Here is a 57,671-nt window from a genome sequence, read left to right on the forward strand (position 1 = left end):
TGCGGGCACCGGACAGCGCTGCGTCGCCCTCCGGCGGCAGCACCGAATACTTGCACCTTCAATCACATCGCGGAAGGGCGGAAAACGGCCACCGTCACCCACTCCGGCCGTCGCGTCCAGCAGGCCGCCCCCGCCCCCGGGGCGGCCCGTGCGACGCGCGACGGATCAGATGACCGCGGCTTCGGTTGACTCCGGCGCGAACAGTTCCTCGGGCGTCCACAGCCGCTCGGAGAGGCCCTGCTCGTGGTGGTAGCGCAGGAAGGTGGCCAGCGTCTTGTGGTTGTCCTTCAGGCCGTAGCTCCAGTAGTCGTCGCCGAGGAGGGTGCGCGCCTCCTCAAGCTGTGGGGTGAGCCAGGGCAGCATGAAGCGCAGCGCCGAGGTGTCGTAGAGGTTGGCGTACGCCTCGTCCTTCGCCCTCAGCAGGGCCTTGTAGAGGGACTGGGCGGCCCAGGGGTGCCGGTCGTAGACGTCGCGCCGCACCACGACCACATGCATGATCGGGAAGATCCCCGTCGCGGCGTAGTACTCCTTCTCGCTGGCCACCACGTCCGGGAACACCCGCCGTACCCGGGGGTCCCGGGCGGCGAACGGGCCGGGGATGCGGGGCGTGCAGAGCGCGTCGATCTCACCGTCGGCGAGCATCGCGGACAGCGTCCTGCCCTCCGGTGCACGGCTGATCCTGACGGAGTCCGGCAGGTCCACGGTGGCCTTCTCGATCCGCCCGGTGCTCTCCTGCCCGCCGGTGACGTGACTGACCGAGTCGAAGGGCACCCCGTACTGGTCGCCGAGGATGCCGCGCATCCACACACAGGCGGTGAGCTGGTACTCCGGTGTGCCCACCACCTTGCCGCGCAGGTCCTCGGGCGAGGAGATGCCCGCGGCGGTGTTGCAGTACAGCGAGCCGTGCCGGAACATCCGCGAGGTGAAGACGGGCAGCGCCACGAACGGCGAGGGATCGGCGCGCAGCGACACCACGTAGGAGGACAGCGACATCTCCGCCACCTCGAACTCCTGGTGGCGCATCATCCGGAAGAAGGTCTCCTCCACCGGCAGCCGAAGGTACGTGAGGTCGATGCCGTCGGGCCGCACCGTGCCCTCCTCCAGGGCGCGGGTGCGGTCGTAGTCGCCGCAGGCGAACGTCAGGTGCAGTCGGGCCACGGGTACTACCTGCCTTCCGAGGTCAGTCGTGCGTCCAGGCGCGGGTAGACACGCCGGGCATTGGTCTCGAACACCTTGCGGCGCTGCTCCTCACCGAGCGGCACGCGGTCGACGTAGTGCTTGGTGTCGTCCCAGGCGCGGCCGGTGTCGGGGTTGGTGCCGCGCACGGCGCCCAGCATCTCCGAGGCGAAGAGGATGTTGTCGGTCGGGACGACCTCGTGCAGCAGGTCGATGCCCGGCTGGTGGTAGACGCAGGTGTCGAAGAAGACGTTGTCCATCAGGTGCTCGGCCGGGTCGGGCCGGCCGAGCCGGGTGGCGAGGCCCCGGTACCGGCCCCAGTGGTAGGGCACCGCGCCACCGCCGTGCGGCAGGACGAACCGCAGCCCCGGGAACCTGTCGAACAGGTCGGTCTGGACGAACTGCATGAACGCCGAGGTGTCCGCGTTCAGGTAGTGCGCGCCCAGGGCGTGGAAGTTCGGGTTGCAGGACGCCGAGACGTGCACCATCGCGGGGACGTCCAGCTCCACCATCGCCTCGTACAGCGGGAACCAGTACGGGTCGGTGAGCGGCGGCGACGTCCAGTGGCCGCCGGACGGGTCCGGGTTGAGGTTGCATCCGACGAAGCCCAGCTCCTCGACGCACCTGCGCAGTTCGGCGACCGCGGCGTCGAGGGACCCGCCGGCGGTCTGCGGCAGTTGGCAGACCGGTGCGAAGTGCCGCGGGAACAGCTCGCTCACCCGGTGCACCAGGTCGTTGCAGACCCTTGCCCAGGCGCGGGCGGTGGCCGGGTCGGGCACGTGGTGGGCCATCCCCGACGCCCTCGGGGAGAACAGCATCAGATCGCCGCCGCGCTCACGCAGCAGCCGCAACTGGTTGCCCTCGACGCTCTCCCGGAGCTCGTCGTCGCCGATGGCGGCCTGCTGCGGCACCGGCAGGGAGGCGTCGTCGAGCCGGGCGAGCTGCGCGTCGCGGAACGCCTGGTGCTGCGGTGGCGTGGTGGTGTAGTGGCCGTGGCAGTCAATGATCATTGAAGCGTGGTCCTCGCTGTGGGATGCGGGGCGGTGTGCCGGGCGCGGGCGCGCGGCGCCGGGTGGGTGGGCACGGCCGCCCCGCCGGTTCAGGCGCCGTTCGGGTCCCGGTCGACGTAGGTGAGTCCCTTGCGGGCGAGCCGGTCGCGCATCGCGTTGACGTCCAGGCCGAGTTCACCGCGTGCGTAGCGCTCGCGCGAGGCGGCCTCCTTCGCCTCCCTGGCCCGGGACGCCTCGAGGACGCGGTCCGCCGCCCGCCGGGGCACGGTCACCACTCCGTCGTCGTCCGCGATGACGACGTCACCGGGCTCGATCCGCTGCCCGGCGCACACCAGCGCGGTGTTGACGTCGCCCAGGGTCTCCTTCACGGTCCCGAACGCCGAGACGTGCCGCGCCCAGACGGGGAAGCCCATCGCCTTCAGCTCGGCCACGTCCCGGCATCCCGCGTCGATCACCACACCGCGCACGCCGCGGGCCGCCACCGAGGTGGCGAGCAGCTCGCCGAAGTAGCCGGCTTCGGAGGGGGAGGTGGGGGCGACCACGAGGATGTCGCCCTCCTGGCACTGCTCGACCGCGACGTGGATCATCCAGTTGTCGCCGGGCGGCACGCTCACGGTGACGGCCGTGCCCGCGGTGTGCGCACCGGCGTAGACCGGGCGCAGGGCGGGGTCGAGCAGTCCGGTGCGGCCCTGCGCTTCGTGGACGGTGGCGACGCCGAAGGCGCCGAGTGCGTCGGCCGTGGCACGGTCGGTGCGCGCGATGTTGCGGACGACGATGCTCATGCCGCCTCCGCCCAGGGCAGCAGCGAGACGTGCACGGCGTCTTCGCCGCTCTCGCCGCCGACGGTGCGGATGGCGCGGTCGGTGTCCTTCAGGCCGAAGGTGTGGGTGCCCAGCTTCTCCAGCGGGAAGCGCCCGGAGGCGAGCTGTTGAAGGGCCAGTTCGCAGGACCGGTAGCTGTGCCCGCGCGCGCTCCTGAGGGCGATGGACTTCTCGGTGAGCTTCTTCAGCGGGAAGTCCGGGAAGGCAGCCACCTCGCCCTGCACCACCATGGTGCCCTCCCTGCGCTTGAGCGCGTCCACGCCGAGCAGTACCGGTGCGGTGCCCGCGCCCGCGGTGCAGTCCAGGACCACGTCGACCCCGCGGCCGCCGGTGATCTCCCGGATCCGGCCCAGGGCGTCCTCCGTGCGGACGTCGACGACATGGTCGGCGCCCAACTCCCGGGCCAGTGCCAGACGGGCGGCATCCCGTGTGGTGCCTGTGACGATGATGCAGGCCGCCCCGGCCTGCTTGCAGGCCACCACCTGGGACAGGCCCTGCTGGCCCGGGCCCTGGATCAGCACCGTCGAGGCATAGCCGACACCCGCGGTGACCAGTGCCCACTCGATGCCGTTCGACAGCGGTGTGACGAGACCGGCCAGCTCGGCCGAGACGCCGTCGGGCACCTTGTGGGTCACCGAGTTCCAGGGCAGGTAGAGGTACTGCGCGAAACCGCCCCACAGGTGGTACGGGTTCTCGGCGGACGTGTAGCCGTAGCGGCGTGCGTCCGGGTTGGTGCGCCAGTCGGTCGCCTCGCAGTGGCGGTACTCCCCGCGGTGGCACCATTCGCAGCGGAAGCAGCCCACGTAGTGCTCGACGAAGATGCGGTCGCCCTCCGCGAGGCCCTTGCGCTCCGTGAAGGTGCGGCCCGCCCGGGCGATCACACCGACGTTCTCATGGCCCATGATCACCGGAGCCTCGAACGGCGGCTTGCCGTACATCTTGACGTCGGTGCCGCAGATCCCCGCCACCTCGACCTTGAGCAGGGCTCCGTCGTCGGGTATGTCCGGCATGGGGAACTCGCGCAGCTCCGTCGTGCCCGGCGCCGTCCTGACCGCCGCCAGCACCCGCTCAGCCATGACTTCTCCTCACTTCGGCGCTGTCTGCGAGGCACCATACTCTATGGCCTTATGGACTGACCATGCTACCTTTCCGGTTGTCAGAGGTCCTTCCGCGGCCACCGCCGGGCAACCGCCGCACCCGTCCCGCACGGTCGCGCCCAGGGCCCGCGCCACAGGCGCGAAAGAGCCGACAGAGCCACCAGGGAGACGGGCACACGCCATGGCAGAACCGCACCCGACGTCCGTACCCGAGCTCACTACCGTGACCCGTACCCAGGGCAACAACGAGGCACTGAAGGACGGGACGGTCACCCCGGGCACCTTCCGGTTCGCCTTCGAGGAAGTGCCCGTGCTGGTGCACGCCTTCAGGCGGATGGTGCGTGAGCTGGCGTACGACATCAGCGAGATGGCGCTGACCACCTACCTCGTGGCGAAGGAACACGGCGCCCCGTTCACCGCGGTGCCGGTCTTCCCCGTGCGCGGCTTCCACCACGGCGCGATCCGCTACGACCCGGCCTCGGGGATCAGGGGTCCGAAGGACCTGGAGGGCCGCAAGGTCGGGGTGAGCCGCGGGTACACGGTCACCACCGGCGTCTGGGCGCGTACGGTGCTCCAGGAGGAGTACGGCGTCGACCTCGGCCGGATCACCTGGGTGCTCTCCGGCGACGAGCACGTCACCGCCTACCGCCCGCCCGCCAACGTCGAATCCGTCGCCCCGGGCAGCACCCTGGAGGAACTGGTGGCCGGCGGTGAGCTGGCCGCGGTCATCGGGGCCGGCTACGACACCCCCGACCTCGCCCCCCTGATCCCCGACCCGCAGGAGGCCGGCCTCAGGACGCTGCGGGAGCGAGGCGTCTATCCCATCAACCACCTCGTGGTGGTCAGGGACGAGTTGCTGAAGGAGCACCCTGCTCTGGGCGCGGACGCCTTCGACGCCTTCGCCCGGGCCAAGCGCCACTACGTCGAGCGGCTGCGCGCCGGAGAGATCGCGGAGCCGTCCCCCGTGGACCGGATGTACCTGCGCGTCATGGAGCTGACCGGCGAGGATCCGCTGCCGTACGGCATCGAGCCGAACCTGCCGACACTGCGGACGCTGCTGCGCAACGCCGCGGACCAGCGCATCCTGAGCGGAACCCGCCCCCTGGAGGAGCTGTTCGCACAGGGCACCCACGATCTGACGGCGTGACGGACCGACCCAGGAGGCACCATGCGCATCGCGCTCGCCGGCGACCACAACGGCATCGCCCTCAAGGCCCGACTGGCCGCGTGGCTCACGGAGCACGGCCATCGCGTGGCGGACCTCGGCGCCCCCGAGGGCGCCGGAACGGTGGACTATCCGCCGCTGTGCGAGGCCGTCTGCCGGCAGGTGGTCGACGGAGCGGCGGACCGCGGGATCGTGCTCGGCGGCAGCGGCCTGGGCGAGACGATCGCCTGCAACAAGATCCGCGGCATCCGCGCGGGCCTCTGCCACGACCTGTGGAGCACCCGTATCTCGCGCGGCAACAACGACTCCAACGTCCTCGTCCTCGCCGCGAAGGTGCTCGCACCGGACACCGCGGAGCAGATCGTGGCGACCTGGCTCGAAACCCCGTTCAAGGGCGGTGTGCACGAGCGCCGCCTCGCGCAGATCGCCGAGTTGGAACACCGCGCGGGGCCTCGGTGAGACCCCGCGCCGGCGGTCAGCCAGCAGCCGCGGACACCCCGCCGAGGAAGTCGAGGATCCGCGCCGGTGCCGTGAGCTCCGTCTGCTCCGCCACCGGAACGTCCCAGTACCGCGCCCCCTGCAGGCACTCCTGGAGGTAGCGCGCGGCGGAGGTGGCGTGGGAGTCGTCCTGGCCCGGCACGATCAGGGCGGGCACGTCGAGGCCGAGCAGGTCCTCCGGCTCGGGCCCCGGCACGGTGTCGCGGTCGAAGAGCAGCCGCACCATGCCGGACACCGCCGTGCGGTAGCGCTCGGGATCGCAGTCGGCGTAGCGCGCGGCGAAACCGGCGTCGCGCCGGATCACGTTGACCCAGGGCCCCACCCTCGGATCCGCGGTGAAACCGGCGTCGGTGCTCCTGGCCAGCGCCACCACCCGGTCGAGTCCTTCCGTGTCGGCGTACGCGAGGTGGCGCACGAAGCGGGCGTGCTGCTTCATCCGGTACCTGGCGCCGCCGGCGGGGGAGTAGAGCACCATGCTCAGGACCCGTTCCGGGTGGGCCACCGCCACCGCAGCGACGGTGGAGCAGCCCACGCAGCCGCCCATCAGATGGGCCCGCTCGACACCGAGTGCGTCCAGCAGCCCCACGCCCTGCCTGACGTAGTCGGCCCAGGAGATCCGCTCCAGCCGGCCACCGGATCCACCCGACTCGCGCCGGTCGAAGGTGATGCAGGTGTAATGGCGGGTGAGGTGGTCGAGCAGTCGCAACCGCCGGTAGACGCCGACGGACCGCCACCCTTCGAGGCTGGCGTCGAAGCCGCCCGGTGAGAACATCAGCAGCGGCGGCCCCGAGCCCGCCACCTCGTATCGGGTCACGAGCCCGTCGACGACGGCGGTGGGCATGCGCTGCTCCTCTCCTCGGTTCTCCTCGGGTGGTGTGCGGGCGGTGTGGCGCCGGCCTGCCGGCCGGCGCCACGGCACGCTTGTGTGCGGGCGGGGCCCGCGGCCTCAGCCGGCGTCGTCCGGTGGCACCGGAACGCCGCCGGCGACCTGCCGTCCCGCCCGGACGTCCCCGGCGTAGGCGCTGATCGCGTCGAGCGTGGTCCGCGCGACGTTGGCGTAGGTGTCCGGCGGGCTGTCGATCGCCGAGGCCGCGTACCCGATGGCCGCATGGGCCATCCGCATCCGCCCGTCCAGCCAGGGGCCGCCGCCGAAGCCGCCGACGACCGGCACGGAGACGGCCCGGGCGACGGCGGCACCCACGACGGGGCCCGAGTTGGTGAAGTTCAGCAGCACCGCGCCGGCGTCCTCCAGCCGCTTGGCCTCCGCGATCAGCGCGTCCCGCATCTCCACCGGCACCTGGTCCGCGGCCGAGGGCACGGCGCTGTACTCCACGCCGTACCGCAGCGCGGTCTGCGGGGTGATACCGAACTGTGCGAACACCGGGATGCCGGCGCGGGTGATGGCCTCGACGGCCTCCGGGAAGTCGGGAGCCGCGTCGACCTTGACCATGTCGACGCCGGCCTCCTTGACGAACCGGATGGCCGCGCGCACGGCACTGCCTGTGCCCTCCTGGAGCGGGCCGAACGGGAAGTCGGCGCTGAGCAGCGCCCTGCGCACCCCGCGCCTCACCCCCTGGGTAACCGTGATCATCTGATCCATCGTCACCTCGAAGGGGTTGGAGTGCCCCCACAGGTTCACGCCGACCGTGTCACCGACCGAGACGATGTCCACCCCGGCACGGTCCACGATGCGGGCGATCTGGTAGTCCCAGGCCACCACGCCGACGATCTTCTCGCCGTCGTCCTTCATCCGCTGCAGGCCGCGGACACTGACCTTGTCGGACATTGCGGTTCTCCCTCGTGCTAGACCCTGAGCGCCGTGAGCAGCTCGGTCACGTCGCTCTCGTCCGCGGACAGCAGCAGTACCCGGGCGTAGGGGCGCAGTGCCGCGACCGCGTCGTCGGCCTCGAAGTCCTCGCCGAGCACCACGCCCGCGGTGGTGATGCCCCCCGCGCCGCACAGCCTTCCGACGGCGGCCGCGTAGTGCGCCCCGGTGTCCTCGGTCGCCAGGACGACGACCACGTCCGTGCCGGTCAGCACCTCGCCGAGCAGGGCGGGGGTGGCGTCCAGCCGGTGCAGCACGATCTGCTCGGGCAGCGGGCCGATGTCCGAGGCCGCCTGGCAGGTGTAGAAGGCGGCCTTCGCCCACGGCCGGTCCGCGACGCGCCGCGCGATCGCCGTGGCGCGGTCGTCCAGGGCGATCACACGGGCGTTGCGGGCCGGCCGGATGGGCGCGTCGATGCGGAACCGGGACTCGCCGGGCGCCGTCGCGCGGGCACACTCGCTGGGGTACGCGGACGGGCGCGTGTCGGTCCCCGGCATGTCAGACCGAGGACTGCGGGACGCCGGGCATGACCGTGACCGCGTCACGGCAGGAGTCGAGGAACGACTCGGCCTGCGGCAGCACCACCGCCGCCGAGCGCACCCGGTGGTGGGCGGGGTCCACACCGGGTGGCGTGACACCCTCGTCCCGCAGTGCGAGGGCCGCCTTGCGCAGCTTCTGGCGGGCCTTGATGATCCCGCTGTCTGCGGGCACCAGGCGCTCCTTGGAGCGGTCCACGATCGGCCCCATGCTCTCCTGGAGCGAGGCGTCCTGCATGGCGATGCCGGCCACACCGGAGTACGTCTCGCCGCGCTTCTGCGCCTCGCGGTCGATCAGGTAGTCGTTGTCCATGTTGGCCGCCGGCCGGTAGGTGCCCGGGATGTTCCTGCTGTGCACACCGTGGCCGTCGATCATGGCCTGCCGCTCGGTGTCGGTGAGCGCGCGCACGGGGTGGTAGTCGAAGGAGTACGTCCAGCAGTTCTCGTCGTCGATCGGCACCCAGAAGTGGCCGTGCACCGGGTGGTCGCCGCGCGGCGGCACCATCGTGAAGGCGGGCATCACCCAGGGGGTGATGCGCCAGTAGTAGCTGCCCTCCTCGGCGTTGCGGCGGGCGCCCACGAAGAGCCCGCCCTCGCTGTCGGCGACCTCGAAGAACGGCTTGGTGTCCTTCATGTTGTACTCGTTGCCCTTGGCGCCCTTGAAGAGCGGGTCGGTCTTCAGGCCGCCGGAGTGCAGGAAGGTGACGTGGCTGGAGTCGATGCCGCCCTCGAAAGCCTGCAGCCAGTTGCACTGCTGCCAGCGCTTGGAGGTGTAGGTCTGCTCCGGCGGTACCTGTGCGAACTCGAACTCCGGCAGGCCGGGCTGCTTCGCCGGGTCGCCCATGTACGTCCACAGCAGGTCGCCGACCTTGACGAGCGGGTAGGACGTCAGCTTCACGTTCTGGCAGAAGCTGCTGTTGTCGGCCTCCGAGGGCACCTCGATGCACTGGCCGGTGTAGTCGTACTTCCAGCCGTGGTAGGGGCAGCGCAGCCCCGCGCTCTCGTTGCGGCCGAACCACAGCGAGGCACCGCGGTGTGCGCAGAACTCGTCGACCAGGCCGTACCGCCCCTCGCTGTCCCGGAAGGCGATCATGCGCTCGGACAGCAGCTTCACCCGCACCGGCGGGGCGTCGTTCTCGGGGAGCTCCTCGGCGAGCAGGGCCGGTATCCAGTACTGCCGGAACAAGTCGCCCATCGGCGTACCGGGACCGGTCTGCGTCAGAAGCTCGTTGATGTCTTTTCTCAGCACGGCCGTTTCCCTTTCACATGATGGCCCGTCACCACGGCGGCCGGACGCGCCGGCACGGGTCGGCGCCGGGCGCGACCCGCGGCACGGCGGTCAGGGCTGCTCGGGAGGTATCTCGACGGTCAGGCCCTGAAGTGCCTCGGTGACCCGGATCTGGCAGGCGAGCCGGCTGGTGCCGCGCCGCTCGGAGACCGCCATGTCGAGCAGGTCCTCCTCCATGTCGCCCGGCGGACCGACAAGCGGTGCGAACTCCTCGCCCACCCAGACGTGGCAGGTCGCACAGGAGCAGTTGCCACCGCATTCCGCGACGATTCCGGGAACGCCGTTCTTGACCGCGGCCGACATGACCGACTCGCCGTCCGTCGCGTCCACGGTGTAGGCGCGCCCGGCGCTGCCGATGAAGGTCACTTTGGACAAGATCCTCATGTCCTCTCACGGTTGGGACGGTCCCCGGAGCAGCGAACAGGCCGCTCTCCTGAGCGACGTCCGTTGGTATGTCCATTAGACCAGAACCTCTCGCGGCCGCACAAGCATCCGCTCGTCCCCAGGCCCGCCGCCGGCCCTCAGCGTCATCGCTGACCTGCGGTTACGTATCCCCGGGCAGCCCCGGGACGCCCGGCCGCCACCCGCGTGGGCCAGGATGCGGCCATGAAGACGCTGATCCTCCTCCGCCACGGGGAGAGCGAGTGGAACTCCCGGAACCTCTTCGCCGGCTGGGTCGATGTCGCCCTGACCCGCACGGGCGAGGAGCAGGCACGCCACGCGGGCCGGCTGCTGCGCACCGCCGGCCTCCTCCCGGACGCGGTGCACACCTCCGTGCTGGGTCGCGCGGTGCACACCGCGACCCTCGTCCTGCGGGCCGCACGGCACGAGGGCGTCCCTCTCACCCGGCACTGGCGGTTGAACGAACGCCACTACGGCGCGCTCCAGGGCCAGGACCGTGCGGCGGTGCTGGCGCGTTACGGGGAGGAGCGGTTCCTGCTGTGGCGGCGGTCCTACGACGGAACCCCGCCGCCCGTCGACCCCGATGCGCAACGCGCCCTGGCCGACGACCCCCGGTATGCCGAACTGGCCGGCAGGCTGCCGCGCGCCGAGTCCCTGGCCGACGTCACCGCCCGGCTGCTGCCCTGCTGGGACACCGTCCTCGCGCCCGAGCTGCATGCCGGACGGCGGTTGCTGGTGGTGGCGCACGGCAACTCGCTGCGCGCGCTCGTCGCCCGTCTCGACGGCCTCGACCGTGCCGGGATCGCGGCGCTCAACATCCCCACCGGCATGCCGCTGCGCTACGACCTCGACGACGACCTGGTGCCGGTCCGGCGCGGCGGCCGCTACCTGGAGCCGGAGGCTGCCGCCCGGCGCGCCGCCGCCGTGGCCGAGGAGGGGCGCGGGCGGCGGGAGGGGGCGGCGCCGGGGCGGGCCTGAAGCCGGTCGCGCGGTTGGCCGGGAGGGTCGTGGACCTGCCGCACGCGCCGTTGACAGGGGGAAATCCATGGACTTAGGGTCCTACCAATGTGCCGCCGCGGTCCTCCCGTCCGACCCGCTCGTCACCCCCGGCCCCACCGTCTCGTGCGGGCTTTCGCGGAGGGACCGGCCCGCGGCCGTGCCGGCCTCTCGGGGCCGAAGCCAAGTCCGATCAGGAAGGGCCGCTGCATGGCCAGGGACGCAATCGTCAACGACACTCTGGCGGCGAAGTTCGCCACCGAGAAGGACTCCCCGTACACGCGCTGGGTGGCCGACGAGGGGCTCGACATCATCGCCGCCCACTACGTGCCCGATCTGCGCACCGTCGAGCTGAAACCGTGGGAGCGGCGCGGCGGCCGCGGTGTCTTCATCAACCACGAGGCCACCCGCACCTCGAACGACTGCTACGTCTGCGAGATACCGGCGGGCGGCAAGCTCGCCCCGCAGCGGCAGTTGTTCGAGGAGATGATCCTCGTCCTCGACGGCCACGGCTCCACCCGGGTGTGGAACGACGCCGGCGCCGCGGTGACCTTCGAGTGGGGTCCCGGCGCTCTCTTCGCCATCCCGCTCAACACGCACCACCAGCACTTCAACGGCTCTGGCCGCCAGACGGCGCGCTTCGTCTCCTCGACGAACATGCCGCCCGTCATCAACCTCTACGACGACGTCGACTTCGTCTTCAACACGCCGAAGGACTTCCCGAACCGCTTCGCGGGCGAGCCCGACTACTTCGCGCCCAAGGGCGAGCAGAAGGGCCTGCTGCTCGACACCAACTTCGTCGCCGACGCGGCGGGACTGCCGCTGGTCGAGGCCAAGGAGCGCGGCGCGGGCGGCGGGCACATCCGCTTCGCGATGGCCAAGGGCTCGATGAACAGCCACATCTCGCAGTTCCCCACGGCGACCTACAAGAAGGGCCACCGGCACGGGCCCGGTGCGCACGTCATCATCCTCACCGGTACCGGCTACAGCCTGATGTGGCCGGAGGGCGAGGAGCCGCGGCGCTACGAGTGGGGCCCGGGCAGCCTGATCGTCCCGCCGAACATGTGGTACCACCAGCACTTCAACACCGGCCCCGAGCCCGGCCGCTACCTCGCCTTCAAGCACGAGGGGGTGTCGGTGCGCAACGCGCAGGGCGTGCCGAAGGCATGGATCAGCCAGCGCATCGGCGGTGACCAGATCGACTACGCCGACGAGGCGCCGGTGGTGCGCGAGATGTTCCGCGAGGCGCTGGCCGAGCACGGCATGAAGCCCCAGATGGACGACGCCTACGCCGCCGAGCTCGAATCGCTGCCGCCCAAGCCGTAGCCGCCGCAGCAGCAAGGCCGGCACGGCCGACCGTGCGGCCCGCCACACTCCCCGGCGGGCCGCACGCGGCGTTTCCGGCCCCCGATCCGGCACCCCGGCGCGGCCCCCGGCCGCGGTGCGGCGCCGGAGACCGCCCACGACGAGGAGTACGCCCGTGCCGTCCACCGCCGCCCACCGCCACCACGAGGCGCACTCCCACCATCCGCCGCACACCGGCACCGACCGGCCGCGCACCGTCTACGCCGCCCATGTCCCCGACCACGACCACGTGCACGACGACGAGGCCCTCAGCCCGCTGGAGGAGAACCCGATCTGGCAGCAGGACAACGTCACGCTGCACAGCGTCGGCATGGACATCGGCTCCTCCGGCACCCAGGTCGTCTTCTCACGTCTGCACCTGCGCCGCATCAGCGAGGACCTGACGAGCCGGTACATCGTGGTCAGGCGGCAGACGGTGTACCGCTCCCCGGTCGAGCTGACTCCGTACGCGGACGCCGAGCACATCGACGCCGAAGCACTGGGCTCGATCATCGACAGGGCCTACGGTGCGGCCCGGGTGGACCCCGCCGAGGTGGACACGGGCGTCGTGATCCTCACCGGCGAGGCGCTGCGCCGCCGCAACGCGGAGGCGATCGCCAGGGTCCTCGCCGAGCGCGGCGGCGAACTGGTCAACGCCACCGCGGGCCACCACATGGAGGCCATGCTCGCCGCCTACGGATCCGGCGCGGCGAGGACCTCCTACGAGACCGGGCAGCGCATCCTGGTCGTGGACATCGGGGGCGGCACCACCAAGCTCGCCGTGCTGGAGGACGGCCGCGTGGTGAGCACGGCCGCCGTGCACATCGGCGGCCGCCTCCAGGTCGTCGACGAGGACGGCCGGATCGTCCGGCTCGACCCGGCGGGCCGCGAGCACGCCGCGCGCGCCGGATACGACTGGCGACTCGGGGACACCGCACGCTCCGAGGAGATCGAGCGCGTCGCCGAGACCATGGCGGACCTCCTGGTCACCGCCCTCACCTCCGCAACCCTGCCCGCCGCCGTCGAGGAGCTCCACCTCACCGAGCCGCTCACCGTGCCCGGGCCGATCGACGGGGTGATGTTCTCCGGTGGCGTCGCCGAGTACGTGTACGACCGCGAGCCACGCTCCTTCGGTGACCTCGGTGCGCCCCTCGGACACGCCCTGCGCCGCCGTGTGGACTCCGGCGCGCTGCCCTTTCCGCTGCTGCCCGCCGGTGAGTGCATCCGCGCCACCGCGCTCGGCGCATCCGAGTACAGCGTGCAGCTCAGCGGGAACACCGGCTGCATCACCGACCCGGACGCGCTGCTCCCGCGCCGCAACCTCCAGGTCGTCCGGCCGGTCTACGAACTGGGGGAGGAGGTCGACGCCGCGGCGGTCACGGCCGCCGTCCGGAGCCGGCTCGCCGCCCTGGACGCGGATCCGGCCGGCGCAGACGTCGCCCTCGCCCTGACCTTCACGGGGCTGCCCGGCTACGACCGGCTGATCGCGTTCGCCCGGGGCGTCCGGGACGCACTCGCGGAGCGGCTCGCGCACGGCAGGCCGGTCTACCTGATGCTCGACGGGGACGTGGCCATGACCCTCGGGCGGCTGCTGCGCGACGAACTCGGTGTCACCGGCGACCTGCTGGTCATCGACGGACTGAGCCTGCACGACTTCGACTACATCGACATCGGCCGGGTCCGCTACCCGTCGAACACGGTGCCCGTCACCATCAAGTCGCTGGTCTTCAGCGAGGACCCCCGGCACCGGGCGCCGTCCGCGTCCTGACGGGGGTCGGCCCCGGTGCCCTGACGCGGAAGCGCCCCGGTGCGCCTGGCGCCCACGCATTGCGTGCAGGGGGCTGCGGCTCCGCATGGCCCTGCGCCTTGCGTCCACACCCGTGCCCGCGTCTGCGCCTTCGAGGGGGCGCGGCGAGGAGGGTGCGTGTGTCCTCGCCGACGCGCCGGCGGCCGGCTGCCGCGGTGGCCGCCCGGCGGGATGGGCCGTGCTCCGCCATGGCTGCGCCCCCGCTCCCGGGTGCGGTCGCCGGAGGCGGGGGCGCGGTCGGGGCGGGTCAGGCCGCGGGTGCCGGATCGGCCGGGGCGGTGATGAGGGACTTCAGCGGGGTGTCCGCGTCGGCGGCGAGGTCGGCGGGGATCGTGGCCCGCCGGCCCAGCGCCGTGCGTACCGCCATGTAGTCCGCCGGGCGGTTGACGGCGTCGACCGCGAGCAGCCGCCCCTCGCGGTAGTACAGGACCGAGAACCGCTCGCCCTCCCGGTCGCCGCGCACCACACAGGTGTCGTAGCCCGTGGAGAGCCCGGCGATCTGCAGCCGCAGATCGCCCTGGAACGACCAGAACCAGGGCACCTGCCCGGCTGCCTGCGCGGGCCTGCGGCCCAGCAGTGCCGCGGCGGCGGCCTGCGCCTGTGCCACGGCATTGTGCACGGACTCCAGCCGCACCCTGCCCCGCCCCGTCACGGGATGCGGCTGGACGGTGCAGTCGCCGGCCGCGACCACGGCGGGGTTGCTGGTGCGTGCGCAGGCGTCGACGACGATGCCGTCCTCGCACAGCAGTCCGAGCTGCCGGGCGAGTTCGGTGCGGGGCAGCACTCCCACCCCGACCAGCACCAGGTCGGCCGCCACCCGGGAGCCGTCTGCGAGCCGCACGCCGGTGACCCGGCCGTTCGCGCCGTCGAAGCCCGTGACGCCTGCCGAGAGCCGTACCTCCGTGCCGCGGCGTCCGTGCGCGGCACGGTAGAACTCCGAGACGACCGGGGCCACCGCCCGGGACATCAGCCGGTCCGCGGCCTCAAGCACCGTCACCGGCGCGCCGAGCGACCGGGCCGCCGCGGCGGCCTCGAGGCCGATGAAGCCACCGCCGACCACCACCACCCGGGGCCTGTCCGCCAGCCGGGCGCGCAGTCGCGCCGCGTCCTCGTGGTCGCGCAGGTAGCAGACACCGTCCAGGTCCGCACCGGGCACGTCGAGCCGCCGTGGCCCGGCCCCGACGGTCAGCGCCAGCCGGTCGAAGGGCAGCTCACGGCCGCTGTCGGTGGTCGCCGTACCGGAGCCGGGCGGCCCCGAGTCGGCGAGCCGCACCCCGGTCACCCGCTCACCGCAGATCAGGGTGATCCCGGCCTCGGCGTAGAAGGCGGGTGCGCGGAAGGCCAGCGAGTCCAGCTCGGCCTTACCGGTCAGGACCTCCTTGGACAGCGGCGGCCGCTGGTACGGCGGCCGCCGCTCCTCGCCGACCAGCGTGACGGGACCGGTGTCGCCGAGTTCGCGCAGCGATACGGCCAGTTGGAGGCCCGCCTGGCTGGCCCCGACGATCAGTGTGCCGGCGCTCATCGGACGCACCGGCCCGCGTACCGGACCACCGGGCCGCACGCCGGCCGCGGGGGCCGCCCGGTTGCCGTGGCCCGCTCTGGGCAGTGACGCTGGTCTGTGCGTAGCATCGGCAAATCTCTCTGACTCAGAGGTTTTAAATGTAGGACCATTAAACCATCGACGTGGGGTCGCGGGAAGGGTGCGCCGTCGACGGTGGTGGGCGGCGGAGGAGGGGGATTCGGCCGGGCTGTCCGGTGGTGGCTTCCGGGGTCGCCGGATCCGTTGACGGCCCAGGGGTCCGTTGATATAACGGTTAGGCCATTAGACATGAGGGTGGTCATGCCGGTTCCGCAGAGGCCGACCACCGTGGACAGGACGGCAGTTCGCGCCCATGGCGGCGCTCGCTGGGCCCGCGTCACCCCGCCGGGCCGCGGGCGGTCCCTGCCGCCGGCACTTCCCGGAAGCGAAGCCGTCCCCGACCGTGCCCGGTGCGATCCCCGGGCACCCCGCCGCGGTGCGGGCCACGGCCGCGGGCGGGGACGCGCAGTCCCCGCCCGCGGCACCGCGGGGCATGCACGGCACACCGGAACACCGACGGTCGACTCCGAGCGCCAGGGCCGGGTCGGCGCCGAGACCAAGAGGAGCAGAACTGTATGAGCGGCAAAAAGGGCCGGGTCTTCCTCAGGGGAATCACCTCGGAGACGTACGGGCTGAGGGAGTTCCGCCGCAGCCAGCTCGACGCCCCGCGGGTGCGCGACGACTCCGTGGTGGTCGACGACGCCAAGGTGGCCCACTCTGGCGACTCGGAGAAGTCACGCACCTGGTGGCGCATCGGCCCCGGTGACGACCCGTTCCTCACTCAGAGCCTCCAGGTCCACTTCGTGGAACTGCCCCCGCAGTCGTCCAACCACGGGCACGGCCACCAGAACGAGGCCGCCTTCTACATCCTGGAGGGCAAGGGCTACGAGATCCACGACGACCAGCGCTACGAGTGGGAGAAGGACGACCTGGTCATCGTCCACACCGACTCGGTGCACCGGCACTTCAACCCCTATGACGAGACGGCACGTTGTCTGATCTTCAAGGCGAAGTCGATGTGGATGTACCTCGGGCTGATCCAGCAGGGCCGCAGCGGCCCGGTCGAGAACGAGGAGCGCTTCGGCCCCCGCGAGGACTGGTCGCAGGTGTGGACGCCGGACGTGGAGAAGCGCCGCAAGGTCGTCAAGTCCTCGGACACCACCTGGGAGACCACGCCCCTCGGCCGGGTGCGCAGGCTGTCGGGCCCCGGTGACGACGTGCGCACCTTCAGCGTCGACGCCTTCGTGCTGGACATCCCGGCGGGCAGCCGTTCCGGCAAGCGCTGGCACATGGCGGACGAGGTGCTCTACGTGCGCTCCGGCTCGGGCTACAGCCTGCACTGGGAGGTGGAGGCGGAGATCGCCGAGAAGTACTACGCGCGCATCGCCAACGAGCCCACCCGGCACGAGTTCAAGGCGGGGGACACCCTCTACGTCCCGCACAACACCGTCGCCCAGCACTTCTCCGCCGACGGCGAGCCGCTGGTGATGATCTCCGCCCAGAACCGCCTGTTCAAGCAGCTCGGCTACGACAACGTCACCTACCTGGAGAACGCCCCCGAGTACGACGAGGCGACCGGCGGGGCACACGCCCGCTCCTGACACCGCGCCCGAAGCGACGAGCCACCCAGCCGTCAGAGCCCCGCAGCCAGCAAGGAGACGAGATGCCGGAACAGAGCAGTTCGGCAGCCGCAGTCTGGTCCGACCCCGAGTTCGCCCGCGCCTGGCTCGGGGCTGATCCGCAGGGCGCGGGAGACCTGCTCGAACTGCCGCGCAGGATCGCGGCCGGGCTCGTCGCCGAGGAGACACCGGCGCCGGGCCTGGTCGTCGACGTCGCAGGCGGGGCGGGAAAGTTCCTGTCCGTGCTGCTCGACGCGTTCCCCGGTGCACGGGGGGTGTGGTTGGACGTCTCCGCCACCATGCTCGACCGCGCCAGGAGCGATCTGGCGCGGTTCGGCGACCGGGTCGACTTCCTGATGGGCGACATGACGGCGCTGCGCGCCGCCGGTGTTCCCGGCGGTGCGGACGTCCTCCTCTCCTCACGCGCCAGCCACCATCTGGGCCGTGCGGAACTCCACGGCTTCTACCGTGAGGCGGCCGGACTGCTCGCCCCCGGCGGCTGGCTGGTCAACCTGGACCACATCGCCCCGGACGACGCGCTGTGGGACCGGCGCTACCGATCGGTGCGCACGCGCTTCACACCGCCCCGCCCCGCGGCCACCGCCCACCACCACGACGGCCCCCTGCCGACCGTCCGCGACCACCTCGACGGTTACCGCGCCGCCGGCGTGAACGAGGTGGACATCGCCTGGAAGGCGTTCTACACCTGCCTGTTCGCGGGCCGCACCGCAGGCGCCTGACCTTCCCCGCGCCGGCGTCGGCGAGTCCTTGCCACCCGCCGCCCGCACCGCACCGGCGCCCATACCGCCGCCACCGGATCCCGCCGCCCTCCGGCGCGCCACCCTTCCTCCTCAGCCTCCCGCGAGGCCGTACGGCGCTCCCCTTCCGCCGTCCCGCCCGCCCGGAGCCACCTCCCCGCAACGAGCCGCGCAAGGATCACCATGACCACCGACACCGAACCGGGCACCGGTAGGCACGACGGCCCGGGCAGCACGCTGCGCGGCCGGCACCTGCACAGGTGGCTGCACGTCAGCCTGCCGCTGCTGATCGCCTTCTCGGTCGCCCAGTTGAGCAAGTCCTCCATCGGGGTGATCGTCGCCGACGGCCCCTTCAGCCACCAGTTCGGCCTGGACCGACACCCCGGTTCGGTGGGCTGGCTGACCAGCCTCTTCCTGTACGCGTACGGCATCGCCCTGTTCGCCTGGGGCTTCGTGCTCAAGCGCCTCGGGCCGCGCACCTCGATGCTCATCGGCACGGCCATATGGGTGGTGGCGCTCGCACTGCCGCCCTTCGTGAACACCCTGAACGAGCTGTACGGGACACGGATCCTGCTCGCGATCGGCGAGGCCTGCTTCTATCCGGTGGCGCACACCCTGACCGCACGCTGGTTCCCGATGCACGAGCGGGCCCGGGCGAACGCCTCGTGGCTGTCGGGCATCTTCGTCGGCTCGGCGCTCGGCAGCTCGCTCACCACCACCATGCTCTCCTCGGCAGGCTGGCGCGTCACCTTCTTCGTACAGGCCGTGGTGGCCGCGCTGTTCGCCTTCTGCGTGGTGCTTGTGCTGCTCCAGGACCGTCCCGACCAGGCGCACGGGGTGAGTGAGCAGGAGGTGCAGCACATCGTGGAGGGCCGGTTCGAGTCGACGACGGTCGTCCCGAAGCGGGGGCCCGAGTCGCCGTTCCGCAACTACCGGTACTGGCTCACGATGCTGATGTACATCGGCACCAACGCCCCCTTCTACGGCCTGGTGACCTGGGTCCCGCTGTACCTGCGGGACGAGCGGCACGTCGACCTCGGTGACATCGGCCTGCTGCTGACCGTCGCCAACGTGCTCTCGATCGTGGTCATGGTGCTGGTCGGCCGGGCCTCGGACCGCAAGGTGAAGCGCGCCGGGTGGGCTGCCTGGGGGTTCGCCATCGAGGGCCTCGGGATCGCGGGCACCGCGCTGTTCCACAACGCGGGCGTCGACAGCTTCTTCATCTTCCTGGGCCTGGCGGGCAACGCCTGGTGCGTCGTCACCAACTGGTCCCTGCTGCACAGCCTGATGCCGACGCGCCAGTCCGAGTACTCCAGCAGTGTCTTCGCCTCGCTCACCAACCTCGTCGGCGCGGCACTGCCCGGCCTCATGGGCACCCTGCTGACCGCCACCGGCTCCTACACCGCGGGGTTCGGCGTGCTGTTCCTGTCCGTGGTGGTGTCACTCTGCTGCTGCCTGGTGCTCCGCCCGCAGGGGTACTGACCCGCGGGCCCGGCCGGCCCGGCAGGCCGCGCGCCTCGCATCCGTACGTGCAGCGACCGCGTCCCGGGATCTCCCGGGGCGCGGTCGCTGCACGTACGGGGGGCGCCCGGTGCGGTGGCCTACCGGGTCGCGGCACCGGCCGGGCGGTCCGCCCGGTCCGCCTTCTCCGGCTCCTCCAGGCACAGCCGGTCGGCCGTGCGGGACAGGTGCTCGCGCATGATCCGCGAACCGGCCTCCGCGTCACCGGCCTGGATGGCCGCCAGGATCGCGCGGTGCTCCTCCAGGCCGCGGTGGCCCATCTCCGGCGCCGTGCTCTTCGCCGTCCGCAGGGACATCAGCAGCGGGCCGTGGAAGGAGTGCACCAGCATCTCGAAGGCGGTGTTGTGGGTGGCCGCGGCGAGGGCGGAGTGGAACTCGGCGGACAGCGAGACGTCGTACTCCCCGCTGGTCAGTGCCGCCTCCTGGCGATCGCAGATGGCCGTCAGGGCGGCGATGTCCGCGTCGTCCGCGTGCGCGCACAGGATCGGGATGATGCCGACCTCCAGCACCATGCGGACCTCGGTGACCTCGCTCGCCGTCACGGCCGACAGGGTGAGCAGGTCGACGATGCTGGCGCCCACCCGGTCGCTGGTCGGCTGGGTGACGAACGCGCCGCCGTGGGCGCCGACGCGGATCTCCACGAGGCCGCCGGCCTCCAGCACCCGCAGGGCCTCGCGCACGGTGACCCGGCTCACCCCGAACCGCTCGCACATCTCGCGCTCCGGTGGAAGACGGTCGCCCGGGGAGAGCTTGCCCTCGTGGATGAGCGTGCGCACCTGGTCCACGATGAGCGCGGAGATCCGGCGGTCGTTCACGGGAGTCAGCAGACGGCCGGACTGGCCGTCCGCGCTCTTTGCGGACGCTCGGCGGGGCGGCATAAGGGGTCCTTTCGTTACACGTTGACGAGTCTAGCTTAGCGGATTAGGGTATGACCAATAGTCCCTGGTGGGGCCGTTTCCCGTGCGCCTGCCGACTCGCCCCCACAGTGACATTCCCGCGCGTGCGACGTGCGCGATCCGGAAAACCCGCGCAGCCGCCGGAGGACCCCCACCGCCGCCCCGGCCGCCACCCCGCGGTGAGCGGGCACCAGCGACCCGACGAGGTGCCAGTTGGACGAAGCACTACCCGAGCGGGCCCGGGCCGCGGTCGCCGAGGGGCCCGGCACCACCAGGCTGCGCGACCTCCCGCTGCCGCGCCCGGGGGCGGACGAGGGCCTGCTGCGGGTGGAGGCGACCGGTGTCTGCCCCACCGACTGGGAACGCTACCTGCGCGGCTGCGGCGGCGTCATCCTGGGGCACGAGACCGTCGGCCGGGTGACGGCGCTGGGGGAGCGGGCGGCAGCGCGGTGGGGCGTGGCCGTCGGCGACCGGATCGCGGTGGAGGAGTTCCTGCCCTGCGGGACCTGCCGTCCCTGCCGGCGCGGCGACTACCGGCTGTGCCGTGCCGCCGGCGACGGCGGCGGCACACCGCACCCGGGTTACGGCCGCACCCCGGTCGCCTCCCGCCCCGGTCTGTACGGCGGCTTCAGCGACTACCTCTATCTGCATCCGCGCTCCGTCGTGCACCCGGTGGGCGACACCGTCGACCCGCGGGCCGCCACGTTGTTCGCACCGCTGTCCAGCGGGATCCGCTGGGTCGTGCGGCAGGCGCGGCTGCGTGCCGGGGACACCGTCGTGGTCCTCGGCACCGGCCGCCAGGGCCTCGGGTGCGTGCTCGCCGCCCATGAGGCGGGTGCGGGAACCGTCATCGCGGTGGGGCCGGCCGCCCGGTGGCAGCATCTGCACCTCGCCAAGCACCTCGGGGCCGCCCATGTCGTCTTCCGCGACGAGGAGGCGGCCGTCGACGGCGTACGGGAGCTGACCGGCGGGCGCGGCGCGGACATCGTGGTGCACCTGACGCCGGAGCCCGGCACCGTCGCGGAAGCCGTCGCGATGGCGGCCGACCGTGCCACGGTCGTGCTGGCCGCCCCCGACGAGGGCCGCATCCCCGCCTGCCTGCCCGAAGACTTCCCCTACGACACCGTGGTGCGCCGGGAACTGCGCATGGTCGGGGCGCACGGCCACGACCACCGGTCCGTGGAGCCCGCGCTGGACATCATCCGCTCCGGGCGCTATCCCCTGCATCTGCTGACGACCCATCACTTCCCGGTGGCCGAAACAGATCTGGCCCTGCGTACCGTGGCCGGCCACAGCGGCGAGCACGCCCTGCACGTCAGCGTGGGAGCCTGACCGCGCGGGGCGGCCGAGGTCCGGCGGTGCGCCGAGGGTGCAAGGGGGGCCGCCGCCGCACCGCACCGGCCGAAGGCCCGGGTGTCGCACACGTGCCCGGGTGCCGTCGGGCCGTCGCCTCAGGTCCGTGCCGCCGGGCCGGTGGCGTGCCACCCACCCGGTCGTACCGGGACGCGAACCACCACACCGTCAGGCCCGGCAGCGGGTCGCACCCCGGCTGAGCTGCGCGGCGCGCACGCCCACCGCGCCCATGGCGCGGCACCCCGCGCACCCCGCGCACACCATGCCGCGGGGTGTTCAAGAAAAGCATGTCGCTTCTATTGCAATGGTCATACCCTCAGCCCAGAATGACAGGGATTTTTCCCGGCGATTACCCATCGATATCAGCCACTGCCCGGTCTTCCCCGTGGGCCTCAACCGGAAGTGACCGCATGCACGAAGAGCGTGACGCGCAAGAGCACTACGAGCGGCAGGAACGGCGAGCGCCGCAAGCCTTCGAGGAACGAGCGCGGACGAACGTCCGGGCCGCGCGCCGCAGACGGCGCATCCCGACCAGGGCCGCCGGAGCGGTGCTGCTCGCCGGTGCGCTGACCGCCTGCTCGGGCGGGGTCGCCGGCACCACCACCCGGGTGGCCCCGGCCCAGCGGGCCGAGGAACTGCTGCCCGAGGCGGAGCAGGAGGGCAAGGTCCTCTGGTACACCACGTTCGCCGACGACGACGTGAACGGCATGATCGCCGCGTTCCGGAAGGAGTATCCGAAGGTCAGGGTGGAGGCACTGCGGCTGAGCGCCGACAAGCTCCCGTCCCGCCTGATCACGGAGCAGCGCGGCGGCAAGTACAACGCCGACGTCATCACCGCCGACTCCGAACCCGTCTACCAGTTGATCAAGGTGGGCACCCTCGCCCCCTACCGCGTACCCGAGACACCCGCCCTGCCCAAGCAGTTGCGGAACCTCCCGGACGGCTACCGCAACGTCGTCTACGTCAACACCAGCGCCATCGCGTACAACCCGCAGTCCGTCTCGGCCCAGCACCTGCCCATCCCGCACGCCATCGAGGACCTCACCAAGCCCCAGTGGAAGGGGCACTTCTCGATCAACCCCAACGCCATCAACTGGTACGAGGGCCTGATCTCGGCCATGGGCCACGACAAGGCACTCGACCTCGTCAGAAAACTCGGCGACAACGCACCACGTCTGGTCGAGAGCCACACCCAGTCCCTGACGGACGTTCAGGCGGGCGACCCCGCGGCAGTGGCCAACGCCTACGGCTACAAGGCGGCCGCCCTGTCCAAGAAGACACCCGGCAGGCTCGCCTTCAGCAACACGGACCCCGTCCCGGCGGCCGCCGTCCTCGCCGAGATGGCCAACAAGCCCCCGCACCCTGCCGCGGCCAGGCTCTTCATCGACTGGATCATGTCGCAGCGCGGGCAGCAGCAGGTCGTCAGCATCAGCAACCACGTCTCGCTGAGCGACACCGAGCACGACGACCCGACGGTGTGGAACCCCGGCAAGTGGACGCCCGCGTGGTCCACGCCGGTCATCACGGCGGACACCTACGACCGCTACCTGGAGGAGTACCAGAAGGCGCTGCACGCCGCCTGACACCCCCACCGCCACGCCGAGGCACCCGCCACCCCCCGCCCTGAACCACCGCCCCGCCCCACCGATCCCAGGACGGCCACGCCATGAGCCTGATCAGCCGCTCCCGTCCGGCGCCACCACCGGCCCGGGCCCCGCTCAGCCCCGCACGCAGCACCAGAACGCGCACCGTCCTGGAGTGGTTCCGCGACCCGCGCCACATCCTGCTCGCCGTGGTGGCCCTCGTGGTCACCTACCTGGCCGTGGTGCCCGCGGCCACCATGGCGGTGGCCAGCCTCCAGTCGTCCTTCCTCAACACGGGCCCCGCCGAGTGGACACTGCGCCACTACACCGAGACGCTGGGCAGCGCGGACTTCTGGACCCTGGTCGGCAACTCCTTCGCCTACGCCGCGGCCACCGCCGTGCTGTGCACCGTCATCGGCTTCGGCCTCGCCTACCTGGTCACCCGCACCAACACGCCCGCCAAGTTCTTCGCCCAGGTCGCGGCGCTGATCCCGCTGATCATCCCGGGCATCCTCAACACCGTCGCCTGGGCCCTGCTGTTCGCCCCGCACACCGGCGCCCTGAACGTCCTGCTCGGCACCCTGCACCTGCCGGCGTTCAACATCTACTCGCTGTCCGGCATGGTCCTCGTGCAGTCCATGCACGTCACTCCCGTCGCCTTCCTGATGGGCACCGCGGCCTTCACCTCCATGGACTCCTCGCTGGAAGAGGCCGCCCTCAGCTCCGGCGCGCCGCCGCGGCGGGTCTTTCGCACCATCACGGCCAGGCTGATCAGGCCCGCCATCATGTCGGCGGCCCTGCTGATGTTCGTGCAGACCATCTCCACCTTCGAGGTGCCGCAGCTCATCGGCGTGCCCGGGCACACGTTCGTCTTCGTCAGCAGGATCTACAAGGCCCTGCAGACCTTCCCGACCGACTACGGGACCGTCGGTGTCACCGGCATCTTCATCCTCGCCGTGGCCACCGTCGGACTGTGGCTCTCCAGGCGCCTCAGCGGCTCGGGCGCCGCCGCACAGACCATCACCGGCAAGGGCTACCGGCCCACCGTGACCGACATCGGACGGTGGCGGTGGCTGGGGCTCGCCGTCTTCGTGCTGTTCTTCGTCTGCGCCGTGGCGCTGCCGCTGCTGATGCTCGTCTGGTCGTCCCTGCTGCCCGGCTACGAGCCGCCGTCCCTGTCGGCACTGCACCACCTCACCCTGGCCAACTACCGCGACATCCTGGCCACCCCGGCCCTCATCAGCTCGGTCCGCAACAGCCTGGTCACCGCCGTGCTCGCCGGTGTCATCGTCACCGTGCTCAGCTCGCTGGTCGCCTACATCACGGTGAAGACCAAGGTCCGCGGCCGGGGCGTGCTGGAGGGCCTGGCCACCGTCCCGCTCGCCGTCCCGAGCGTCGTCATGGGCGTCGGGATCCTGTACTGGTACCTGACCGCGCCGATCCCCTTCCAGATGTACGGCACCCTGACGATCCTGGTGATCGCCTTCGTGACCATCGGCCTGCCCTACGGGCTGCGCTACATCGTGCCCGGCATGGCCCAGATCAAGGACGAGCTGGAGGAGGCCGCGGCGGCCAGTGGCGCGACATGGCTGCGCACCTTCCGGCGCATCTACGTGCCCCTGCTGGTGCCCTCGCTGCTCGCGGCGTTCCTCTACACGGTCATCGTCGCGTTCCGCGAGATCTCGGCCGCCATCTTCCTCTACACCCAGGACACCCAAGTGGTGTCGGTGACGATCTACCAGGAATGGTCCAACGGCAGTTACCCGATCGTCGCCGCACTGGGCGTCGCCATCGTCGTCTTCCTGGCCCTGATCGTCGCGCTGGTCCGCCTGCTCGGCAGCAAGACCGGGCTGAACCGTCAGTGAGCCTGAGTACTCAAAGGAGAGTGTCGTGATCGAGGTACGCGGCCTGGTCAAACGATTCGAGGGACGGGCGGTGTCGCGCAATGCCGTCGACGGCATCGACCTGGACGTCCCCGAGGGGAAACTGGTCACCCTGCTCGGCCCGAGCGGGTGCGGGAAGACGACCACCCTGCGCCTGATCGCCGGCCTGGAGCGGCCGGACGCGGGCCGGATCAGCATCGGCGGGAAACTGGTGTGCGCGCCCGGCGAAGGCGTCTACGTCGGTGTGCACCACCGGCCCATCGGCGTGGTCTTCCAGTCGTACGCCGTCTGGCCCCATATGACCGCCATCGAGAACGTGATGTTCCCGCTCAGGTCCGGCCAGAAGCGGCTGCCGCGCGCCGAGGCGCGCCGGCGGGCCATGGAGGCGCTCGACATGGTCGGTCTGGCCGATCTCGCCGACCGGCCGGCGCCCGCGCTGTCCGGCGGCCAGCAGCAGCGCATCTCCCTGGCCCGCGCCCTGACCAGGGAGCCCGAGGTGCTGCTGCTGGACGAGCCGCTCAGCAACCTCGACGCCGGCCTGCGCGACCGGGTGCGCGACGAGATCCGCGGCGTGCAGCAGCGCCTCGGCATCACCACCGTCTTCGTCACCCATGACCAGGACGAGGCGCTCGCGGTCTCCGACGAGGTGATCGTCATGGACCGCGGCCGGATCGTGGAGCGCGGCGCGGCGCAGGAGATCTACGCCTGGCCGCGCGAGGAGTTCACCGCGCGGTTCATGGGGATCTCCAACAGCCTGCCCGGCACCGTGCTGTCCCGCGACGCCAACACCGTCGAGATCGACCTGGTCCAGGGCAGGCTGAGCTGCCTGCCCACCGGAAAGCTGAGCGAGGGCAGCAGCGTCAACGTCTTCCTGCGTCCCGAAAGCCTGGTCCTGTCCCGCAAGGACCCCTCCGGCCGCGGCTGGAAGGGCACCGTCGAGTTCAGCATCTACCACGGCGACTGCTGGGACTACCACGTCCGCGTCGGCGACACCCTGCTGCGCTCGCGGATGTACCGCGAGAAGATCGGCCTCGCCCACGGCGACCCGGTCTACGTGGTCCCCGAGGAGGCCACCGCCATCGCGATCCCGGTCAACACCGACGGCGACGCCTCCGGCGCCGGTGCGTCCCTGTCCGGGGCCACCGCGAAGGGCGCCGGCGACATCGGGTGACACGCACGCGGATCCTGCCGGGTGCACCGCCCGGCAGGATCCGCGCGCGCCGGGACGCCCTCACACGTGCAGGGCGCCGCTCAGCTCCTCGGCGGTCAGCGGGACCGCGTAGACGTTCGTGCCCGGCTGGTGCTTGCGGCCGCCCCGCCCGAGGTCGCCGGCGTCCACCGGGTCGAACCCGATGTCCCGGATCAGCCCCGACACCACCGCCTTCGCCTCCGAGTCGGTGCCGGAGACGGGAATCGCCAGCCGCCCGGGCTCACCCTTGGGGCGGCCCTGGTCACGCAGGTTCTCCCAGTAGATGGCGTTGAACGCCTTGACGAGGTTCGCGCCGGTGAAGGCCCTGATCTTCTCGCTGGAGGTGGTGGAGTCGTCGTCCAGCTCGGGGTCGTGCCCGTCACGCTCGGGGTGGTAGTTGGCGGTGTCCACGACGACCTTGCCGCGAAGCTGCTCGGCAGGCAGTTCCCTGTAGCGGCCGTAGGGGATCGTCTCGATGACCACCTGGCCGAACTCGGCGGCCTCCCTGGGGGTCACGGCCCTCGCCGATCCACCGATGTCGGCCACCAGGTCGCCGAGCGTCTCCGGTCCCCGGGAGTTCGCGATGGCCACCTCGTGGCCGATGCCGGCGAGCTGCCGGCCGAGGGTGGAGCCGATGCGCCCCGCTCCGATGATGCCGATCCTCATGGTGCCTCCCTGTCGTCGCCCCTGGCACCCGCCGCCCGCACCGTCCCGGCCCCGCCGAGTGCCCTCGCGCGGCGGTGGCGAAACGCGGGGCCCGGGGGCCGAGGGAGCTCGCCGCGGCCCGGGCGGCGCGCGCCGGTCCCGCGTACTCATCCGGGTCCGCCGGCGCAGTCGATACAGGTCCGCGCTGTGGGCCGGGCGTCCAGCCGCTCGGCGCCGATCGGGCCGCCGCAGCGCTCGCAGGTCCCGTACGCACCGGTGCGCAACCGTTCGAAGGCCCGGTCGAGATCGGCGAGATCGGCACGCGCCTGCTTGAGGGCGTCACGCAGTTGGGCGCGTTCGAACGCGACCGTGGCGCCCTCCGGGTCGTGCTCGTCGTCGTTGCCGGTCAGGGCCGACGCCGCGACCACGTTGTCCCACAGCCGGCTCAGCGAGTCGATGAGCCGCACCGTCTCGGCGCGCGCCCGGTCGATCGCCTCCGCCGCGGCACGCGCGCGGGCCGCGGAGAGCCCGGCACCTCCGGGAGAACGTTCCATCGGTGAGTACAGCGGCACCAGCGGACGCGGCTATTCCGCCGTGACCCTTCGCGGGCGGCCGATCGCGGAACGTGTGTGCGTCCCAGCGGGTGACCGCCGAGCCCATTCCCTCAAGTGGCCGGACCAATCACGTCGATTCGGATCGAATTCGACATTCACCCCTTGGGGCGGTCGGGCCGGACGGGGAAGGCGGCCGCCGCGGTGCCCCCGGCTGCCTCGTCCCCGACCCGGCAGCGCTGCTGGCGACTTCGATTGCCGCATCCGCGTGATGGGTTCTCATGCTCGCGTCCAGCGGCCAGCATCCGTCTGAACGGGTATGGGAGCGCTCCCAGCCTCATTGGTCCGATGAGCCGCCCGAATGCGGTGGCGGGGCGAGCGGACCGCAGAGGAGAAGGGCCCGTGCGAAGACGTCCTGCCGGTGTGCTCGGGCCGGCGTGGTCGGCGGTGGCCGCCCGCCTGGTGGGGCTGGGCCCGCCGGCAGCGCCGACCGCCGCCGCGCCCGCAGCGGCGGCGACCGTCCCGGACAGCGCGACCGTGCCGGACAGTGCGACCGTGCCGGACAGTGCGACCGTCCCAGGCTGTGCGACCGCCGCGACCGCCGCGGCCGGCGCGACCGCCGCGGCCGGCGCGGCCGGCGCGGCCGGCGCGACCGCCGCGACCGGCGAGGGCGGTGCGGGTGGCACGGGCGCCGCGGTGTGGAGCCTCCCCGGCACCGGTGCCCACCGCTCGACCGACCTCGGCGGTTCGTGGACGGCCGCCGCCGGTCTCCCGGCCGGGGCCGTGGTGGAGGCGGACCGGGGGGAGACCCCGCCGTCTTCCACGGCTGCGGCGCGGGGATGTCCTGCGCCGGCACCGACCGCGGCACGGGCTTCACCGCCCGCGCCGCCACCGGAATGCCGGTCTCAGGAAACGTGCGCATCGCGGCGGTGTCCGGCGCTCGGGGCGGCGTCCGGCCGGCCGGATGCGCGGACGGCGGTGCCTGCGGCCTGTGCCACCCCACCGACACGGGGCCACGTTCGCCGAGGTCAGGGGAGTCGACGCGGCGTACTTGATCGGCTTGGCAAGGGTGGTTCCCGGTAAGCGCCGCCCGGCGCTGTACTCCAGCGCCCGGATCTGCGGTGTACGCGGCGTCCACCGTTTTCGACGACGCAGGAACGAGCGGCGCAGCAACGACGGCGCAACCGGTGGGGCAGGACCGGCGCCGCGACCACGGGTGATCCGCGGGTGTACGGCCGGGTGCACGTGTCGACGAACGACCGCGGCTCCAGTACGGCGATCCGACGGGCTGAATGACCGTCGGATCGTTGCGGGGTGCGGGTCCTCCTGGGGAGGCGGGCCCGGGCCCCGGGCCCCGTACGCCCGGGCGGTGCGTACGGGGCCGCCTGCCGCGCGGAGCCGCCGGGGCAGGGGGAGGGCGCGACGGCGTGGGCGCCGGCGCCGGCGGACCCCCGCGGGGCGCCGGGCACGGCGCGGGGGCGCGGGACAGAGCGCTGGGGCGGGGGTTCGGTGGTGCAGCGACAGCGCGGGTTTACGCGGGCGGGCGGGCAGTCGTATGCCGTGCGCGCGGGGCACGAAGTGGTGCTTTGCCAGCACTTTGACGGTAATTGAGCGTGCCGTTGGGGCCCCGGCGCACACTGGCAAGTTCAGCGGCCCGAGTGCCGTCCGGCCGAAACAGCCGGCCGCGCGCCGCATGGGGAGGACTCATGTCATCACCACACACATCCCGCCCCCCGCAGCCGGTTGCCCGCCCGGCGCCGGTCGCCCGCATCGCCCCCGCCTGCGGTCCCGCCCGGGCGGCCCGGTGGCCCCGCGCCCAGGGGCACTCCGTCCCTCCACCGCGCACCGAGCCGCCCCGGGGCACGGGCACACCCTCACGCGGGACCGCGGCCCCGGCCCAGGGAGCCGCGCCGGCCTCGTCGCGGCCGTCCGCCTCGGTGCGGGTGCCGGACCCTGCGGGCGCGCCCGCCCCGGCAGCCGGGTCCCCCTCGGCGTCCGGCTCCGGAGCGTTCGACGGGTCCGCATGCCCTGACGGCTGCGGTGCGCCGGAGGGCGAGTCGGGGCCGCCGGTCGTGGGCTGGCTGCTGGTGCCCCCCGGGTTGTGGACCGAGTTCGACGCACCGCAGATCGGGCGGCTGCGCGGACTCGGCCTGAGCGACCTCACCGGCCCACCGGCCCCGGCCGCGTAGGCGCCCCGACGGCACGGAAGCGGGCCGGGGCCGGACTGCCCTCGGCCCGGTGCGCGCCGCAGGGCCGGACGCCGACCGGGCCCCGGCGGAGCCGGTGGCGCCCGGACGGTCCCCGCGCGGTCCTTCGCCGCGGGGTCGCCCGGGGGCCGCTCATCTGGGGCTGAACTCCAGGATGATGCGTCCGTCCTGCGTGCGGTCGAAGTCGACGCGGATGTCGCCGGTCTCCACCGCTCCCGTGCCGCCGACGTAACCCCTGAGCGGCGCGGGCTGGTCATCCGTCGCGGAGAAATCGACCCTGTCGTCGGTGATGCGCTCGATGGTGAAGGTGTCGGTCACGAACCGCGCGGAGAAGCGGACCGTGTCACCTTGCCTGACCTCCACTTCACAGGTGCGGTCCCGGCAGGCGTCGAGATCGCGCCCGTCCCGCGCCCGGCGGTGTGCCGGCGTGGGGGTGTGGGTGGGGGCCGGTGTGCGGCCGGGCGTGGCGCCGGCGGTTGCGGAGTGGGACGGCGGGTGGCGGTCACCGCCCTTCGGCGGGGCGGCGGCACCCGGCCCCGACGCCCCGCCGTCCCCGCATCCAGCAAGGAGCAGCACGACGACCGGTCCGAGCAGCATGGACCTCCGGCGTGCCGGGAACGCCGCACGGTGGTGGATGCCGGTTTCTTCCGTCACGATGTGCCCCGTCCTCGCCTGCGGTCCCACCGCCCTGCTGGAGGTGCCCACTGTGGCGCGGCCGGTCCGGGACCGGTCCCGGCGCCCCCACCGGCCCGGGCCGGGCGCGCGGACCGAAGCGCTCTCGTCCGCCCCGACCACGGACGGCCGACCACGGACCGCCTGATCTCCCGCTCATCCGTGCTGCCGTCCGCCGTGCTGCCGTCCGCCGTGCTGCCGTCCGCCGTGCCGACGGCTCGGCAAGCGGCGCCCGGCGGCAGCGCCGTTGGCACCGGCTCCGCCGCCATCTCCCGAACGCGGCGGCGGCACAACGGCGTTCCTGTGTCGGACGTCACCCTCGCCGCTGCTGGGGCCGACACCGCCACGGTGAGCTGTGGGTTTGCTGAGCGGTGCGCGGGGACACGGGAGCCGCGCGCCGTCACGGTCCGGGCAAGTCCGTCGAGCGGTGTCACGATCGGACACTCTCGTTGCACTACACCCCGTCAGTACCGGCGTTTCTTGTAGAGCAGGACCAAGGGCAAGAGCATGAGTGGAAGGCCGATCATGGACGCGATGGCGATGATCCCCCTGATGGCGGGCCGGGCGGGGGCCTTGCCGCCCGGTGGCCGCGCGGCCGGGCAGTGTGCCGGGCGTCGCCGGGTGACGGTCCGGGGCGGCAGGGCCGGGTGCTGCCACGGCGGTACGCATGAGTGACGTGAGCCAGGCCCAGGTCCCGCTGCGCCGGGAGGAGCCGCTCGCCCCGCAGCCGGCCGTCCTCTCTCCCACCAGCTCCGCTGCCAGGGCGGACTTCGCCCAGTCGTACCGGAGCATCATGCCCCGCCTGGTCGTCTTCGTCATGCGCCACGGGGCCGACGTCCACGAGGCGCACGAGGCGGCACAGGGCGCCTTCGCGCTGGCCTGGGAATGCTGGGAGACCCTCGAACACCCCCACGCCTGGCTGCGCCGGGTGGCCTTCCGCCACCTGCTCAGGCAGCGCGGCCGGCGGGAGCACGCGTCCGAGGAGGTGCCCGACCTACCGGGCGGCATATGCCCCGCGGACAGCGTGGCACTGGGCACCGAGGAGGCGCTGGTCCTGCGGGTGCTCGGCTCCCTGCCCATGCGGCAGCGACAGGCCTTCGCCTGGGCGTTCGACGGGTTCTCCGCGCAGGAGACCGCCGAGCACCTGGGCATGGCCCCCGAAGCGGTGCGCCAGAACCTGGCCCGTGCCCGCAAACACCTCAAGCACGCCTGGTTGTCGATGAAGGAAGGCGAAGAGTGAGCACGGCGACCCCACCCCCGAAGGATGCGGACGGCGAAGCCGCGTTTGACGACTGGCTGGCCGCCACGGGAAGCGGACTGCTTGCACGGGTCGAGTCCGCCACCGACCTCGACGCGGGCTGCGCCGCCATCTTCTCGGCGACCGTGGCCCCCGAAGCGACCACGGAGGGCCACGGGGACATCGAACGCTGGGGGCACCTCGACGCCGCCCTGCGCCAGGCCCTCGACGGCATCGCCCCGTGGCTCGCCCTGAAGACCCCCTACGCCCTGCCCCACCAGCTCGACAAGGCCGCAGGCACCACCCGGACCATGACCGTCGTGGGCCGTGCCCTGCTGCCCGACAGCATGCGCCTGCACTGGGGTCTGGCCTCGGACTTCCTGGACGACTGCCACGCCCGGCTGATCCGTCTGAAGAAGGGCCTCATGCAGCGCAGCCTCAGCCGGGACGAGGCCATGGCCCTGCACCACCGTGTCGTCGCAGGCATGGCGAACTTCCGGGCAGCCGTCCAGCAGTCCGTGGACGCCGCGTCGGACGCGAGGACCCGCCAGGTCGGCGAACGCCTCGTCGCCACCGCCGAGATGCTCACCCTGCTGCTGCGGTGGATCCGCGACAGCATCGAGCACATCTTCGACGACACCGGCTGCCCGACCAGCGTTCCCGTCGGCTGACGGCGCCGCCCGCCGGTCCGCACCACCCGCTCGGCTCAGCTCGGCCGGTCCGGGCCACCGCACCGGCGACGGCGGCCGACCCCGTCCCGTTCGGTGCAGGTGGTCCCGGCGTCCGAGGCCGGCCCCGGAGCGCGTCGGGCGGTGCGGGGCGTGCGGCGCCGTCCCGGCCCACGACGGCGCGCGGCCGCTGTCCGCGGCACGGCCGAAGGCGTTCCGGGTACGGTCATCCGGTCGACGGACCGCTCCAGCCCGCCTGCACATGTCCCAGCCGCACCCTCTGCGGGTGGTCGCCCACGGGCACCGACGCCGTCCTGCGGCCGGTGGCGAAGTCGATCGCGGTGATCCGGTCGGCGCCGCTCTCGGAGATGACGCACTCCTTGCCGTCGCCGCTGACCGTGGCCCAGTAGGGCTTGGCGGCGGTGACCAGCGGGCCCTCCTCGAGGGTGGCGCGGTCGACCACGGTGGCGTAGTCGTCCATGGTGGCCGCGATGCACAGCTTGGTGCCGTCGGGGTTCACGGAGATGCCGTGGTCCCGCGAGTCGTTGACCCAGGTGGTGCGGTCGTCGCTGGTCGCGGGGTTCTTCGGGAGGGTCTTCACCCGGGTGATGGAGTCGGTGGCGACGTCGTACTCCAGGAAGCCGTTGAAGAACGACACCTGGAAGTAGAAGGCGGAGTCGTCGGGCGAGAAGACGGCTGGCCGCATGGCGTCCGAGAAGTCGGTGAGGCCGGCGTCGTCGAGCCGCTGGCGCATGTCGATGACCTTGACCTGCTTGTAGGTGGCGGCATCGACGACGGTGATGTGCCGGTCGCCCTTCGTCCAGTCGAGCCAGGGCTCGTCGAGGGCGGTGTTCACCTCGCCTATCGACATGTTCCAGAGGTACTTGCCGTCCCTGGTGAAGATGTTCTCGTGCGGTTTGTCGCCACTGGCGAACGAGCCGAGTTGCCGGCCGGTCTCGATGTCGAGTACGTGCACGGTGTTCGCGGTGGAGGCCGAGACCGCGACCCGGGTGCCGTCGGGCGACAGGGCCATGTGGTCGGCGCGGTAACCCGCCACGGGAAAGCGCCAGTTGACGTCACCGGTGGCGAGGTCGATCGAGACGACGTCGGCGAAGCTCGGCCGGGAGACGACCACCGCGCTTCCGTCGGGCGTGGAGTACATGTCGTCGGCGAACTGGTCGTGGCCTTCGCCGACGGTGTCGCGGATGGCCTGGTAGTAGATCCACCTGATGGGGTCGGCATTGATCTCGGCCAGCCGCTCCTGCCTGTCGGGGATGACGTCGATCCGTCCGACCTTCGCGAAGTCGCCGGTGGACCTGATGACGTCCGCTGTGCCGTCCCAGTTGTTGCCCACGAACATCACCTCCTGGAGGTCCGCGGCGGTGTCCCGGGCGGTGGCTGCGGTGGCCGCGGTCGCGGGCGCGGTGACGGTCAGGACGAGGGCGGCGGCGATGGAGCACAGGTGCCTGGGGGTGGAGGCAGGCATGACTGCTCTCTCCTCTTCGGATGGCTTGGTGGGGGCATGCCAAGGCGCGGCGAGCAATCTGAACATCGGCACATTCAGATGTGACCTACCGAAAAGTAGGGAAGCCCCGCCCCCTCCACAAGACTGCGGACACGACAAAAGTGGTGCGGACGGGCACGCGGGACGCCGACGGTTCCGCCCTGACCCGGCCGGAGAGCCCGCCCCGTACGGGGCGGGCTCAGGGTGAGCGGTCACCGCGGTGACTGCGTGGCCCAACGCGGCATGCATGCTTTTGGGGCGGGGCCACCGCGCGCTGGGCAGAAGGCGCCTACGCCGCCCGGAGACGGTTCGCCCTCCCTACGGAGTATGCCCGAACGCCGCGGGTCAGGGGAGGCCGCGAGGCACCTTCGGGTACAGCACTTCGCCCGCGGAACCGGTTTCCGGCCGGTCCTCGGACTTCCCGCGACGGCACGGTTCCCGGCGGGGTTGTCCGGGCACGAGCGCCTCGGCGAGGATCGCTGCCATGAGCACCGCAGCACACGTCTTCGAACCGCCCGCCGCCGTCACGCTCGGCACCTGGCCGACCCCGGTGGAGCCGCTCACCGGGCTCGGCACCGCGCTGGGTCTCGGCCCGGACGACCTCCTGCTCAAGCGGGACGACCTGACCGGCCTCGGCGGCGGGGGCAACAAGGTGCGCAAGCTGGAGTGGACCGCGGGCGCGGCCGTCGCCGAGGGCGCGGACACGCTCGTGACCACCGGGGCCCCGCAGAGCAACCACGCCCGGCTGACCGCCGCCGCGGCCGCCCGGCTCGGTATGCGGTCCGTGCTCGTCTTCCCCGGCGCTGCCGGAGGGTCCCGGTCCGGCAACCTGGTGCTGGACGGACTGTTCGGCGCCGAGGTCGTGTGGTCCGGTGCGGCCGGCAGAACCGCCCTCGAAGAAGCGGCCGCGGAGGTGTGCGCGCGCCTGCGGGAACGGGGCGCACGGCCCTCGCTCATCCCCTTCGGCGGCTCCTCCACGCTGGGCGCGCGCGGCTATGTACGCTGCGGGCAGGAGCTGCGCGAGCAGGTTCCCGACCTGCGGACCGTCGTCGTCGCGCTGGGTTCGGGCGGCACCATGGCGGGTCTGGTCGCCTCGCTCGGGCCGGAGCGCGTACTCGGCGTCGACACCGGAGCACTGGACGACCCCGCGCCCGTCGTCGCGGCCCTCACCGACAGCCTCGCCCCCGGACCCGTACCGGCCGGCCGGCTGCGGGTGCGCCGTGACCAGATCGGTGCGGGGTACGGCACCCTGACCGAGCCCGTCAAGGCCGCACTCGCGCTCGTGGCCGAGACCGAAGGCGTCGTCCTGGACCCGATCTACACCGGACGGGCCGCGGCCGGCCTGATCGCCGCCGTGCGCGACGGTGACATCCGGCCCGGTGAGCGGACCGTCCTCCTCCACACGGGCGGACTTCCCGGCCTCTTCGGACACGAGGAGGCCGTCGCGTACGCGGAGGGCCGCACGGCATCCGGCCGCTGACCGGACGCCACACGGCACACGCCCGGCACCCCACCGTGCGGAGCACTGCCGCCCGGCGCCCCACCGTGCGGAGCACTGCCGCCCGGAGGACGGGGCGGGCCCTTCCGCGGGCCCGGCCCCGGCGCCTATCCGGCGGGTACGAGCGTGACCTTCGCGGGATCCACCGTAAGGTGCACGGCGGTGCCCGGTTCGATGGACCGTGTCGGGTTCGAGCGGATGCGCATCTCCCGCTCGCCGACCCGCACCACGTGGTCGACGGCATCGCCCAGGTACGCCCGGGTCAGCACCTCGCCCGACCACCGGTTGACCGCCTCGGCGGGTGGCGCGGTGCCGATCTCCACGGCCTCCGGCCGGATGGACAGCAGCACGCCGCTGCCCGCGCCGGGCGCCGTGCCGCCCATCCCGGCCCTGCACACCACCCGGCCGTCCGGGGTGTCCACGCACACCTCGGCACCGTCCACCGTGCGCACCACCCCGGCCACGAAGTTCGACGTGCCGATGAACTCGGCGACGAACTTCGTGGCCGGCCTGGTGTAGATCTCCCGCGGGCTGCCGATCTGCTCGATCCCGCCCCCGTTCATCACGGCGATCCGGCTCGACATCACCAGCGCCTCGGACTGGTCGTGGGTGACGTAGACGGCGGTGAGGCCGAGTTCGCGCTGCAGGCGCTTCAGCTCGAAGCGCATGCTCTCGCGCAGCTTCGCGTCGAGATTGGACAACGGCTCGTCCAGCAGCAGCAGTTCGGGCTGGATGACCAGCGCCCGGGCCAGCGCCAGACGCTGCTGCTGGCCGCCGGAGAGCTTGGTTGCGGGCCGCGAGGCGTACGCGGCGAGCTCCGTGACCTCCAGCAGCCGCGCCACCCGCTCGTCGATCTCCCGACGCCCCGGCCTTCGCCCGTGCGGCAGGATGTCCAGCGGGAACGACACGTTCCTGGCGACGGTCATGTGCGGCCAGATGGCGTACGACTGGAACACCATGCCCAGCGCACGCCGGTTCGCGGGGACGTTGACCCGTCTCGTCGCGTCGAACAGCACCCGGTCGGACAGGGTGATCCGGCCCCCGTCCGGGTGTTCGAGGCCCGCGACCGAGCGCAGGGTGGTGGTCTTGCCGCAGCCCGAGGGCCCGAGCAGGGTGAAGAGCTCACCGTCGCGCACGTCGAAGCTCGCGCCGCCGACCGCGTGGACGCGCGCGGCGCCCCCGTCGCCGGCGCCCCGCCGCCGTCGGCCGCGTGCCGCGGTTCCGTAGCTCTTCACCAGGTTGTCCACGATCAGCATGTCCGGTTTCCTCCCGGCTAGTTGGCGGTGTCGGACTCGATACCGGTACGGGCGCCGAGGCGCTGGGCGAAGAGGACCAGGACGACCAGGATCAGCACCATGCAGACGCCCAGTGCCGCCAGTGTGGTGAGCTGACCGTTCTCGAACTGCTCCCAGATCAGTACGGAGAGGACCTCCGTGCCGGGGCTGTACAGCAGGATCGTGCTGGACAGCTCCCGGAAGGAGACGACGAGGATGTAGATCCAGCCCGCGATGAGGCCGCTGCTCGCCAGCGGTACGAGGACCCGCCGGAAGGTCTGCCACCACGAGGCGCCGAACACGATCGCCGACTCCTCCAGTTCCTTGGACATCTGCGTCATCGCGGCCGAGGCGTACCGCATCCCGTAGGGCAGGTAGCGCGTGCAGTAGGAGATCAGCAGGATGAACAGGGTGCCGTAGATCGGCAGGGGCACGCGGAGGTAGACGAACGCGAGGGCTAGGCCGAGGACGAGTCCGGGGATCACGATCGGGGTGAAGGCCAGCAGGTCGAGCAGCCGTCTGCCGGGGGCCTGGGTGCGCACCACCACCCAGGACACCACGGCCGTCAGCGCCATGACGACGGTGGCGGCGCCGACGCCGAGGACGAGTGAGTTCTTCAGCGCGGTGGCGGCCAGCGGCAGGTGCAGCACGGTCGCGTAGTTGTGCAGCGACATGCCGCGCAGCGCCTTCGCCGACGGGGTGGAGTACGTCTTCAGCAGCGACGCGTAGACCAGCACCGCGACCGGCAGTACGACGGTGACGAGGAAGTACAGCAGGACCGCGGCGCCCACCCAGGGCCGGGCCCGGCCAAGCGCCACCGGCTGCGGCCGGAACGCCTTGCCCGTCACGGTCTGGAAGGACCGCCCGCGCTGGAGCCATGTGGACAGCAGCACACCGGCGACGGCGATGGCGAGCAGCCCGACCGCGTACGCACCCGCGCTGCCGTAGTCAATGGGGTACGACCGCAGGACGAAGTAGATCCTGCTGGTGAAGACGTAGATGTTGTTCTGCAGGCCGAGCAGGCCCGGCACCTCGAAGCTCTCCAGGGACTGCACGAACATCAGCAGTGCCGCCGAGATCAGTGCGGGCCGCATGAGCGGCACGGTGATCCTGCGCAGGATGGTCCGCCGGGCCGCGCCGGACATCGCCGCGGACTCCTCCAACGAGGGATCCATGCCGCGGAAGGCGGCCACCATCAGCAGGAAGGCCACCGGTGCCAGATGCAGGCCCTGCACCCAGATCATTCCCCAGACCGTGTACACGTCCACCGGGCTCGTGCCGAGCAACGGGTGCAGGACGAGGGTGTTGACGAGCCCGATGGACGGGTCGCCGAGGAAGATCCAGGCCGCCGCGTACAGGATGCCCGGCACGATGAGCGGCACCAGGGACGCCGCGAACAGCAGGCCCTTGAACGGGAGGTCGGTGCGCACCTGGAGGTAGGCCAGCACCGACCCGACGACGAGCGCGAACGCGGCAGCGCCCACGGCGAACTCCAGGGAGTCCAGCATCATCCGGCCGGCCTGGGTGTTTCCTCCGTAGGCGCGTCTGAAGGCGTTGAGCGACAGCCCGTGGTCGCCGACGAAGGTGTCGTGCAGCAGGTACCCGAGCGGTACGACGGCGAGGAAGCCGACGACAGCCACGGCGGCACCCACGACCAGGATCCGCGGGGAGAGCAGCCGGCGCAGCCGGGACGGGCCTTCGAGCGCCGGCACGGGTGCCGCGGGCTTCGCGGGCAGGTCGGTCGTGACGGTCATGTGATCACCTCACCGTGGGGCGGAGGAACGCGGGCGGCGGGAGCGTCAGGACGGGGCGCGGAGTCACTCGTGGTCCCCCAGGACCCCGCGCAGTTGCTCGTCGTACCTCTTGTCCCAGGAGCCGCTGGAGGCGGCGAGGGTCTTCGTGTCGAAGGGGACCAGGTTCAGGCCCTTGAGGCTGGTGTCGCCCGGCACCTTCGTCGACGGGGTGAGGTGCTGGGCGACGAGCACCTTCTGCCCCTCGTCCAGCATCCAGTCGTAGAACAGCCAGGCGGCCGCCGGGTGTCGGGCGCCCCTGAGCATGCCGACGCCGTTGGGCCGGGGGAAGGCGGGAATCGGGTTGGTGCCGTCCGGCAGCCGGTACGCGACGGGTGCGCCCTTGGCCCTGGCCTGCTGGGTGATGTACGTGTAGTTCATCGAGTCGAGCGGTGTCTGCCCCGCGCCGAGCAGCGACATGATGGTGGTGTGGCCCTTGGTCACCTTGGCGTTGTCGACGATCTTCCGCCATGTCGTGTCGACCTGCCGGTGGGTCCTCCCGTGCGTCAGCCAGTAGTGGGTGACGTTCTCGTACCAGTCGCTGTCGGTGGGTTCGAGGGTGAGCCTGCCCTTGTACTCGGGGTCGGCCAGGTCCTCCCAATGGCGCGGCGCGTCGGCCGGCTTGATGAGGTTGGTGTTCCAGGCGGGCAGGAAGACGTTGAACCGGTCGGCCGTCCAGCCCTCGAAGCGGCTCGACGGGGCGACCCTGGCCAGGCCGGGGCCGGTGTAGTCGGCCAGGACGTGCTGCTCGCCGAGTTCGGTCATCTCCAGGAAGTCGCTCTCCACCGCGTCCGCGGCCGGCTTTCTGGCCTGCGACTCCTGGAGGACGCGCTGGAGGATGGTCTCCGAGTTGGCACGGAACATCGAGATCCTGACCCCGAACTGCCGCTGGAACTCCTTCTGGACCACGTTGGAGACGTCGTCCGTCAGGGACGTGTAGACCCGCAGCGTCCCTTCCTGCCTCGCCAGCTCGGCGGCTCTGGCACGCTGCTGTGCACGCGGCAGGGACTGGATGTCGTCGTACACCTTCTGGGCCGCCCCGGAGGCGACGTCGGCCACTCGGATCTGGCCCGAGTCGGCCGCGCCGGCACCGCAGCCGGCCACGAGCAGAAGAGAGAAGACGCAGGCCACGCCGCACATTCGTGTCCGCATTGCCCTTCCTTTCGGCCAGATCAGCCTTCACGCGTCTAGCTGTCTTACCATTTGCCCTTTCAGGCGGGAAGGGGTCGCGCAACGGCGGTGGACCGAAGACGTGTTCGGAACCGGGCCGCCGGCCGGGCCCGGCTGCCGTACGGATTAGGGCGCCGGCCGGCGACGAACGCCGAGATGTGCGTCCGGCCGGTCGAAGCCGCAGGGGGCGCCCCGGAGCCCCCGGCGGAGGTGGGGGCCGGACCACCGGCGGTGGCACCGGTACGTGGAGTCACCCGCTCCGCTGCTTCGCAGTCGCGGTCACCCTCGCGTCACCCCTCCGGGCACGACCGTTTGCAGACGGGCCCTGGTTCACGCCGGCGGAGTGGATCGATGAGCTGGGACGAGCAGACGGCACGGCAGTGCTCGTTCCCTGACTCCGCCGCCATCTGAGTCTGGCTCCAGCCGGTACAGCCGGGCCTGAGACGTACGCGTCACCGAGTCCACCAACCGCCCCTCCGCGAAGAGCGCACCGATGCCGTCCTCCACGGCCCAACCGGCCGGGAGCAGACGGGTCGCCACGGCCGCCTGATAGGACGATCGACGGCCCGGCTCACTGTCATAGTGGGGGCAGACCGAGCCGGACAGCAGGCCCAACCCGTCGCAGAGGTGGGTCAGCGGCCCGAAGGAGTCGGTGTGCGAGCCCTCGGCCCAGCAGTTGGCACCAGCGCTGATCCCGCACAGCAGGGCGCCGCGGTCGAAGGCCTCGCGCAGTAATCGGTCCACGCCGTGCGCACGCCAGACCGCCAGCAGATTCACGGTGTTGCCCCCACCTGCATAGATGACGTCCTGAGAGAGTAGGAGCGTTCGCAGGGCGTCGTCATCGAGCTCCCGCCGAAAAAGCCGCAGGACACTGGGCTCGCAGGAACGTGGCTGGTACGCCGCGAGAAATTGCTCGGTGTAAGCGGGGGAGTCGCCGCTGGCTGTCGGAACGAAGCACACCTTCGGCCGAGGCGCGCGCACCTGATCGAGCAGCCAGTCATCCAGCAGACCGTCGTCGTCGGTGGAGAAGCCGCCTCCAAGGAGAGCCAGACGACGTTCCGGAACGACAGCCACGAGGGTGCCTCCTCAGATCATGATGCAGGCGCGGACGATGCCCCGAACAGTGCCAAGCCATCGGCCGGTCCGCAATGGAACAGACCGTCGTCGGCGCGAGGTCCTGTCGGCCCAGGTCAGGGCGGGAGCAACCGCGGACGGAGGGCGTCGGCGAGGCGGCCGGGGACACTGTCAGTCCGTGTGAGTGGCTCGTCGGCAGCGGTGGGCGGTGGGTGACGAGGCATACTCTCGGTCGTGGCGAGGTATGACCGCATCGGGTGCGACATCCAGTCACACGCGACGACCCGACCACCGGATCGGCGCCAAGATCCACGAGGCGCGTCGTCGAACCGGATGTCGACGCCGTAGCCGCGTTCGCCCGTGAACGTCAGCCAGTTGGCGGCGGGAGCGCGTCCTGCGAAGACGAACTCCTCCTCGGCGAGCCGGAACAATGCCGTCGCCGATCACGCCGCCCTCGGGCGAGACGGGGACGAACTGCTTGGTCGAGTCGACGGGGAACTTCGCGGTGCTGTTGATGCCCGTGCCGGTGAACAGCTTGAGGGCGTCGGGTCCGGACACCCACAGATTGACCATGTGGTGCGACTGGTGGTCCAGCACGTCCTGGAGTTTCTTGGCGCTCATGGGGCCACCTGTTCTGGAGTCGCGGTTCTTCCGACGTTCGACGCTGGGCAGCGATCCGCCGTGGCGGCACCGGGAAATGGCGGGGGTGAAACGGCCAGTACGCCAGTACGGCCGAGTCATTTGACGTAGCGGGCCGCCCGTACGTCATTTGTCGTGCCCGGCCCGGGTCAGGTCGTCGTCGAGCAGTCGCGACAACCGTGGGGTGGCTGGCGCCCCCGGACGTTCTAGCCTCGGAGCAGAACCGCCCGCTGCGCAATGCGCGGCCCCAGCCAGGGAGCACACCACATGAGCAGCCAGAGCAGGCCGGACCTGCCGGGGACCTACGTCTTCGACGGTCCGACGAGCCTTCGTGGACACAACATGAACAAGTTGTTCATGTCGCTGCGCACGGAGAACGCCCGCACGCAGTTCCGCGCCGACGAAGCCGGGTACTGCCGCGCCTTCGGACTCTCCGAGGCACAGACGTCCGCCGTCCTCGGCCGTGACTGGCAGAGCATGCTCGACCTCGGCGGCAGCATTTTCTACATCTACAAGCTCGCCATGATGGACGGGCTGTCCATGCAGTACCTCGGCGGTGTGTTCACCGGAATGTCCGAGGCGGACTTCAAGGCCGCGATGCTGGCCGGAGGGCGTACCGATGTCTGAGGTGATCTGGGGACTGGCCACGTCGCACGTACCGTCGATCGGTGCGGCGATGGACCGTGGCATGACGGCGGACCCGGTGTGGGCACCGCTGTTCGAGGGGTACAGGCCGGCCCGGGAGTGGCTCGCGGAGCACACTCCGGACGTCGCGATCCTGGTCTACAACGACCACGCCAACGGGGTGGACCTCGACGTGGTGCCGACGTTCGCGATCGGCACGGCGGAGAGGTACCGGGTGGCTGATGAGGGCTTCGGCCGACGCCCTGTGCCGGACGTCGTCGGGGACCCGGAGTTCTCCTTCCACCTCCTGCAGAACCTGATGGACGAGGGCTTCGACCTGACGGTCTTCTCCGAACTCGACGTCGACCACGGCTTCACCGTCCCCCTGTCGGTCTGGACGCCGGAGCCCGGCGACGCCTGGCCCTGCCCGGTCATCCCCATCATGGTCAACGTCATACGCTACCCGCAGCCGACGGCGGCGCGCTGCTACGCACTGGGCCAGGCCCTCGGGCGCGCGATCGCCGGTTACGGCGGTGCCCGGACGGTGGGGATCCTCGGCACGGGCGGCATGTCGCACCAGCTCGCGGGCGCCCGGGCCGGCTTCATCAACCCGACCTTCGACCACATGTTCCTCGATGCCATCGAGAAGGAGCCGCAGAAGCTGGCCGCGCTCAGCCGGGAGGACTACATCCGCCAGGCCGGCTCCGAGGGCATCGAACTGATCATGTGGCTGGTGATGCGCGGGGCGATGAACGCCGAGGTCCGCAAGGTGCACTCCGCCTACCACGTGCCTGCGTCCAACACCGCCGCCGGTCTCGCCCTCTTCGACAACCGGACCACTCGGCCGAGCTGATCGGCTGGGCGCCGTCCGTCGCCCCGATCCACGAAGGAAGCCGAACGATGCCGGTTGACCGTCCCGGGCGGCTGCGGGGCCCTACCGAGGAGGATGACGTCACCGGCAAGGGTGGCGTCCCCGTCGAACGGTGCCGCGTCATGGGGGTCGTCAACGTCACCCCGGACTCGTTCCCCGACGGTGGCCGGTACGCCACGACGGCTTCCGCGGTGGAGCACGGCCTCGCGCTGCACGGGGCCGGCGCCGACTACGTGAACGTCGGCGGGGAGTCCACCCGCCCGGGAGCGGCCGGGTCGACGCCGCCGACGAACTGCGGCGCGTCGTCCCCGTCGTGCGGGAACTGGCGGCCGCCGGTGTGCCGGTCAGTGTGGAAACCACCCAGGCCACGGTCGCCGAGGCCGCAGTGGCCGCGGGTGCCGTACTGGTCAACGATGTCAGCGGCGGCTCGGCCGACCCCGCCATGGCACGGGTCGTGGCGGCCGCCCGGGTGCCGTGGGTGCTCAACCACTCACGTGGCACGAGCCGGGACATGTACGCCGCAGCCGGGTACGATGACGTCGTACGCGAGGTCTCGGAGGAGCTGGTGACCCGGGCGGACGGTGCTGTCCGGGCCGGAGCCCGTCCCGACCGGCCGATCCTCGATCCCGGGCCGGGGTTCGCCAAGAGGGGGAGCAGCACTGGATGCTCCACGCCCACCTCGACGGACTCCTCCGCCTGGGGCTTCCCGCTGCCGTGACGAGAGCTCCGCTGTCCGCACCTGGGGCCCGCCGAAGTTCCACCGGTACGAGCTGCAGGGCCCCACAGCGGTGGCCGTCCTCCGGCAGGCCACCGGTCGGCCACTGCCTGAGACCAAGTCCTTCCACATGGCCGATTTCTCCATCGCCGGCCACACCGTCCGGGGTCTGGGAGATCGGCCACCTCTTCACGTCGGTCGGCATCGGCGGCTACCCCGAGGGGCACGGCCTGATCAGTGACGACCTGATCGAGTGGGCCCTGGCAGCCAAGGCGCCGTATGCCACGCAGATCATCACCCAACTGCGGAGATCCGCGCGCTGGCACGCGCCGTGCGCTGGCACAACGAGAATTGGATCGCGGTCGTCGGCAACCGCACCGTCGTCTTCTCGTGAGCGCGTACGGTACTGCCGGCGGAGGCTTCGAACGGCGGGCCGCTCGGCCGGTTCCCTGACGCCCTCGCCGCCCGGGCCCCCGCGGCGGGCGGCGGGGCCACCGCCGCCCCACCCTGCGGACCGCGCCCGCCCGCCCCTTCGGCCGTCAGGCGACCGGGTTGCCGCGGCGGGGCAGCGGTCCGCCCGGCGAGACGTACCTCAACCGGCCGAGCTCGTCGGTGACCGGTGTGAAGCCCGCGGCCGCCAACTGGGCGCCGTACCGCGCGCGTGCGCGTCGGACGGATGCGAGCCCGACGGGCACGAGGAGCATGAACACGGCCCAGAGGATGACCGCGACGAGAGTGGCGGTGCTGTGCGGGCCGAACCGGATGCAGGGGGCCGCCGCCAACACGGTCGCAACGGGAAGCCCCAACGCAAGCCGCTGCTTGGCCGTGTACTGGCTGGCGAAGTCGAAGGAGATGCGGGCCTTGAGCAACTCGACCTCCTCACGTACCAGCGGAGGCAGCGAGACCCCGTCGCCCGCGTTCGGATACAGCGCTCGGTTCCGCTCGGCGCGCGCCTGTGCCTCGGGCCCCGGGTCAGGCACCAGTTCCAGCATGAGCTGCTCGGACTTGAATCCGCCCAGCCCCGCGCCCGCGTACGCGTAACCGAACTGCTCGGCGACGGAGGCGAGCCGGGCGAGGCTCCCGATCGAACCCGCCGACCGGGCGATCGCCACCCGCTCCCCGCTCGACATCTTCCGCAACATCGCGCGCACGTGTCGCTTGCCCACTGGACATCCCCCCGTCACGAACAGTCCAGAAACTATCCCACGTTCACATGCCCGGGGGTGCTGTCGCGACTGCGTCGACGCCGTCCTGGCGACCCGCGCGGGACCGGCGCGGAGTCGGCCCCGACCGGCCCACGCTCTGCGCAGCGTGGCGCGCCGTGCCCTGGCGACCGGAGCGGTCATGGCCCACGCTCATCAGGACGGACCGATCAGTGCAGGAGGCCGCCTCCGTCGCAGACGAGCGACTGGCCGGTGACCAGGCGCCCGTCGTCCGAGGCGGGGAACGCGACAAGCCCGGCGGAGTCCTCGGGCGTCACGAATTCCCGGATGGCCTGCTGGGACATGGTGTGCGTGAACGTGTCGGTGCCGGAGTGCCCGCGCGTGCCGGGCGTGGCGATCTGCGCGGGCATCACCGTGTTCACGCAGATGCCGTGTTCGCCCAACTCGCGTGCCGTGACCTGAGTCATGCCGATGGGCGTGCCCTTACTGGCGATGTAGGCGTCAGGCTCACGGCGGACCGCTGCCTCGACGCTCGCGCGCCCTCGGCGAGGGGGACTGCCCGCCCCTTGCCACGCTCCTCACGGCCACCGTGCGCCCACGCGGCGACGGGACCGACGCTGAAGAGCCACGGGCAGGCAGGTAACTCGCTAATGACCGGGCCGGCGCGGAGGCGCGTCCTGCCGCGGCTACGTCATTCGTCGCGATCCGGGACGAACACCCTGGTCAGTACCCTGCACGGGGCTCGACGTGTCCGACCAGGCGAAGCCGTCCTCCCCGGGGACCGGCGGTGTGGGTCCGGCCCACCGCACGCCCGGGGCCGCCAGGGCCGCCATGAGGCAGGCGAAGGGGCAGTGGTTCAACTGCGCTGCAACCACGCGTCGACGACGACGTCGAGGTGGCGCGCCGCCATGCCCTTCATCTTCGTGACCCCGTGGGCGTAGCGGTCGATCCGGGCTTCGGCCTTGATCCTGGCATCGGCCTCGCCGACCTGCACATGAGTGATGGCAAAGGCGACCGGAACGGGCTCGCCGCGGACGGTCAGAAGACCGCGAACGATCCACTGCTGATTCTCGGCGGTGATGCTGTCGGACACAAAGCCGAGTGTCGGGTAGGCCGCGGCGTCGAGGAACTTCCGGGATTTCACCTGCTTGTCGCGCTGCCGGCTCCCCGTGTCGAAGGTGGCCGCGGCGGCCTGAGCGGTGACGCGGGACTGCTCGGGCGAATCCGCGACGAACAGATCCCCTCCTTCCAGAGAGAGGGTGCCCACGACCTCCCCCATACCGAACATATGGCGGGTGGTGAAGCTGACTGAGGAGCGGTGCAGGTCGAATCGGTAGGCCCCGGCGGGCAGGATCTGCGAGGTCAGGTGCATGTGTCCACGCATGGTGGCAGTCCCTTCGGTGCCGCGTGCGGCGAAGTAGTTCAGCGTTAAACTTCTCTCGACGCTACAAGGTAATTCGAATACGTACAACCGGAGTACGGTGCCTCCATGTGCGAACCCCACTGGCTCGACGAGCGGGAGTCCAAGGCGTGGACGGACTTCCTGACCGCTTTCTCCGTGCTCAGCCGCAGGATCGAGCAGAGCCTCAAGGGGAACTCCGGGCTCACGGCGCAGCAGTACGACGTGCTCGTCAATCTCGGCAACGCCCCGGGTCGCGAACTGCGTATGACCGAGCTCGCCGAGGCCGTTCTGCTGGCGAAGAGCAGCGTGACGTACCAAGTCGGTCAACTGGAGAAGGCCGGGCTGGTCCGCCGGACCTCCTGCGAGGGCGACGACCGCGGGGTCAGGGCGTCGCTCACCGGGGCGGGGTGGCGGAAGCTGAGTGAGGCGGCGCCCGCACACGTCGCCTCCGTGCGGAGGCACTTCATCGACGCGATGTCCGCAAGCGACTTCGAGGCGTTGGCGCGCGGCCTCGGGGCGCTCGCCGACAGCCTCCGCACTCTCCAGGACGCGGAAGGTGCGGGCAACCGCGCTGGAAGGGAAGCCGACACCGGCGACATGGGGCAGGGTGCATAGGGCGGCTCTCCACGGCGCGTGGATGCCGCGCGCCTGCCGGGAAGGCATCCATCCGCGCCGCCCGGCCGCCCGCACCGGAAGCCGCCGTGAGGCTTCACCGAAGGGCACCCCCGAAGGCCGCGAGGCCGTCCGCGCGCGGCGGAACCGCCTTCGCTACCGCGTCCGGCGTCCGTGACAAACCGCCGGTCGGGGGTCGAACGCAGCAATCCACCCAAGATCCCCGGAGTGTGCCACCACCCACCCACATATACACAGAGGACCACCACACCAACCAACCATCCGGAAACGGGTTGCGCACGGCGGCAGGGTGGGCGGCGACTATCGTCTTTGGGCCTTGGCTGGCTTGAAGTTGTCGCCAAGGGCCGCAATCATGCTGCCTGTTGGGCTATTGGTTCACTGTTCGGGCGGCGACGGCGAGGTGTTCATGCGGCGACGGCGAGCGTGCACATGCGCGCTACGGCTCGGGTGCTGCGACGGAGCCCGCCCTCGCACTGTGGGCAGTCGCTTAGGGCCGTGCGGCGCCCCATTCGCCGCGGTGCCCGCGCCGCACGGGTACGGCCCCCGTGGTGGACGGCGTCACCGTCCCTCCCGCCTCTCGTTAGCGGGTGCCCGGGGCGTTCTCCGTGCTGGAGAAGTGCAACGGTGTGGGCGCGGGCAGCGTCCGTCCGGCGCCGTCACGCCCTGACTTCCATTCAGGCCCTGACCCCCACTCAGGCCCTGACCGCCTTGAGGTCCTGACCCCCGACCAGGCCCTGGGCCGCCCCCCTGCCGGTGTCCGACCAGGCCGGTGTCCCGTTTCCGTTGCGTCCGCCGCCATCTGTTTAGCGGTCAACTATCTTGGTGTATTGTGCGCAATCGCGTGAAATGTCAGATCTGGGGGGCTTTCGCGCGCTTTCAGTAGTTTTGCTAGGCAAGTCCGGAGAGCATCATGACCCCAATGCATCTGTTCGACGAGGCATGCAGCACCACCGACCTGTTGGAACTCATGCCGCCACTCGCCTTGCAGGGCGATGTCGTGCGGTACCGCTACGGCGGACAGGACCGGTTGCTGCTTAACGATCCCGAGGACACCTACCGCGTGGTCGCGGACCCGCGAAAGCAGTTCGCCGCTCTGCCCCTGCTGCAGCGGGTCATGGGTGAGGGACTGCTCGTGGCGCACGACCTGGAACGCTGGAAGCCGCGGCGCCTCGTCGTGCAGCGTGAGATGTCTCCGGGCAAGGTCGCCAAACACGCGGGTCTGGTGATGGAGAACACCCGCCGGGTGGTCGACAGTTGGTCCCCGGGGCAGCGGATATCACTGCGCGACGAGGTCAACCGACTCGCTCTCGACAACCTGGGCGACACCGTCTTCGGTGAGGAATTCGCAGGTCACCGCGAGATCGTGCGGGAAACCCTGGAGCTGCTGCTCGAAGCGTTCGACGCGTTGGAATCCGGTCAACGCAACGAACTGCTCGAACAGCGCCTGGAAGAGTCGATCACCAAGCTCGAAGCCGCCCTTGCGGGGATCGTCGACGGCCGCAGGGCGTCCGCTGGCGACCCGGTCTACGTGCTCGACGTGTTGATCAGGGCGGCGAAGTCGGGGGATCCGGTGTTCGCCGACCCGTTCATACGGGACGAGTCCATCACGATGATGATCGCCGGGTACGACACGACCGCCTTCATCATCGGCGCCGCGACGGTCCTCCTCGCCCGGCACCCCGAAGCGCGGCAGCGGCTTCGTGCGGAGGTCGAGGCGGCGCGCACCGCCGAGGTGGCACCGGAGAAGTTCGTGAAGGCCGTTCCGTTCGCCAGGCTGGTGATCGCCGAGACGTTGCGCCTCTACCCCCCGATTCCCTTCATGCACCGGCCCCTGCTGGAGGACCAGGTGATCGCGGGTCAGACCCTGCCCGAGGGCACTCTCGTCACCGCCAGCGCCTGGGTGGCCCACCACAGCCCCAAGCTCTTCAAGGACCCGCTGGTCTTCGACCCTGACCGGTTCTCGCCGGAGCGCCGCACGGAGATCCCGCGGCACGCCTACTTCCCGTTCGGAATGGGCCAGCGCACCTGTGTGGGCAACCACTTCGCGATGCTCTCGATGGCGATCGCCGTCGCCCTCATCGCGGCCGACACCGACCTGCGCTTCGACTCGACGGACCTCGCCATCGAGGCGCCGATCACCCTGAGGTTCGCCGACGAGGCCCTCGCCACGGTCACCGACGTGCGTGGGCGCGACGACCGTCCCGGTCGGGACTCCGCCGAGGCCGGGTGTACGAGGGGGGACGAGGTCCGGTGAACGCGGCTGCACCGGGCACCCCGGACGCCTCGGGCCTGCCCATCGCCGTTGTCGGCCTGTCCTGCCGTTTCCCGTCGGCCGACAGCCCGGCGGAGTTCTGGCGCCTCCTGCACGAGGGCCGGCACGCCATTCGTGAGGCACCGGCAGGGCGTGCGCCGGGACTCGATCGCCTCGGCACACCCCCGCGAGGCGGCTTCCTCGACGATGTCGCCGGCTTCGACGCGGACTTCTTCTCGATCGCACCGCGTGAAGCCGCGGTGATGGACCCACAGCAGCGGTTAGTCCTGGAACTCGCCTGGGAGGCACTGGAAGACGCCCGGATACGGCCCGCGACCCTGCGCGGTTCGCGTACCGGTGTCTGGATAGGCGCCATCAGCGACGACTACGCGACCCTCTCCGGGCGCCTCGGCCCCGGCGCGATCACCCAGCACACCTTCACGGGCCTGCAGCGCGGCGTGATCGCCAATCGGGTGTCCTACCTGACCGGGGCACGCGGCCCGAGCCTGACCGTCGACTGCGGGCAGGCGTCCTCACTCGTCGCCGTGCACCAGGCCTGCGAAAGCCTGCGCCGCGGGGAGTCGACCGCGGCCCTCGCCGGAGGGGTGCAGCTCAACCTCCTACCGGACGTCGCGGAACGGGTCAGGGCCTTCGGAGCACTCTCGCCCGACGCACGCTGCTACACCTTCGACGCCCGCGCCAACGGCTTCGTGCGGGGCGAGGGCGGCGGCATGGTGATGCTGAAGCCCCTGGCCCGGGCACTGGCCGACGGGGACCGCGTGTACGCGGTGATCCTGGGTGGCGCGGTCAACAACGGCAGCGGCGCCCACCTCACCGCGCCGGACGAGCAGGCACAGCGGCAGGTGCTCGAACTCGCCTGGCAGGCGGCAGGCGCCGACCCCGGGGCGGCGGGCCACATCGAGTTGCACGGCACGGGAACCCCCGCGGGGGACCCCGTGGAGGCGGCTGCGCTCGGCGCGGTGCTCGGCGCAGCACGGCCGGCCGGCAACCCGCTCCCCGTGGGATCGGTCAAGACCAACATCGGCCACTTGGAGGGGGCGGCCGGTATCGCCGGTCTGATCAAGACCGTGCTCAGCATCCGGCACGGCCTGCTCCCGGCGAGCCTCAACCACGACCGCCCGCACCCCGAGGTGCCGTTGGAGCGGCTCAACCTCGCGGTGCAGAACCGCCTCTCGCCGTGGCCGCCGGGGCCGTTGCTGGCGGGCGTCAGCTCCTTCGGGGTCGGCGGGACCAACTGCCACCTGGTGCTCTCCGGGCCGCCCGACCGCCCGGCCGCCACGGCGCCGACCGCGCCCGCACGCAGTGGCCGGCCCATCGGACCGTGGCTCGTGCACGCCCGGCACGAGTCCGCCCTCGCCACGCAGGCCGCGCGGCTGGCCGCGCACCTGAGGGAACACCCGGACCTGGACGCGGCCGACGTCGGGTACTCGCTGGCCCTCACCCGGTCGCCCTTCGAACACCGCGCGGCCATCACAGCGCACGACCGTGCGGGACTGGTCGCCGGACTCGACGCCCTCGCCTCGGGGGAGCCGGCCGCCTCGGTGACGACCGGTTTCGCCGCACGGCCGCGCCGGGTGGTGTTCGCGTTCCCCGGCCAGGGCTCACAGTGGCCGCTCATGGCCCGTCAACTCCTGCGCGACGAGGACGCTTTCGCGGCCGCCGTCCACGCCTGCGCCCGCGAACTGGACCCGGTCACCGGATGGGACCTACGCGCGGTGCTCGACCAGGCGCCGGACGCAGCCCCGCTGGACCGCGTCGACGTCCTCCAGCCGGCGCTCTTCGCGGTGATGGTCGCGCTGGCGGAACTGTGGCGGGCCCACGGAGTGCAGCCTGAGGCGGTCATCGGACACTCGCAGGGAGAGGTCGCCGCCGCCTGCGTGGCGGGTGCGCTGTCCCTCCGGGACGCGGCGCGCATCGTGGCCGTCCGCAGCCGGCTCGTGCGCCGGGAGCTGTCCGGCCTCGGCGGGATGGCCTCTGTCAGGGCGGGCCGCGACGTGCTCGCCGGCCGGCTGCGTCCTTTCGCCGGCAAGGTCTCGGTGGCGGCCGCCAACGGGCCGACGGCAACGGTGATCGCCGGTGAGACCGCCGCCCTGGACCAGGTGATCGCGGCCCTGGAGGCCGACGGTGTGCAGGTCCGGCGCATTCCGGTGGACTACGCGTCCCACTCGACGCCCGTGGGCGTGCTGCGGGAGAAACTGATCAACGAACTGACCGGCATCGAGCCGATGCCGGCACGGGTGCCGTTCTACTCGTCGGTGACGGGTGGCCCGGTGGAAGGCACCAGCCTGGACGCCCTCTACTGGTACCGGAACCTGCGCGAGGAGGTGCGGTTCGACGACGCGTCGGCCGCGCTGCTCGCCGACGGCTTCGACGCCTTCGTCGAATGCGCCCCCCATCCCGTCCTCTCCGCCGCGCTGCGGGAGACGGCCGACGCCGCCGACCGGGAGACAGCGGTGATCCCCTCACTGGTACGCGACGAGGGCGGTGCCGAGAGGTTTCGCACCTCGCTGGCCGCTGCCCACGTGAACGGGGTCGAGGTGGACTGGCGCGTGACGTGGGAGCGCAGCGGAGCCGCTGCCGTCCCCCTGCCCACCTACGCCTTCCTGCGGCAACCGTACTGGCTCACGGGCACCGGCACCGGCACCGCAACCACCGGCACCGCAACCACCGGAACGGACACCGCAACCGCCGGTACAGGCACCTCCTTCCCGGCGCAGGCCCGTTCGGCCGGGCCGAGGGCGACCACGACGAACCGGTTCATGGCACGGCTCGCCGCCGCGCCGCAGGCCGAGCGCCGTCGCATCGCCCAGCGGCTGGTCGCCGAGACGGTGGCGGGAGTGTTCGGGCATGCGGACGCCGACGACGTCGCCCCGGACCGTACATTCAGGGACCTCGGGCTCGATTCCCTGCTCGCAGTGCAACTGGGCGATCGGCTCAGGGCCGCGACCGGTCTGCCCGTGACCGCCAGGACCCTCTTCGACCACCCCACCTGTACGCTGCTCGCCCGTCACATCGAGGCCGCCGCGGCAGACGTGCCCGGCGGCCGGGGGGCGGAGCCGGCCGGCATCGCGCCCGAGCCGGAACCAGCGGAAGTACCCGAGCCACCGGCTCTGCCGCCGCTCGTCCCGTGGAGCACGCCACCCGGTCCCCGTCCGGCGGCGGACGAACCGGACGAACCCGTCGCGACCGGTTCCGCCGTGTCCGCACCCGTGCCGGTTCCACGACACGAGGAACCGGTCGCGGTGGTGGGCCTCGCCTGCCGCTTCCCCGGCGCGGAGGGTGTCCGGGCGTTCTGGCGGCTCCTCACGGACGGCGTGGACGCGGTCCGCGCCGTGCCGCAGGACCGCTGGCCGACGGCCGGCGCCATGGGCCCGCTGCCTCCGCCGGTGGAGCGGGCCGGTCTGCTCAGCGGCGACACCGACCGCTTCGACGCGCTCTTCTTCGGCATCTCCCCCCGGGAGGCCGCGGAGATGGACCCCCAGCAACGCCTCTTCCTCGAGGTGGCCTGGGAGGCACTGGAGGACGCCGGCCTGGCCGACGGACGGCTCGAAGGCAGCAGGACCGGGGTGTTCGCGGGCGTCACGTTCCACGACTTCTCCGATCTGAACCCGGTGCCGACCGGTCCGGTGTCGCCGTACACGGCCACGGGCCGGGCCCTGAACATGGTCCCCAACCGGCTGTCCTACGCGCTGGGCCTGCGGGGGCCGAGCGTGGCAGTGGACACCGCGTGCTCCTCCTCCCTGCTCGCCGTCCATCTGGCGTGCCGGAGCATCAGGGACGGCGAGTGCGACACGGCCATCGTCGGTGGCGTGAACCTGCTGCTGTCCGGAGGCACCTCGGTGGCGCTCAAGGAGTTCGGCGGGCTGTCCTCCGACGGGCGCTGCAAGGCATTCGACGCGCGGGCCGACGGATACGGCCGCGGTGAGGGAAGCGGCGTGGTCGTCCTCAAACCCCTCTCCCGGGCCCTCGCCGACGGTGACGACATCTGGTGCACCGTCCGGGGCTCGGCCGCGAACAACGACGGCCACAGCAATGGTCTGACCGCACCCAGTCCGAAGGCCCAGGAGGAGGTGCTGCGGGATGCCTACCGGCGCGCCGGAGTGTCCGCGCGCGATGTGAGCCTCCTCGAAGCGCACGGGACCGGCACGGCGCTCGGCGACGAGATCGAGGCCACCGTCCTCGGCACCGTCCTGGGCGCCGGCCGTGAACAGGACGCGCCGCTGCTGCTCGGGTCGGTCAAGACCAACATCGGGCATCTGGAAGCCGCCGCAGGAGTCGCCGGGTTCATCAAGACGGCGCTCGCCCTCAAGCACCGCACGGTGCCCCGCAGCCTGCACTTCGACACGCCCAACCCCGGCATCGACTTCGCCGGTCTTGGGCTGCGCGTGCCGACCGCCACGGAACCCTGGCCCGCCGGCGGCCCGGCGCTCGCCGGGGTCAGCTCCTTCGGCTGGGGCGGGACCAACGTCCACGTGGTCATGGAGGGCTGGGAAGCCGCGGAGGCCCGTCAGGCCCCGGCCGCCGGCGGCCAGTGCGCCGGCGCGGTCTTCGTCTGCGCCCCGGGAGGGAGCCGCTGGCCCGGGATGGCGCGGCAACTGCTGCGGAGCGAACCCGCGTTCCGTGAGGCGGTGGAGCGCTGCGACCGGGAGTTCGCCCGCTGCACCGGGCGGTCGTTGCTGGACGCCCTCCACGGCGAGGAGGACCCCGGCCCCGTGGCGGAGTTCGCCGTCCAACTGGGGCTCGCAGCCTGGCTGGAGTCCCGTGGCGTGGTCCCGGAAGCCGTAGTCGGCTGCGGTCTGGGGGAGATCACAGCCGCTGTGGTGGCGGGCGTGCTCGAACCCGCCGACGGCATCAGGCTCGCGCTCGGCTACGGCGAGCACCTGGCGCACCTCGAAGCCGCGGGTGACACCCGTGCCGTCATGGAGCTGGACCGGGACGACCTGCGCACGGCGCTTGCCCAAACGGGCGGACGGATCAGGGTGGCGGCCGTGTACGGCGCGCGTACCGCCGTCGTAGCCGGGCCTGCCGAGGAGGTTCGCGCCCTGGCGGCCACCTGGGCGGGGCGCGGTGCGCGGTGCGCGGTCCTCCCGGGTGCCGCCGGCTGCCCCGACGCCTCGGGAGCCACGGGCGAGTCCTTCACCGCCGCGGTGGGACCGGTGTCCCCCGGCCCGGGACGCATCCCGCTGTACTCCTCGCTGAACGGCACCGCACTGGACTGGCCCGGGGTGGGGACGGGGTACTTCGCCAGACTGCTCGGCGAACCCACCCGGCTGGCCGACGCCGTCGACGAGCTGCTTGCGGCGGGCCACGGCCTCTTCCTGGAGATCGGCACGGACCCGCTGCTGACCGAGGCCCTGAGGCAGAGCGCGGACGACTCGGGCACCGGGGCCCTGGTGCTGCCCACGATGTCCAGGAGCGACGCCGGATGCACCGGCACGCTCGGCGCACTCGAACGCCTGACCCGCGCCGACCCGCGGGGACCCGGTGACGCCGCCCTGGTCACCCTGGCAGCCCGTACCCCGGGGGCACTGCGCGAGCTGGCCGGGCGGGTGGCCGCCGCGGTCGGTGAGGAAGGGTTCTCCGGCGGTGTGCACGAGGTGGCCGCGGCCCTCGCCCGCCGGGCCGACCACCCGTACCGGGCCGCCGTCGTGGCACATGACCTGCTCGAACTCGAATCGGCGCTGCGCTCCTTCTGCGACGGTGATCGGGCCGCAGGCGTGATCGCCGCCCCCGAAGCCGTACGCCGGGCTCCTGAGATCCGGTTCGTCTTCCCCGATCACTTGGGCGGTGACGCGGGGGCAGCGGTGGAGGAGCTGCTGCGCAGCGAACCCGTCTTCCGCGCGCAGGTGCGGAAGTGGGACCGCCTCCTCGCGCCGGCGGCCGGCAGGTCCGTCCTGGCGGAACTGAGGGCACGCACTGACGGCTCGCCCACCGGCGGCGCGCTCTCGCCGCCCGCGCTGTTCACCGTCCAGACGGCACTTGCCGCCCTCCTGTGCTCCTGGGGGCTCAAGCCCGACAGCGTCACGGGCCGGGGTGCGGGAGCCGTCAGCGCCGCGTGGGCCTCCGGGGGGCTCCCGCTGCCGGAGGCTGTCGAGAGCGCGTGCGCGGGCGACGGTGCGCGGGCGTTCCAGGGCCACCGGCGGTCCGAGGCGACCGTCGCCTTGGTGCCGCCGCCCAGGGACGCGGCGGATCTCCCGGCGGATCGCGCACCTTCCGGGGAGGCCGCCGCCGACACGGTCGTCGAGGTGAGCCTGCGGCCGGTCCTGGTGGACAACGACGGCGCGGCACTCCTTCCCGGCCACCGCCGCCACGAGCGGTCCCGCGGTGGCCGGGACGCCCTGCTGGAGGCACTGGGGGTCCTCTACACCCGCGGTGCCCCCGTGCTGCGGGCCCTCAGGCCGGCACGGCACACGGTCAAGCTGCCGACCTACCCCTGGCAGGGCGAGCGGTATCCGGCGGTGCGGACGCGTGCCCCGCACCCGTCCGCCGTCGCGGAGCCGCTGCTCGGTGGCCGGGTGGATCCGGCCACCGAGCCCGGCACCCACTACTGGCAGACCCGGTGGAGTGCGAAGGATCCCCGCCTGTCGCGGTGGGCGGTCAGCGGTGCCGGCGGCGTCCCCGAGGAGGTCCTGAGGCAGGCGGCGCTCGGCGCGGCCGCAGAGGTCCTGGGCACAGGGCCGCACACGGTGGTGCGCACGCGTCGGCACGGGGGCCTCGTACTGCCGGAAGGGGGCGCCCGCACGGTGCAGACCGTTCTCACCAGGGGCGAAGGCACCGCCTCTGTGCGGATGTTCGGCCTGGAGGAGTCGGGGCCCGTGCCCCTCGTCGAGTTCGAGCTCCGTGCCAGGGAGGCGGAACCCTCGCCTCCGGCCCCCGCCGTGCCTTCGACGGCATCACCCGGACCCGCGGTGCCCGGGCCCGCGGCACCTCGGCCTTCGGCCTCCGGTGCCCCTGCCGGCACGGGGCGGGACGCGGCTGCCGCTTCGGAGTCGCCGAGTGCACCGGGCGCGGCGGAGGCACACGCGCCGTTGACCGGCGACCACCCGCACGGCCCGGTGGCCGCCGACCACGCGCACGAGCCGGCGGCCGGCCCCCACGAGGACATGCTGGCCTTCGTGCGGGAGACCGTTGCCGAGGCCGTGGGACTGCCCGCCCGGGAGGTGGACGCGGCCCAGCCCGTGCGTGAACTCGGGGTCACCTCGGTGATGGCGCTCGACCTGCGCAACCGGTGGGAGACGCACTGCGGAGTCCGGCTGTCGCCCACGGTCGTGTGGAACTACCCCACGGTGGGCGACATAGCCGCCCTGCTGGTGAAGAAGCGCGGCGCACGCCGGCCCGCACCCCACGCCCCGTCGGACGGACCGACCCCCCGGCGGCACGAGGCGACCACACCGTCCGCGGCCCCCGCGGCGGATCCGCAGGTGCCGCAGGGCTCACCCGAGTCCGCTGATCCGGGCATCCAGCTCGAACGCGAACTGGCCGCTCTGCGGCAGAGTCTGGAGGACCTCAAGGCATGAGTGCCACACATGGACGGGACGGCGACCGGAGCGCCGTCGTGGAGGCGGCACTGCGTGCCGTACGCGAGGCACGGGCAGAGGTCGAATCCCTCCGTCTGGGCCGCCACGAGCCCATCGCCATCGTCGGCATCGGCTGCCGCTTTCCCGGAGGCGCCGACTCACCGGAGCGGTTCTGGCAGCTTCTGCTCGACGGGGTGGACACCGTCACCCCCGTGCCGGCCAGTCGCTGGCCGAACGAGGACTACTACGACGCGGACCCTTCCGCCGCGGGCCGTATGTCCTTCAGGCAGGGGGCGTTCATCGAGGACGTCGACCGGTTCGACCCCTACTTCTTCGGCATAGCGCCCACCGAGGCGGCACGGATGGATCCGCAGCAGCGCCTCTTCCTCGAAGCGGCCTGGGAGGCGCTGGAGGACGCCGGCCAGACCCAGCCGGGCCTGCGGGGCTCGGCCACCGGGGTGTTCGTCGGTGCCAACTCGGCGGACTACCTGCAACTCCAGCTTCAGGAGCCGCACCGGATCAACACGCACACCATCATGGGAGGCACCGGCTCGGCCATCGCCAACCGCCTGTCCTACCTGCTCGACCTCCAAGGCCCGAGCATGGTCGTGGACACCGCGTGCTCGTCCTCGCTCGTCGCCGTGCACCTGGCCTGCCAGAGCCTGCGTCAGCACGAGAGCGACCTCGCCGTGGCGGGCGGCGTGCACCTCGTGCTGTCTCCCATCACCACCATGGCCCACGCCAAGGGACTTCCGCTGGCGCCCGACGGCCGCTGCAAGACCTTCGACGCCTCGGCCGACGGCTACACACGCGGCGAGGGCGTCGGGGCCATCGTCTGCAAGCGCCTGTCGGACGCCCAGGCCGACGGCGATCGGATCTGGGCGGTCATCCGGGGAACGGCGGTGAACCAGGACGGCAGGACCAACGGACTCACCGCGCCCAGCGGATGGTCACAGAAGGCCGTGATCGCCCAGGCGTTGCGCAACGCGCGGATGACCGCGTCGGACGTGACCCTGATCGAGGCGCACGGCACCGGTACGGCGCTCGGCGACCCGATCGAGGTCGAGGCACTCGCCGAGACCTACGGGAGCGCTGACGGCGGTGGCACGCCCTGCTCGCTGGGGTCCGTCAAGACCAACATCGGCCATCTGGAACCGGCCGCCGGCATCGCCGGCCTGATCAAGGCCGCCCTCAGCATC

The 57,671-nt window shown here is 72.0% G+C and carries 43 protein-coding genes and 2 pseudogenes (1 of these 45 running past the window's edge); 22 read left to right on the top strand and 23 right to left on the bottom strand.

What is annotated here, in order from left to right:
• Window positions 1-165: 165 nt before the first annotated feature.
• From IE313_RS22665 to IE313_RS22680, 4 genes are all read right to left on the bottom strand, one after another.
• Window positions 166-1,158 carry a substrate-binding domain-containing protein gene (locus tag IE313_RS22665; protein WP_189935125.1) on the bottom strand — a complete coding sequence of 331 codons (993 nt, stop codon included), beginning with the start codon at window positions 1,156-1,158 and terminating at the stop codon, window positions 166-168.
• A 5-nt stretch (window positions 1,159-1,163) separates the two neighbouring features.
• On the bottom strand, window positions 1,164-2,186 hold the full coding sequence (locus IE313_RS22670) for an amidohydrolase family protein (RefSeq protein WP_189935127.1): 1,023 nt from the start codon (window positions 2,184-2,186) through the stop codon (window positions 1,164-1,166).
• Window positions 2,187-2,275: 89 nt separating this feature from the next.
• Window positions 2,276-2,968: a 4-carboxy-4-hydroxy-2-oxoadipate aldolase/oxaloacetate decarboxylase gene (locus IE313_RS22675; RefSeq protein ID WP_189935129.1), complete on the bottom strand. Its 693-nt coding sequence runs from the start codon at window positions 2,966-2,968 to the stop codon at window positions 2,276-2,278.
• Window positions 2,965-4,083, bottom strand: a complete 1,119-nt coding sequence (locus IE313_RS22680) for a zinc-dependent alcohol dehydrogenase (RefSeq protein WP_189935131.1) — start codon at window positions 4,081-4,083, stop codon at window positions 2,965-2,967. The genes IE313_RS22675 and IE313_RS22680 overlap by 4 nt, the downstream gene beginning before the upstream one ends.
• A 202-nt stretch (window positions 4,084-4,285) precedes the next feature.
• On the opposite strand from IE313_RS22680, the gene IE313_RS22685 reads away from it, so the two are divergent.
• The gene (locus IE313_RS22685; RefSeq protein WP_189935133.1) at window positions 4,286-5,251 is read left to right on the top strand and encodes a substrate-binding domain-containing protein; all 966 of its coding nucleotides are present in this window, start codon (window positions 4,286-4,288) and stop codon (window positions 5,249-5,251) included.
• 21 nt (window positions 5,252-5,272) lie between these two features.
• A complete protein-coding gene (locus IE313_RS22690; protein WP_189935135.1) occupies window positions 5,273-5,728 on the top strand; it encodes an RpiB/LacA/LacB family sugar-phosphate isomerase in 456 nt (151 codons plus the stop codon).
• Window positions 5,729-5,744: 16 nt separating this feature from the next.
• Here the strand turns inward: IE313_RS22690 and IE313_RS22695 are convergent, their stop codons facing one another.
• The 5 genes from IE313_RS22695 to IE313_RS22715 all read right to left on the bottom strand — a co-directional run bounded on the left by IE313_RS22695 (window position 5,745) and on the right by IE313_RS22715 (window position 9,782).
• A complete protein-coding gene (locus IE313_RS22695) occupies window positions 5,745-6,608 on the bottom strand; it encodes an alpha/beta fold hydrolase (protein WP_189935137.1) in 864 nt (287 codons plus the stop codon).
• Between the two features lie 105 nt (window positions 6,609-6,713).
• Window positions 6,714-7,553 (bottom strand): 3-methyl-2-oxobutanoate hydroxymethyltransferase, encoded by an 840-nt coding sequence (locus IE313_RS22700; RefSeq protein WP_189935139.1) that lies wholly within the window; start codon window positions 7,551-7,553, stop codon window positions 6,714-6,716.
• A 17-nt stretch (window positions 7,554-7,570) separates the two neighbouring features.
• On the bottom strand, window positions 7,571-8,089 hold the full coding sequence (locus tag IE313_RS22705) for a 3-methyl-2-oxobutanoate hydroxymethyltransferase (protein WP_189935141.1): 519 nt from the start codon (window positions 8,087-8,089) through the stop codon (window positions 7,571-7,573).
• 1 nt (window position 8,090) lies between these two features.
• A complete protein-coding gene (locus IE313_RS22710) occupies window positions 8,091-9,377 on the bottom strand; it encodes an aromatic ring-hydroxylating dioxygenase subunit alpha (protein WP_189935142.1) in 1,287 nt (428 codons plus the stop codon).
• 90 nt (window positions 9,378-9,467) lie between these two features.
• Window positions 9,468-9,782, bottom strand: coding sequence for a 2Fe-2S iron-sulfur cluster-binding protein (locus tag IE313_RS22715; protein WP_229924868.1), 315 nt, complete (start codon window positions 9,780-9,782; stop codon window positions 9,468-9,470).
• Between the two features lie 240 nt (window positions 9,783-10,022).
• Between IE313_RS22715 and IE313_RS22720 the strand changes: the two genes are divergently transcribed.
• From IE313_RS22720 to IE313_RS22730, 3 genes are all read left to right on the top strand, one after another.
• Complete coding sequence (locus tag IE313_RS22720) at window positions 10,023-10,796, top strand: 2,3-bisphosphoglycerate-dependent phosphoglycerate mutase (RefSeq protein WP_189935146.1); 774 nt, start codon at window positions 10,023-10,025, stop codon at window positions 10,794-10,796.
• A gap of 228 nt (window positions 10,797-11,024) precedes the next feature.
• Window positions 11,025-12,140 (top strand): cupin domain-containing protein, encoded by a 1,116-nt coding sequence (locus IE313_RS22725; protein WP_189935148.1) that lies wholly within the window; start codon window positions 11,025-11,027, stop codon window positions 12,138-12,140.
• Window positions 12,141-12,294: 154 nt separating this feature from the next.
• Window positions 12,295-13,926, top strand: a complete 1,632-nt coding sequence (locus tag IE313_RS22730) for an ethanolamine ammonia-lyase reactivating factor EutA (RefSeq protein WP_189935149.1) — start codon at window positions 12,295-12,297, stop codon at window positions 13,924-13,926.
• A 286-nt stretch (window positions 13,927-14,212) separates the two neighbouring features.
• Here the strand turns inward: IE313_RS22730 and IE313_RS22735 are convergent, their stop codons facing one another.
• Window positions 14,213-15,487: an NAD(P)/FAD-dependent oxidoreductase gene (locus IE313_RS22735; RefSeq protein ID WP_189935151.1), complete on the bottom strand. Its 1,275-nt coding sequence runs from the start codon at window positions 15,485-15,487 to the stop codon at window positions 14,213-14,215.
• Window positions 15,488-16,119: 632 nt separating this feature from the next.
• Here IE313_RS22735 and IE313_RS22740 point away from each other — a divergent pair.
• From IE313_RS22740 to IE313_RS22750, 3 genes are all read left to right on the top strand, one after another.
• Window positions 16,120-17,145 (top strand): cupin domain-containing protein, encoded by a 1,026-nt coding sequence (locus tag IE313_RS22740; RefSeq protein WP_189935153.1) that lies wholly within the window; start codon window positions 16,120-16,122, stop codon window positions 17,143-17,145.
• Window positions 17,146-17,207: 62 nt separating this feature from the next.
• Window positions 17,208-17,903, top strand: coding sequence for a class I SAM-dependent methyltransferase (locus IE313_RS22745; RefSeq protein WP_189935155.1), 696 nt, complete (start codon window positions 17,208-17,210; stop codon window positions 17,901-17,903).
• A gap of 201 nt (window positions 17,904-18,104) precedes the next feature.
• Complete coding sequence (locus tag IE313_RS22750) at window positions 18,105-19,403, top strand: MFS transporter (RefSeq protein ID WP_189935157.1); 1,299 nt, start codon at window positions 18,105-18,107, stop codon at window positions 19,401-19,403.
• 119 nt (window positions 19,404-19,522) lie between these two features.
• On the opposite strand, the gene IE313_RS22755 is transcribed toward IE313_RS22750, so the two are convergent.
• A complete protein-coding gene (locus IE313_RS22755; protein ID WP_189935159.1) occupies window positions 19,523-20,320 on the bottom strand; it encodes a FadR/GntR family transcriptional regulator in 798 nt (265 codons plus the stop codon).
• Window positions 20,321-20,551: 231 nt separating this feature from the next.
• Here IE313_RS22755 and IE313_RS22760 point away from each other — a divergent pair, with 231 nt between their 5' ends.
• The 4 genes from IE313_RS22760 (at window position 20,552) to IE313_RS22775 (ending at window position 26,328) form a co-directional block, all read left to right on the top strand.
• Window positions 20,552-21,670 carry a zinc-dependent alcohol dehydrogenase gene (locus tag IE313_RS22760; RefSeq protein ID WP_189935161.1) on the top strand — a complete coding sequence of 373 codons (1,119 nt, stop codon included), beginning with the start codon at window positions 20,552-20,554 and terminating at the stop codon, window positions 21,668-21,670.
• A 431-nt stretch (window positions 21,671-22,101) separates the two neighbouring features.
• Window positions 22,102-23,274: an ABC transporter substrate-binding protein gene (locus IE313_RS22765; protein WP_189935163.1), complete on the top strand. Its 1,173-nt coding sequence runs from the start codon at window positions 22,102-22,104 to the stop codon at window positions 23,272-23,274.
• Between the two features lie 83 nt (window positions 23,275-23,357).
• Window positions 23,358-25,139, top strand: a complete 1,782-nt coding sequence (locus tag IE313_RS22770) for an ABC transporter permease (RefSeq protein ID WP_189935165.1) — start codon at window positions 23,358-23,360, stop codon at window positions 25,137-25,139.
• 25 nt (window positions 25,140-25,164) lie between these two features.
• Window positions 25,165-26,328, top strand: coding sequence for an ABC transporter ATP-binding protein (locus IE313_RS22775; RefSeq protein WP_189935168.1), 1,164 nt, complete (start codon window positions 25,165-25,167; stop codon window positions 26,326-26,328).
• A gap of 60 nt (window positions 26,329-26,388) precedes the next feature.
• Here IE313_RS22775 and IE313_RS22780 read toward each other — a convergent pair whose 3' ends face one another.
• The 3 genes from IE313_RS22780 to IE313_RS22790 all read right to left on the bottom strand — a co-directional run bounded on the left by IE313_RS22780 (window position 26,389) and on the right by IE313_RS22790 (window position 30,403).
• Window positions 26,389-27,012: an NADPH-dependent F420 reductase gene (locus IE313_RS22780; protein ID WP_189935170.1), complete on the bottom strand. Its 624-nt coding sequence runs from the start codon at window positions 27,010-27,012 to the stop codon at window positions 26,389-26,391.
• 146 nt (window positions 27,013-27,158) lie between these two features.
• On the bottom strand, window positions 27,159-27,545 hold the full coding sequence (locus IE313_RS22785) for a TraR/DksA family transcriptional regulator (RefSeq protein ID WP_189935172.1): 387 nt from the start codon (window positions 27,543-27,545) through the stop codon (window positions 27,159-27,161).
• Between the two features lie 2,336 nt (window positions 27,546-29,881).
• Window positions 29,882-30,403 (bottom strand): hypothetical protein, encoded by a 522-nt coding sequence (locus tag IE313_RS22790; protein WP_189935174.1) that lies wholly within the window; start codon window positions 30,401-30,403, stop codon window positions 29,882-29,884.
• 685 nt (window positions 30,404-31,088) lie between these two features.
• On the opposite strand from IE313_RS22790, the gene IE313_RS22795 reads away from it, so the two are divergent.
• Window positions 31,089-31,661 (top strand): RNA polymerase sigma factor, encoded by a 573-nt coding sequence (locus IE313_RS22795; RefSeq protein WP_189935176.1) that lies wholly within the window; start codon window positions 31,089-31,091, stop codon window positions 31,659-31,661.
• Complete coding sequence (locus tag IE313_RS22800; RefSeq protein WP_189935179.1) at window positions 31,658-32,329, top strand: hypothetical protein; 672 nt, start codon at window positions 31,658-31,660, stop codon at window positions 32,327-32,329. Before IE313_RS22795 ends, IE313_RS22800 begins: the two co-directional genes overlap by 4 nt.
• A gap of 223 nt (window positions 32,330-32,552) precedes the next feature.
• Here the strand turns inward: IE313_RS22800 and IE313_RS22805 are convergent, their stop codons facing one another.
• Window positions 32,553-33,812: a YncE family protein gene (locus IE313_RS22805; RefSeq protein ID WP_189935181.1), complete on the bottom strand. Its 1,260-nt coding sequence runs from the start codon at window positions 33,810-33,812 to the stop codon at window positions 32,553-32,555.
• Window positions 33,813-34,314: 502 nt separating this feature from the next.
• Between IE313_RS22805 and IE313_RS22810 the strand changes: the two genes are divergently transcribed.
• Window positions 34,315-35,310 (top strand): pyridoxal-phosphate dependent enzyme, encoded by a 996-nt coding sequence (locus IE313_RS22810; protein WP_189935183.1) that lies wholly within the window; start codon window positions 34,315-34,317, stop codon window positions 35,308-35,310.
• A 125-nt stretch (window positions 35,311-35,435) separates the two neighbouring features.
• On the opposite strand, the gene IE313_RS22815 is transcribed toward IE313_RS22810, so the two are convergent.
• From IE313_RS22815 to IE313_RS22835, 5 genes are all read right to left on the bottom strand, one after another.
• Window positions 35,436-36,584: an ABC transporter ATP-binding protein gene (locus IE313_RS22815; protein ID WP_189935185.1), complete on the bottom strand. Its 1,149-nt coding sequence runs from the start codon at window positions 36,582-36,584 to the stop codon at window positions 35,436-35,438.
• 17 nt (window positions 36,585-36,601) lie between these two features.
• The gene (locus IE313_RS22820) at window positions 36,602-38,356 is read right to left on the bottom strand and encodes an ABC transporter permease (protein WP_189935187.1); all 1,755 of its coding nucleotides are present in this window, start codon (window positions 38,354-38,356) and stop codon (window positions 36,602-36,604) included.
• Window positions 38,357-38,419: 63 nt separating this feature from the next.
• Window positions 38,420-39,544, bottom strand: coding sequence for an ABC transporter substrate-binding protein (locus IE313_RS22825; protein ID WP_189935189.1), 1,125 nt, complete (start codon window positions 39,542-39,544; stop codon window positions 38,420-38,422).
• 348 nt (window positions 39,545-39,892) lie between these two features.
• Complete coding sequence (locus tag IE313_RS22830; RefSeq protein ID WP_189935191.1) at window positions 39,893-40,636, bottom strand: Type 1 glutamine amidotransferase-like domain-containing protein; 744 nt, start codon at window positions 40,634-40,636, stop codon at window positions 39,893-39,895.
• Between the two features lie 270 nt (window positions 40,637-40,906).
• Entirely contained in the window at window positions 40,907-41,257 is a 351-nt protein-coding gene (locus IE313_RS22835) for a hypothetical protein (RefSeq protein WP_229924861.1), read from the bottom strand.
• 285 nt (window positions 41,258-41,542) lie between these two features.
• Between IE313_RS22835 and IE313_RS22840 the strand changes: the two genes are divergently transcribed.
• The 3 genes and pseudogenes from IE313_RS22840 to folP all read left to right on the top strand — a co-directional run.
• On the top strand, window positions 41,543-41,902 hold the full coding sequence (locus IE313_RS22840) for a protocatechuate 3,4-dioxygenase (RefSeq protein WP_189935193.1): 360 nt from the start codon (window positions 41,543-41,545) through the stop codon (window positions 41,900-41,902).
• Window positions 41,895-42,752, top strand: coding sequence for a class III extradiol dioxygenase subunit beta (locus tag IE313_RS22845; protein WP_189935196.1), 858 nt, complete (start codon window positions 41,895-41,897; stop codon window positions 42,750-42,752). Before IE313_RS22840 ends, IE313_RS22845 begins: the two co-directional genes overlap by 8 nt.
• 140 nt (window positions 42,753-42,892) lie before the next feature.
• A pseudogene (gene folP, locus IE313_RS22850) lies at window positions 42,893-43,487 on the top strand (dihydropteroate synthase); the annotation flags it as partial.
• 537 nt (window positions 43,488-44,024) lie between these two features.
• Here the strand turns inward: folP and IE313_RS22855 are convergent.
• From IE313_RS22855 to IE313_RS22865, 3 genes and pseudogenes are all read right to left on the bottom strand, one after another.
• Entirely contained in the window at window positions 44,025-44,651 is a 627-nt protein-coding gene (locus tag IE313_RS22855; protein WP_189935198.1) for a hypothetical protein, read from the bottom strand.
• A gap of 206 nt (window positions 44,652-44,857) precedes the next feature.
• Window positions 44,858-45,151: pseudogene (locus IE313_RS22860) on the bottom strand (SDR family oxidoreductase); the annotation flags it as partial.
• A 353-nt stretch (window positions 45,152-45,504) separates the two neighbouring features.
• Window positions 45,505-46,020, bottom strand: coding sequence for a YceI family protein (locus IE313_RS22865; protein WP_189935200.1), 516 nt, complete (start codon window positions 46,018-46,020; stop codon window positions 45,505-45,507).
• A gap of 117 nt (window positions 46,021-46,137) precedes the next feature.
• Here IE313_RS22865 and IE313_RS22870 point away from each other — a divergent pair, with 117 nt between their 5' ends.
• From IE313_RS22870 to IE313_RS22885, 4 genes are all read left to right on the top strand, one after another.
• The gene (locus IE313_RS22870) at window positions 46,138-46,665 is read left to right on the top strand and encodes a MarR family winged helix-turn-helix transcriptional regulator (protein ID WP_189935202.1); all 528 of its coding nucleotides are present in this window, start codon (window positions 46,138-46,140) and stop codon (window positions 46,663-46,665) included.
• 928 nt (window positions 46,666-47,593) lie between these two features.
• A complete protein-coding gene (locus IE313_RS22875; protein WP_189935204.1) occupies window positions 47,594-48,937 on the top strand; it encodes a cytochrome P450 in 1,344 nt (447 codons plus the stop codon).
• Window positions 48,934-56,472 (top strand): type I polyketide synthase, encoded by a 7,539-nt coding sequence (locus tag IE313_RS22880; protein WP_189935205.1) that lies wholly within the window; start codon window positions 48,934-48,936, stop codon window positions 56,470-56,472. The genes IE313_RS22875 and IE313_RS22880 overlap by 4 nt, the downstream gene beginning before the upstream one ends.
• Window positions 56,469-57,671, top strand: the beginning of a protein-coding gene (locus IE313_RS22885) for a type I polyketide synthase (protein ID WP_189935207.1). Its footprint extends 2,130 nt past the window's final position; 1,203 of the gene's 3,333 nt are visible here — the first part of the coding sequence; the start codon lies at window positions 56,469-56,471; the stop codon falls past the right edge of the window. Before IE313_RS22880 ends, IE313_RS22885 begins: the two co-directional genes overlap by 4 nt.

Source organism: Streptomyces sulfonofaciens, assembly GCF_014656295.1.
GTDB lineage: Bacteria > Actinomycetota > Actinomycetes > Streptomycetales > Streptomycetaceae > Streptomyces > Streptomyces sulfonofaciens.

Excerpts from the sequence above, each read along its gene's own strand:
- IE313_RS22690 (WP_189935135.1), top strand. The coding sequence starts at position 5,273 with ATGCGCATCGCGCTCGCCGGCGACCACAACGGCATCGCCCTCAAGGCC.
- IE313_RS22820 (WP_189935187.1), bottom strand. The coding sequence starts at position 38,356 with ATGACCGTCACGACCGACCTGCCCGCGAAGCCCGCGGCACCCGTGCCG.
- IE313_RS22795 (WP_189935176.1), top strand. The coding sequence starts at position 31,089 with ATGAGTGACGTGAGCCAGGCCCAGGTCCCGCTGCGCCGGGAGGAGCCG.
- IE313_RS22805 (WP_189935181.1), bottom strand. The coding sequence starts at position 33,812 with ATGCCTGCCTCCACCCCCAGGCACCTGTGCTCCATCGCCGCCGCCCTC.
- IE313_RS22735 (WP_189935151.1), bottom strand. The coding sequence starts at position 15,487 with ATGAGCGCCGGCACACTGATCGTCGGGGCCAGCCAGGCGGGCCTCCAA.
- IE313_RS22765 (WP_189935163.1), top strand. The coding sequence starts at position 22,102 with ATGCACGAAGAGCGTGACGCGCAAGAGCACTACGAGCGGCAGGAACGG.
- IE313_RS22865 (WP_189935200.1), bottom strand. The coding sequence starts at position 46,020 with ATGCACCTGACCTCGCAGATCCTGCCCGCCGGGGCCTACCGATTCGAC.
- IE313_RS22835 (WP_229924861.1), bottom strand. The coding sequence starts at position 41,257 with ATGAGCGCCAAGAAACTCCAGGACGTGCTGGACCACCAGTCGCACCAC.
- IE313_RS22780 (WP_189935170.1), bottom strand. The coding sequence starts at position 27,012 with ATGAGGATCGGCATCATCGGAGCGGGGCGCATCGGCTCCACCCTCGGC.
- IE313_RS22785 (WP_189935172.1), bottom strand. The coding sequence starts at position 27,545 with ATGGAACGTTCTCCCGGAGGTGCCGGGCTCTCCGCGGCCCGCGCGCGT.
- IE313_RS22815 (WP_189935185.1), bottom strand. The coding sequence starts at position 36,584 with ATGCTGATCGTGGACAACCTGGTGAAGAGCTACGGAACCGCGGCACGC.
- IE313_RS22755 (WP_189935159.1), bottom strand. The coding sequence starts at position 20,320 with ATGCCGCCCCGCCGAGCGTCCGCAAAGAGCGCGGACGGCCAGTCCGGC.
- IE313_RS22670 (WP_189935127.1), bottom strand. The coding sequence starts at position 2,186 with ATGATCATTGACTGCCACGGCCACTACACCACCACGCCACCGCAGCAC.
- IE313_RS22825 (WP_189935189.1), bottom strand. The coding sequence starts at position 39,544 with ATGCGGACACGAATGTGCGGCGTGGCCTGCGTCTTCTCTCTTCTGCTC.
- IE313_RS22840 (WP_189935193.1), top strand. The coding sequence starts at position 41,543 with ATGAGCAGCCAGAGCAGGCCGGACCTGCCGGGGACCTACGTCTTCGAC.
- IE313_RS22695 (WP_189935137.1), bottom strand. The coding sequence starts at position 6,608 with ATGCCCACCGCCGTCGTCGACGGGCTCGTGACCCGATACGAGGTGGCG.
- IE313_RS22705 (WP_189935141.1), bottom strand. The coding sequence starts at position 8,089 with ATGCCGGGGACCGACACGCGCCCGTCCGCGTACCCCAGCGAGTGTGCC.
- IE313_RS22870 (WP_189935202.1), top strand. The coding sequence starts at position 46,138 with ATGTGCGAACCCCACTGGCTCGACGAGCGGGAGTCCAAGGCGTGGACG.
- IE313_RS22680 (WP_189935131.1), bottom strand. The coding sequence starts at position 4,083 with ATGGCTGAGCGGGTGCTGGCGGCGGTCAGGACGGCGCCGGGCACGACG.
- IE313_RS22740 (WP_189935153.1), top strand. The coding sequence starts at position 16,120 with ATGAGCGGCAAAAAGGGCCGGGTCTTCCTCAGGGGAATCACCTCGGAG.
- IE313_RS22685 (WP_189935133.1), top strand. The coding sequence starts at position 4,286 with ATGGCAGAACCGCACCCGACGTCCGTACCCGAGCTCACTACCGTGACC.
- IE313_RS22770 (WP_189935165.1), top strand. The coding sequence starts at position 23,358 with ATGAGCCTGATCAGCCGCTCCCGTCCGGCGCCACCACCGGCCCGGGCC.
- IE313_RS22720 (WP_189935146.1), top strand. The coding sequence starts at position 10,023 with ATGAAGACGCTGATCCTCCTCCGCCACGGGGAGAGCGAGTGGAACTCC.
- IE313_RS22745 (WP_189935155.1), top strand. The coding sequence starts at position 17,208 with ATGCCGGAACAGAGCAGTTCGGCAGCCGCAGTCTGGTCCGACCCCGAG.
- IE313_RS22725 (WP_189935148.1), top strand. The coding sequence starts at position 11,025 with ATGGCCAGGGACGCAATCGTCAACGACACTCTGGCGGCGAAGTTCGCC.
- IE313_RS22700 (WP_189935139.1), bottom strand. The coding sequence starts at position 7,553 with ATGTCCGACAAGGTCAGTGTCCGCGGCCTGCAGCGGATGAAGGACGAC.
- IE313_RS22810 (WP_189935183.1), top strand. The coding sequence starts at position 34,315 with ATGAGCACCGCAGCACACGTCTTCGAACCGCCCGCCGCCGTCACGCTC.
- IE313_RS22750 (WP_189935157.1), top strand. The coding sequence starts at position 18,105 with ATGACCACCGACACCGAACCGGGCACCGGTAGGCACGACGGCCCGGGC.
- IE313_RS22675 (WP_189935129.1), bottom strand. The coding sequence starts at position 2,968 with ATGAGCATCGTCGTCCGCAACATCGCGCGCACCGACCGTGCCACGGCC.
- IE313_RS22875 (WP_189935204.1), top strand. The coding sequence starts at position 47,594 with ATGACCCCAATGCATCTGTTCGACGAGGCATGCAGCACCACCGACCTG.
- IE313_RS22845 (WP_189935196.1), top strand. The coding sequence starts at position 41,895 with ATGTCTGAGGTGATCTGGGGACTGGCCACGTCGCACGTACCGTCGATC.